Origin of the sequence: Paenarthrobacter histidinolovorans, assembly GCF_014647595.1 — a bacterium.
Classification (GTDB): domain Bacteria; phylum Actinomycetota; class Actinomycetes; order Actinomycetales; family Micrococcaceae; genus Arthrobacter; species Arthrobacter histidinolovorans.
Window position 1 is genome coordinate 1 of the sequence record NZ_BMPM01000012.1, and the last position, 57671, is coordinate 57671.

The 57671-nt window shown below is 60.1% G+C and carries 54 protein-coding genes (1 of these 54 running past the window's edge); 31 read left to right on the forward strand and 23 right to left on the reverse strand.

Going from position 1 to position 57671, the window contains the following annotated elements; translation table 11 throughout:
• Positions 1-157: 157 nt before the first annotated feature.
• The 3 genes from IEY62_RS20415 to IEY62_RS20425 all read right to left on the reverse strand — a co-directional run bounded on the left by IEY62_RS20415 (position 158) and on the right by IEY62_RS20425 (position 1368).
• Positions 158-508, reverse strand: a complete 351-nt coding sequence (locus IEY62_RS20415) for a hypothetical protein (RefSeq protein WP_189021241.1) — start codon at positions 506-508, stop codon at positions 158-160.
• A 78-nt stretch (positions 509-586) separates the two neighbouring features.
• Positions 587-862, reverse strand: a complete 276-nt coding sequence (locus tag IEY62_RS20420) for a hypothetical protein (protein WP_189021242.1) — start codon at positions 860-862, stop codon at positions 587-589.
• Positions 863-936: 74 nt separating this feature from the next.
• On the reverse strand, positions 937-1368 hold the full coding sequence (locus IEY62_RS20425; protein ID WP_189021243.1) for a hypothetical protein: 432 nt from the start codon (positions 1366-1368) through the stop codon (positions 937-939).
• A gap of 429 nt (positions 1369-1797) precedes the next feature.
• Between IEY62_RS20425 and IEY62_RS20430 the strand changes: the two genes are divergently transcribed.
• The 7 genes from IEY62_RS20430 (at position 1798) to IEY62_RS20460 (ending at position 7422) form a co-directional block, all read left to right on the forward strand.
• Positions 1798-2103: a hypothetical protein gene (locus tag IEY62_RS20430; protein WP_229785482.1), complete on the forward strand. Its 306-nt coding sequence runs from the start codon at positions 1798-1800 to the stop codon at positions 2101-2103.
• Between the two features lie 912 nt (positions 2104-3015).
• Positions 3016-4026, forward strand: coding sequence for an ATP-dependent DNA ligase (locus IEY62_RS20435; RefSeq protein ID WP_189021244.1), 1011 nt, complete (start codon positions 3016-3018; stop codon positions 4024-4026).
• Between the two features lie 737 nt (positions 4027-4763).
• On the forward strand, positions 4764-5195 hold the full coding sequence (locus tag IEY62_RS20440; RefSeq protein ID WP_189021245.1) for a LexA family protein: 432 nt from the start codon (positions 4764-4766) through the stop codon (positions 5193-5195).
• A gap of 35 nt (positions 5196-5230) precedes the next feature.
• Complete coding sequence (locus IEY62_RS20445; RefSeq protein WP_189021246.1) at positions 5231-6529, forward strand: Y-family DNA polymerase; 1299 nt, start codon at positions 5231-5233, stop codon at positions 6527-6529.
• 27 nt (positions 6530-6556) lie between these two features.
• Positions 6557-6871: a hypothetical protein gene (locus IEY62_RS20450; RefSeq protein ID WP_189021247.1), complete on the forward strand. Its 315-nt coding sequence runs from the start codon at positions 6557-6559 to the stop codon at positions 6869-6871.
• Positions 6871-7269, forward strand: coding sequence for a hypothetical protein (locus IEY62_RS20455; protein ID WP_189021248.1), 399 nt, complete (start codon positions 6871-6873; stop codon positions 7267-7269). The genes IEY62_RS20450 and IEY62_RS20455 overlap by 1 nt, the downstream gene beginning before the upstream one ends.
• A 15-nt stretch (positions 7270-7284) precedes the next feature.
• Positions 7285-7422 (forward strand): hypothetical protein, encoded by a 138-nt coding sequence (locus IEY62_RS20460; RefSeq protein ID WP_189021344.1) that lies wholly within the window; start codon positions 7285-7287, stop codon positions 7420-7422.
• 20 nt (positions 7423-7442) lie between these two features.
• On the opposite strand, the gene IEY62_RS20465 is transcribed toward IEY62_RS20460, so the two are convergent.
• The 11 genes from IEY62_RS20465 to IEY62_RS20510 all read right to left on the reverse strand — a co-directional run bounded on the left by IEY62_RS20465 (position 7443) and on the right by IEY62_RS20510 (position 17161).
• Positions 7443-7970: a hypothetical protein gene (locus IEY62_RS20465; RefSeq protein WP_189021249.1), complete on the reverse strand. Its 528-nt coding sequence runs from the start codon at positions 7968-7970 to the stop codon at positions 7443-7445.
• A gap of 156 nt (positions 7971-8126) precedes the next feature.
• Positions 8127-8309, reverse strand: a complete 183-nt coding sequence (locus IEY62_RS20470; protein ID WP_189021250.1) for a YegP family protein — start codon at positions 8307-8309, stop codon at positions 8127-8129.
• 86 nt (positions 8310-8395) lie between these two features.
• Positions 8396-9100 (reverse strand): SOS response-associated peptidase, encoded by a 705-nt coding sequence (locus IEY62_RS20475; protein ID WP_189021251.1) that lies wholly within the window; start codon positions 9098-9100, stop codon positions 8396-8398.
• Positions 9101-9178: 78 nt separating this feature from the next.
• Positions 9179-9409 carry a helix-turn-helix domain-containing protein gene (locus tag IEY62_RS20480; protein ID WP_189021252.1) on the reverse strand — a complete coding sequence of 77 codons (231 nt, stop codon included), beginning with the start codon at positions 9407-9409 and terminating at the stop codon, positions 9179-9181.
• A 64-nt stretch (positions 9410-9473) separates the two neighbouring features.
• Entirely contained in the window at positions 9474-9605 is a 132-nt protein-coding gene (locus IEY62_RS21830) for a hypothetical protein (protein WP_268241122.1), read from the reverse strand.
• 192 nt (positions 9606-9797) lie between these two features.
• Positions 9798-10148 (reverse strand): hypothetical protein, encoded by a 351-nt coding sequence (locus IEY62_RS20485; RefSeq protein ID WP_189021253.1) that lies wholly within the window; start codon positions 10146-10148, stop codon positions 9798-9800.
• A 205-nt stretch (positions 10149-10353) separates the two neighbouring features.
• Complete coding sequence (locus IEY62_RS20490; RefSeq protein WP_189021254.1) at positions 10354-10611, reverse strand: hypothetical protein; 258 nt, start codon at positions 10609-10611, stop codon at positions 10354-10356.
• The gene (locus IEY62_RS20495) at positions 10608-13307 is read right to left on the reverse strand and encodes an aminotransferase class I/II-fold pyridoxal phosphate-dependent enzyme (protein ID WP_189021255.1); all 2700 of its coding nucleotides are present in this window, start codon (positions 13305-13307) and stop codon (positions 10608-10610) included. The genes IEY62_RS20490 and IEY62_RS20495 overlap by 4 nt, the downstream gene beginning before the upstream one ends.
• Before the next feature lie 257 nt (positions 13308-13564).
• Entirely contained in the window at positions 13565-14224 is a 660-nt protein-coding gene (locus IEY62_RS20500) for a TetR/AcrR family transcriptional regulator (RefSeq protein ID WP_189021256.1), read from the reverse strand.
• Positions 14225-14282: 58 nt separating this feature from the next.
• Positions 14283-15635: a histidinol dehydrogenase gene (gene hisD, locus IEY62_RS20505; RefSeq protein ID WP_189021257.1), complete on the reverse strand. Its 1353-nt coding sequence runs from the start codon at positions 15633-15635 to the stop codon at positions 14283-14285.
• Between the two features lie 50 nt (positions 15636-15685).
• The gene (locus IEY62_RS20510; protein ID WP_229785483.1) at positions 15686-17161 is read right to left on the reverse strand and encodes an APC family permease; all 1476 of its coding nucleotides are present in this window, start codon (positions 17159-17161) and stop codon (positions 15686-15688) included.
• 479 nt (positions 17162-17640) lie between these two features.
• Between IEY62_RS20510 and IEY62_RS20515 the strand changes: the two genes are divergently transcribed.
• The gene (locus IEY62_RS20515) at positions 17641-18255 is read left to right on the forward strand and encodes a recombinase family protein (protein WP_189021258.1); all 615 of its coding nucleotides are present in this window, start codon (positions 17641-17643) and stop codon (positions 18253-18255) included.
• 119 nt (positions 18256-18374) lie between these two features.
• Here IEY62_RS20515 and IEY62_RS20520 read toward each other — a convergent pair whose 3' ends face one another.
• Positions 18375-21443: an Eco57I restriction-modification methylase domain-containing protein gene (locus IEY62_RS20520; protein ID WP_189021259.1), complete on the reverse strand. Its 3069-nt coding sequence runs from the start codon at positions 21441-21443 to the stop codon at positions 18375-18377.
• 221 nt (positions 21444-21664) lie between these two features.
• Between IEY62_RS20520 and IEY62_RS20525 the strand changes: the two genes are divergently transcribed.
• The 6 genes from IEY62_RS20525 (at position 21665) to IEY62_RS20550 (ending at position 29134) form a co-directional block, all read left to right on the forward strand.
• A complete protein-coding gene (locus tag IEY62_RS20525; RefSeq protein WP_229785484.1) occupies positions 21665-21892 on the forward strand; it encodes a recombinase family protein in 228 nt (75 codons plus the stop codon).
• Between the two features lie 517 nt (positions 21893-22409).
• Positions 22410-24248, forward strand: coding sequence for a DUF262 domain-containing protein (locus IEY62_RS20530; RefSeq protein ID WP_189021260.1), 1839 nt, complete (start codon positions 22410-22412; stop codon positions 24246-24248).
• A 276-nt stretch (positions 24249-24524) separates the two neighbouring features.
• On the forward strand, positions 24525-25640 hold the full coding sequence (locus IEY62_RS20535; protein WP_229785485.1) for an EcsC family protein: 1116 nt from the start codon (positions 24525-24527) through the stop codon (positions 25638-25640).
• Positions 25641-26266: 626 nt separating this feature from the next.
• Complete coding sequence (locus tag IEY62_RS20540) at positions 26267-26797, forward strand: hypothetical protein (protein ID WP_189021261.1); 531 nt, start codon at positions 26267-26269, stop codon at positions 26795-26797.
• A gap of 772 nt (positions 26798-27569) precedes the next feature.
• Positions 27570-28448, forward strand: coding sequence for a ParA family protein (locus IEY62_RS20545; RefSeq protein WP_165450224.1), 879 nt, complete (start codon positions 27570-27572; stop codon positions 28446-28448).
• The gene (locus IEY62_RS20550; protein ID WP_189021263.1) at positions 28445-29134 is read left to right on the forward strand and encodes a hypothetical protein; all 690 of its coding nucleotides are present in this window, start codon (positions 28445-28447) and stop codon (positions 29132-29134) included. Before IEY62_RS20545 ends, IEY62_RS20550 begins: the two co-directional genes overlap by 4 nt.
• A 178-nt stretch (positions 29135-29312) precedes the next feature.
• On the opposite strand, the gene IEY62_RS20555 is transcribed toward IEY62_RS20550, so the two are convergent.
• Positions 29313-31154, reverse strand: a complete 1842-nt coding sequence (locus IEY62_RS20555; protein WP_407671507.1) for a MarR family transcriptional regulator — start codon at positions 31152-31154, stop codon at positions 29313-29315.
• A gap of 980 nt (positions 31155-32134) precedes the next feature.
• On the opposite strand from IEY62_RS20555, the gene IEY62_RS20560 reads away from it, so the two are divergent.
• The 4 genes from IEY62_RS20560 (at position 32135) to IEY62_RS20575 (ending at position 34680) form a co-directional block, all read left to right on the forward strand.
• Entirely contained in the window at positions 32135-32698 is a 564-nt protein-coding gene (locus IEY62_RS20560) for a hypothetical protein (protein WP_189021264.1), read from the forward strand.
• 113 nt (positions 32699-32811) lie between these two features.
• On the forward strand, positions 32812-33672 hold the full coding sequence (locus IEY62_RS20565) for a hypothetical protein (RefSeq protein WP_189021265.1): 861 nt from the start codon (positions 32812-32814) through the stop codon (positions 33670-33672).
• Positions 33665-34255 (forward strand): hypothetical protein, encoded by a 591-nt coding sequence (locus IEY62_RS20570; RefSeq protein WP_189021266.1) that lies wholly within the window; start codon positions 33665-33667, stop codon positions 34253-34255. Before IEY62_RS20565 ends, IEY62_RS20570 begins: the two co-directional genes overlap by 8 nt.
• Positions 34256-34257: 2 nt before the next feature.
• Complete coding sequence (locus tag IEY62_RS20575; protein WP_142940352.1) at positions 34258-34680, forward strand: hypothetical protein; 423 nt, start codon at positions 34258-34260, stop codon at positions 34678-34680.
• A 172-nt stretch (positions 34681-34852) separates the two neighbouring features.
• Here the strand turns inward: IEY62_RS20575 and IEY62_RS20580 are convergent, their stop codons facing one another.
• Positions 34853-35134 (reverse strand): helix-turn-helix domain-containing protein, encoded by a 282-nt coding sequence (locus tag IEY62_RS20580; RefSeq protein WP_189021267.1) that lies wholly within the window; start codon positions 35132-35134, stop codon positions 34853-34855.
• A 494-nt stretch (positions 35135-35628) separates the two neighbouring features.
• On the opposite strand from IEY62_RS20580, the gene IEY62_RS20585 reads away from it, so the two are divergent.
• The 12 genes from IEY62_RS20585 to IEY62_RS20640 all read left to right on the forward strand — a co-directional run bounded on the left by IEY62_RS20585 (position 35629) and on the right by IEY62_RS20640 (position 48375).
• On the forward strand, positions 35629-36705 hold the full coding sequence (locus IEY62_RS20585) for a CHAP domain-containing protein (RefSeq protein WP_189021268.1): 1077 nt from the start codon (positions 35629-35631) through the stop codon (positions 36703-36705).
• Complete coding sequence (locus tag IEY62_RS20590; protein ID WP_189021269.1) at positions 36702-37214, forward strand: hypothetical protein; 513 nt, start codon at positions 36702-36704, stop codon at positions 37212-37214. Before IEY62_RS20585 ends, IEY62_RS20590 begins: the two co-directional genes overlap by 4 nt.
• A 46-nt stretch (positions 37215-37260) precedes the next feature.
• Positions 37261-38784: a MinD/ParA family ATP-binding protein gene (locus IEY62_RS20595; protein WP_189021270.1), complete on the forward strand. Its 1524-nt coding sequence runs from the start codon at positions 37261-37263 to the stop codon at positions 38782-38784.
• A gap of 33 nt (positions 38785-38817) precedes the next feature.
• Entirely contained in the window at positions 38818-39426 is a 609-nt protein-coding gene (locus IEY62_RS20600) for a DUF6668 family protein (RefSeq protein ID WP_189021271.1), read from the forward strand.
• 13 nt (positions 39427-39439) lie between these two features.
• Positions 39440-39709, forward strand: a complete 270-nt coding sequence (locus tag IEY62_RS20605; protein WP_189021272.1) for a hypothetical protein — start codon at positions 39440-39442, stop codon at positions 39707-39709.
• Positions 39710-39737: 28 nt separating this feature from the next.
• Positions 39738-40478 carry a hypothetical protein gene (locus IEY62_RS20610; RefSeq protein ID WP_189021273.1) on the forward strand — a complete coding sequence of 247 codons (741 nt, stop codon included), beginning with the start codon at positions 39738-39740 and terminating at the stop codon, positions 40476-40478.
• A gap of 1 nt (position 40479) precedes the next feature.
• Positions 40480-41802: a hypothetical protein gene (locus IEY62_RS20615; RefSeq protein WP_189021274.1), complete on the forward strand. Its 1323-nt coding sequence runs from the start codon at positions 40480-40482 to the stop codon at positions 41800-41802.
• On the forward strand, positions 41789-43297 hold the full coding sequence (locus IEY62_RS20620) for an SCO6880 family protein (protein WP_189021275.1): 1509 nt from the start codon (positions 41789-41791) through the stop codon (positions 43295-43297). Before IEY62_RS20615 ends, IEY62_RS20620 begins: the two co-directional genes overlap by 14 nt.
• Positions 43297-44889 (forward strand): helicase HerA domain-containing protein, encoded by a 1593-nt coding sequence (locus tag IEY62_RS20625; protein WP_189021276.1) that lies wholly within the window; start codon positions 43297-43299, stop codon positions 44887-44889. Before IEY62_RS20620 ends, IEY62_RS20625 begins: the two co-directional genes overlap by 1 nt.
• On the forward strand, positions 44886-46655 hold the full coding sequence (locus IEY62_RS20630; RefSeq protein ID WP_189021277.1) for a type IV secretory system conjugative DNA transfer family protein: 1770 nt from the start codon (positions 44886-44888) through the stop codon (positions 46653-46655). Before IEY62_RS20625 ends, IEY62_RS20630 begins: the two co-directional genes overlap by 4 nt.
• An 11-nt stretch (positions 46656-46666) precedes the next feature.
• Complete coding sequence (locus tag IEY62_RS20635) at positions 46667-47110, forward strand: DUF4913 domain-containing protein (RefSeq protein WP_189021278.1); 444 nt, start codon at positions 46667-46669, stop codon at positions 47108-47110.
• A 218-nt stretch (positions 47111-47328) separates the two neighbouring features.
• Entirely contained in the window at positions 47329-48375 is a 1047-nt protein-coding gene (locus IEY62_RS20640) for a PDDEXK nuclease domain-containing protein (RefSeq protein WP_189021279.1), read from the forward strand.
• 80 nt (positions 48376-48455) lie between these two features.
• Here the strand turns inward: IEY62_RS20640 and IEY62_RS20645 are convergent, their stop codons facing one another.
• The 4 genes from IEY62_RS20645 to IEY62_RS20660 all read right to left on the reverse strand — a co-directional run bounded on the left by IEY62_RS20645 (position 48456) and on the right by IEY62_RS20660 (position 53158).
• Positions 48456-49346, reverse strand: a complete 891-nt coding sequence (locus tag IEY62_RS20645; protein ID WP_189021280.1) for a carbohydrate ABC transporter permease — start codon at positions 49344-49346, stop codon at positions 48456-48458.
• Positions 49343-50266 carry a carbohydrate ABC transporter permease gene (locus IEY62_RS20650; protein WP_189021281.1) on the reverse strand — a complete coding sequence of 308 codons (924 nt, stop codon included), beginning with the start codon at positions 50264-50266 and terminating at the stop codon, positions 49343-49345. Before IEY62_RS20650 ends, IEY62_RS20645 begins: the two co-directional genes overlap by 4 nt.
• The gene (locus tag IEY62_RS20655; RefSeq protein ID WP_189021282.1) at positions 50263-51591 is read right to left on the reverse strand and encodes an ABC transporter substrate-binding protein; all 1329 of its coding nucleotides are present in this window, start codon (positions 51589-51591) and stop codon (positions 50263-50265) included. Before IEY62_RS20655 ends, IEY62_RS20650 begins: the two co-directional genes overlap by 4 nt.
• Positions 51592-51661: 70 nt before the next feature.
• Entirely contained in the window at positions 51662-53158 is a 1497-nt protein-coding gene (locus IEY62_RS20660; RefSeq protein WP_189021283.1) for an argininosuccinate lyase, read from the reverse strand.
• A 198-nt stretch (positions 53159-53356) separates the two neighbouring features.
• Here IEY62_RS20660 and IEY62_RS20665 point away from each other — a divergent pair, with 198 nt between their 5' ends.
• Positions 53357-54403 carry a LacI family DNA-binding transcriptional regulator gene (locus tag IEY62_RS20665; RefSeq protein WP_189021284.1) on the forward strand — a complete coding sequence of 349 codons (1047 nt, stop codon included), beginning with the start codon at positions 53357-53359 and terminating at the stop codon, positions 54401-54403.
• Positions 54404-55093: 690 nt separating this feature from the next.
• On the opposite strand, the gene IEY62_RS20670 is transcribed toward IEY62_RS20665, so the two are convergent.
• Both IEY62_RS20670 and ald read right to left on the reverse strand, forming a co-directional pair.
• On the reverse strand, positions 55094-56266 hold the full coding sequence (locus IEY62_RS20670) for a pyridoxal phosphate-dependent aminotransferase (RefSeq protein WP_189021285.1): 1173 nt from the start codon (positions 56264-56266) through the stop codon (positions 55094-55096).
• Positions 56267-56640: 374 nt separating this feature from the next.
• Positions 56641-57671, reverse strand: partial view of an alanine dehydrogenase gene (gene ald / locus IEY62_RS20675; protein ID WP_189021286.1) — the 3' portion only. It continues 88 nt past the right edge of the window; 1031 of the gene's 1119 nt are visible here — the last part of the coding sequence; the start codon falls outside the window, past its right edge; its stop codon occupies positions 56641-56643.

Sequence of the window (57671 nt, forward strand, 5' to 3'; positions counted from 1 at the left end):
CCCGCCCGGGCTTGCCGCACGCACCAGGTAAGCACAGCCGGACCCGTCGCGGGAACGGCGGTCCGCCGCCGACAACCACCCACCAAAGCGGGCCACCCGCGGCGGACCGCCCGCCCACACAAGGCGACCGGCCCCGAGGGACCGGCCGCCGTCAGGTCTATTCGCGGCGGTCGTGGAGCGGGATGGCTCCGTACTGTCCGGCTGCGCGCCGGAATCGTGAGTCGCTGCTGAAGATGAATGTGCCGCCGAACATGTACCACGGGGCGGGTTCGTCCTCCGGGGTGACCGGTTCGGCGTGGATCACGGTTTCGCGGTGGAAGTTCTCGTTTTTGACGAGCCGGACGGCGGGCCGTTCCTCGGTGGCTTCGAAAATGGGGTCGATGCCCTCGCCGATGACGGTTACCTCCATGACGCGGGCGGAGATGCCTTGATTGGAAAAGTCCGTGCCCAGGGCGTCGCGGTAGATCAGTGCGGTGATGCCTTTGGGGGCGGTGGTTTCGTTGCTCATGTGCTGGCTCCTTTGAAGTGGTGGGGGGGCTGTGCTGCCCGGCTCTGGCCGGGCAGCACAGCGGTTTTTCGGTTCCTGCTAGAGAAACGTGGGGCGGTGTTCCGGGGCGAACAGGACGGCTACGGCTTCGTTGTGCCAGTCCAATCCGGCATATTGGCGGGTGGTGGTCAGCTCGCCGGGATTCACGTTCGCCTCGGTCGTGACGGCTTCGGCCATGCCACGCAGGTGCGCGGCGAGGTCAGCGGCGGAATCGGTGCTGTAGGCCACGGGCGATTTCTCAACGATCGCGGCGAGGGTTTCGAGGAAAACCACGGCTTGCGCCGGGGTTTGGGCGATCGTGCGGTGTCCGGTCATTGTTCATGGTCCTTTGCTGTTGGTGGTTGCGGTGCCCCGCCTGCGTGTGGCGGGGCACCGGCTTGTGATGCTGGCTAGGCGGCGTAGGCGAGGTTGCAGGGAATCCGGTAGCGGCTGGGAAGCTCAGCGGCGGCTAGGGGCAGGTCTGCCGGGCCGTCGGCCTGTCCGCTCTTCCAATGGCAGAACGCCTCTTCGGTGATCGCGTCCCAGAACCGGGCCTTGGTCCGGTAAAACGTGGTTTTCACATCGCCTTCGCAGTAGGTGGCCATGCCGAACAGGTTGCCGATGTTATCGGCGGTGCGGATTCCGGCGACCATGACGTAGGGCCACTGGCCGAGGTCCCAGCCGTCACAGCCCCAGCTGGGAATGACAGCCCAACCGTGTTCTCCGATGAGTTCCATCCAGTCGTAGCCGTCGTTCATGTGGTAATCACCCAGTACAGTGACGCCGCCGATGGTTTCGGCGGTGTCCTCGGTGGTGATCGTCTGGACGCTGATTGCGTTCATGGTGTTGCTCCTTCTTTTGCCGAGAAAGGTGGTGGGTGGGGCGGCTTAGGTGACCGGCCAGCTCCCCTCTCCCCCCGTTGTTTTTTGGCTGCTGGCGAAGCTTGCGGAGCTGTGGCCGACGGAGGCCTGTCTACCCTTGGGCAAGGTGTGGGAAATTCCCGGAGGAAATAAGCGAAGCGCCNATAGAATCCGAAGGACAGCAGCCAAAAAACGTCGTAGACACAAAGGGCCAGGGTGTCCGGAGCTCTGCGACGGCGCGCCCTGGACCCAACAGCCGGCCGCGCCAGCGGCCGCCCAAAAGGGGTGCGAGCCCCAGCGAGCATGTGTCGTTGCTGGAACTGTCAGCGTGGCCGGGTAGCGTGGCTTTAGTCCCGCCTGGTAGCCCCCAATCCCAGGCGGGATCACTTGTTTCAGAAGGAGAGGTAGGCAGTGGGATTACGGAACTTCCTGAACAGGCGCAGCCGTCCGGCTGAGGTCGAGGCTCCGCATGTGGCGGTGCAAGCCCCTGCCGATTCGGCATCCCTGACACCTGAGCAGCTGGCGGACCTCGACGCTGCACGCGCTGAGTTGCTGCAAGTCGCGGCCGAAGTCGGGGTAAGGAGCCTCAATGCTTGCCCCCGGGACGGGAGCCGGTGGCAGGACGATCCCGTGACCGTCCGGACCATAACGGCGCTCATCAGGGAGAGTCACCGCGCCGAGCAGACCTGCGCGGAAGACGACGGGCCGACGCGCTAGATAGATTGTCAGACGTCCCTGCCAGACTAGAAGGCACACCTACAGCGACAATGAAGGAGTGGTTTTGGTTCCACTGAGGGCAAGAGCCCACAACTACTTCGGCGGCCTCGTGTGCCGTGCGCGGGGTAAACACCGGCTGTTTCTTGTTGCGGCTTTCCGGCTGGTGCCAGGGAAAGGTGAGCAAAGCGAGCGACGACCTTTTTGCTCAGTCTGCTGGCAGATGCCGGGCGACTGACCGGCCCGGTAGGGCGGGCCGCCGCGTGGCAGACCCGCCCGGATCCGGTTTAGCTTCCGTCACCCTTGGGGAGGGTGGCGCGGTAGGCCATGATCGCCGCTCCCAGCGCTGTGAGTGAGAGAACGAAGTTCACGATGGTCAGTGGTTCCATGAGGGTTTCCTTATCGGTGAGGTGGTCATATCCTGAGAAAGGAGACCGGTGGCCGCAACCAAGCGGTCACGACCACCGGATTGTGTGACTACTACCTCCTCGCTTTACGCTTACGCTTCCGAGTTACCGCTCGGGAGCGTTTGCTTGTTAAGCGCGCGTTCCGCGTGGAGAGTAGAGCGATGACAGCTGTCATCAAGCTCACGACCGAAGTCGCGAGCTTGATCGCGTCGTCGATGCTCATGTAGCCACCTCCTTTCTGCCCCGCCGTGCGAGGCCCCCACTGGTCCAGCCGGTCGAGGGTGGGCCGTCAACCCCGAAGAGTGGCCGGGGAATCCCGCGAAATAAGGGAGCGCAGCGACCGCGTGGGATTGCCCGGTTGCGTGGGTTGACGGGTCGGGCCCCCGGACGGCTACGATCAGTGGCCTTGTCCGGAGAACAACCCAGCCACATGTAAGGCAAAAACAGGCTTTTACAGGCCGAAGCGAAGCGAAGGTCCGTTCTGGTCCTGGTCCCTTAGGCTGGGCGCATGGACGAGTCCATTCCGCGGGCACTGCAACCACCGGTTGCTGTTGCCCTGGCAAAGCTCGTCAAGACATTCCCCGGCCCGGGCGCACTGCCGGGAGGAATGTGGGCCGAACCCAAATGGGATGGCTACCGGGCCATCGTTTTGAACGATTCGGACGGGGTGACACTGTGGAGTCGGCAGGGCAAGGAACTTTCGAGGATCTTTCCTGATCTGTGCGCGGCGGTGCGGGCCCACGTCCCGCCCGGGGTGGTCCTGGACGGCGAAGCGGTGATCTGGAATGGGGACCGGCTGGACTTTGAGGCGCTGCAGCGCCGCATGGTCAGCTCCAGGGCGGCCCTGCCCGTACTGGTCCACGAGCTGCCGGCAGCGTTCGCGGCGTTTGATGTCCTGGCCGTTGCCGGGCAGGACATCCGGAGTGTTCCGTTCGCGGGCCGCCGCCAGCTGCTCGAGGAACTGGCCCGGGACTGGGCCGCTCCTTTGAACCTCTCCCCCACCACCGCGGACATGGACCTAGCCAAGACCTGGTTGAAGGACCTGCCGGCCACAGGAGTGGAAGGGCTGGTGTTCAAGGGAGGGGCGCAGCCCTATGATGGCTCGCGCGCCTGGTTGAAGCTGAAGACAAAAAGCACGTTCGATGCGGTCTGTGCAGCCGTCATCGGTCCGATAACGCAACCGCAGGCCATCATCGCCGGCTTGCCGGTCGATGGGCAGCTGCGGATTGTCGGCCGCTCTACGGTTCTTTCCACCAGGGTAGGGCGTGAGCTGGGCCGCCAGCTCCGCCCTGCCCTGCCCGGGCACCCATGGCCGGAAGAGATCAGCGAGACCTCGCTGAACAGATTCAGCAAAGACAAAGGGCCGGTTCACCTGACATTGGTGGAGCCGATCGTGGTTGAGATGTCAGCCGACGTCGCTTGGAGCGACCAATCCTTCAGACATCCGCTTTCCATGCTCCGGTCCAGACCGGAGCTTGACCCTGCCGACGTCGAACTCCCACCGCACCTGGAATGGTAGCTCTTACCAGTCGCGGTGGACGGGTTGTGCACACTGGCGGGCAGGTGGAGCCCTCCGCACAGCTCAAAGCTGTCCCCATTGTGTGCAAGCCGTAGTTTTTGCTCTGACGCAACGGCTTCGGACCTTCCTTGGAGGACGGGTCTACATCGATTGGCCGTGAAACGTGAACGGCGGTTGTTGAGCCTACGCTCAACAACCGCCGCCTTTTAGTTACAGATCCCCAAGCCAGTCAATGAGCGTGACGATAAGTCGCCCCGCACCAATGACGCAGCTCAAGATACCCCAGGTCTGGTTTTGCTTTCGCTTAGCCATAGTGAGGCCTCCCTTCTACTAGAACGGAGGCGCAATCTGCCGTCTTTTCTTAACCTTGGTTAGGAAAATCTGGCCAGGGGCATTAGTCTTGAGGTGTTGCAACAGCAAGGATAATGCCCTTGTGATCGCACCAAAAGGAGCATCAGAATTTATAGAAGGACCCGGTTGCAGCCGGGTTCTTCTTTTTTGGTTCCAATGCAGGACCGGAGCCCTATGAACAAGTGTACTAGTCTCGCGCCCCGTCACCCCCTCTTGTAGCCGCGAGTGACAAGTACGCTCCCGATTCCGTGGGCGCAGCTACTCAACAGTCCAAGACCAGGCTAACCGCGGCTCCCTGCGAACCCCATTGGATATTGCGACGCTACTTTGTCCGAGCATCAAGGTACACTCGTTTATCGAACATAGTTTCGAATAAAAGGTGTGTTGTGGGCGTGATAGTTGGCCCCCGTGTGATAGATGCGGGACTTTCCCTTGTGACGGCTTTGCTGGCGCCGGTAGCGGTGGCCGCCGGCTATCCCTCGCCCGCCCAGGACTACTTTGATGGCCGGATCGATCTCAACGAACACCTGGTCAAGGATGTGACCAGCACCTTCATTGTCCGCGTTGTCGGCCAGTCCATGGAACAGGCCGGGATCAGTGACGGCGATGAGCTGGTGGTGAACCGGGCGCTGGAACCGAAGAACGGTTCCGTGGTGATCGCAGTCTTGGACGGGGAACTGACGATCAAGCGGCTGCGCATCACGCCCACTGGGGTGATCCTGCAGGCCGACAATCCACGCTTCCCTGATATCGAGGTTCCGGCCTTGTCAGACCTGATTATCTGGGGCGTGGCCACGAGGTGCCTCCACCATGTTTAGCTCACTTCCCGTTAAACGGGCGATCGGCGGCCGTGATGTCTAAGCCCGCGGTGATGCGCCGGATGCAGGAGATAGCGCATGTGGACGTGAACTGTTTTTACGCCTCGGCCGAACGCGCGTTCAATCCTGCGTTGGAGGGCAAGCCGGTCATTGTGCTGTCCAACAATGACGGCTGCGCTGTCACCCGCTCCCCGGAAGCGAAGCGCCTGGGCATTGCCATGGGTGAGCCGTGGTTCAAGCTCCGGCCCCGGGCGAAGGAATGGGGCCTGGTGGCCCTGTCGAGCAACTACGAACTGTACGGAGACATCTCCGCCCGGGTGATGGAGCTGCTGGGCCGCTACTCCGCGTGGTTGGAGGTGTACTCCATCGATGAAGCGTTCCTTGGCGTCAAAGGCGAACCCGATCAGCTGCTGGCCCTCGGGCGTGAGATGAAGGCCGCGTGCCGGCGGAACGTCGGCGTGCCGGTCTGCGTCGGGATCGCACCCACGAAAACCCTCGCCAAGCTGGCCAACAAGTGGGCCAAGAATAACCCAGCCTTCGGTGGGGTGTGCCGGTGGGAATCAGTGCCGGCCGAGCAGCGCGAAGCGCTCATGGCCAAGCTGTCCGTGATCGAAATCTGGGGCGTGGCCACCAGGTTGACCAAACGCCTGAACGCGATGGGAATCTTCTCGATCCTGGACCTGACCCGGGCGAACCCGGTAGCGATCCGGGACAAATTCTCCATCGTCATGATGCGCACCGTGTTGGAACTGCAAGGCACCCCGTGCATCCCGATGGAAGAGGAACGGATCGGCCGGGACCAGCTGATCTTCTCCCGGTCCTTCTCCACACCGATCATCACAACGGCAGGGTTGCGGCAGGTCATGAGCGTGTACGCGCAGATGGCCTCCGCCAGGTTGGCCAAACACGACCTGCAAGCGAAGGTGCTGACAGCGTTCGCGGCGACGTCGCACTTCAACCCGAACGAAAAGTCCTTTCCCTCGGTCTGCCTGGCGTTGCCGATGCCCACCGCTGACCCGGTGCTGCTCACCCGGGCTGCCCATGCACTGCTCCCGCAGGTCCATGAGGGTGTGAAGTACGTCAGGGCCGGGATCATGGTCACCGACCTGCGCCCGTCCGGGAACCAGAAACCCTTGGAACTGTTCGAGAACCCGCACGAAGAACGCGGCATAGGGATCCTGCTCGAAGACGTCGCCAAACGGTACGGCCGCGGCTCCATCGGCCTGGGACATGCCGGGATCAAAGGCGGCCCGGACTGGTCCATGAAACGCGACATGCTCTCCCCCAGATACACCACCCACTGGGACGAACTCCCCCTAGTTAAGGCCGCCTGACCGGCGCCCAACAGAAAGGAGTCCACCATGACTCTTGCACCCGAACGCCCCACCACCGGCCATGACGTCGATGTCCGGTTCACTCCGGATGGGATGCCCATGGCGATCCGGTATGACGGCCGGATCTGGATGGTCGACCTCGACGTCCACACTGCGCACTGGTTTACCAGGGACGCATGGTGGGAAACCCGTCACCGGGCAGCGATCGGCACCGGTGACCTGGTCAGCGTCGAACACTGGCAGGTCCAAGCCACACTCCCGACAGCCGGCGCCGAGCTGCGCACCTTCACCCTGCGGCGGGAGCCCTTGGCTACCGCGTGGCAGCTGGAATCCATCAGCTAGTGCCAACTGACTTGTACCGCTCCCCTGTCCCGGAACAACTGTGGGAGCGGATCCGCAACGAGTTCCACCTCCCCACCCTGGAACAGGTCCGGGAACGCTTCGCCTCCGTGCACGAGGACCCCGAACCGGCGATGAGGCAGCTGGTCCGCGTTTTTATCGGTGAAGGGACGTACTGCCCTGGGTACCAATTCCGCGCCGATCTGTCCCTTAACCCTGTGGTGACTGGACTGCACGAACAGGCGATGCTGTTGCGGATCCCCCACAACTATTTCGCGCTGTGGATGATGGTCCCCTCCCCCGCCCTGGACGGGCGGCGCCCGGTGGACCTGCGGAACATCCAAGACCCCTCCCCGCTGCAGGCGGCACTGGGCCGGGTCCGCGCTGACCTGGCAGCCTAAGATATGGGAGTGAAAGTGACCCTGACCGTAGAAGCTGCCGATGGCAAACAAAGTTACGTCGACGGCGAAGGCGAGACATACGACGAAGCGAAAGCCGCCGCCGAAGCGTTGATTCCGGAAGGCTCCAAGGCCATCGTCCTTCGCACCAGCTAGCAATACTGCGCTGGCCAGGGTTATTTGTCGGCCCAGCGCTCGTGCGCGGCTTGGCGGCTGATGCCGGCAGCGCGGCCAATGTCTGTCCAGGAAGCCCCTGCTGCTTTGGCGGCCGCGACGGTTTTATCCAGCCGGTGCCCGGCCTGGCGGTGCTCCTTCGCCGCTGCCTCCACACCCAGAATCGCCTCGGATGGCGCAATGTGGATCATCCACTCGTCCTGGACGGCGTCCTCCACGCGTTCTGAGACAAAAGCGCCCTTCCCTGGAGGGCAGTATTCTTTGCGGGAGGCGAAATCAGCCTCTGCTGCTGAGGCAACCCTGTGCCAGAGCTCTCCCTGCCACCCACAGGTGCAAGCACCACGCCAACTCATGATGAGGTCGTGCGGGACGATCTCCTGATCAGGGAAGAACTCCCCGGCCGGTTCGTAGTGGCCGGTGGTTCCGTGGACAATCATTCCCGAACCGTTGGAAGTCCCCGTGAGCCGCCCGTCGGGCGCGACCGCAGCAACCCAGCCCTCATGGTTGTAGTCGTTGGATGTCCAGCCCATGGCTCCACGCCTTCCCGTCAAGGTTTCCTGACAGGAAGTCTTGCAGGAGCCACCGACAAAAACCAGAACCAGGAACCAGGAACATGACGCGGCAAGGCCCCCGCTGCTGCTCTCGGCAGCGGGGGCCTTTCGTGGTTACCTGGCGGACCGTGTGAATCAGGAGCCGGTAAGGTCCACCACGTCGGAACCGGCGTTGTTCTTCACAGACGTAATGCCATTCAGGGCGGCGGCCTTGGTGGTGTACGACTCGCTGCTGGCGATAACTTCACCGTAGCCGGCCTTCAGCCGGAACCGGAAACCACCGGACTTGTCTTTGTAGACTTCGAACTTTCCTGCCATGAGTGATCCTCCTTCATGATGCCCACCCCCACGGGCGGCAATACGGGGAACTGCCCTAACGAGGCCATCCTAACCGCGTGGGTACCTCACTCGGCTGGTTCAATCAGCTCGGGTCCGTTGCTCCGGACGCTATTCACACGGGTGCTGACAATCCGGGGCGTCAGCGTTGGTTCCGGCAAGGAGTCCAACAAGTGCTGGACATCGGATTTGTCGGTCAGGTCAGGGTCGAGCCATTCCGCATAGCGGTCCTGCGGGATGATGACCGGTGAACGGTCGTGGACGTGTCCCAGCGCGTCCTGGGTCGTTGTGGTGAGCACTGTGCAGGTCAGCAACCACCGCTCGGGATCGTCCTCGGGCAGCTCCGGATCGGGCCAGAACTCGTACAGGCCGGCGAAGCCCAGCAATGGTTCCTTTTCGGAGAACAGATAGTTCGGGATCTTCTTGCCGTCCTCGGTCTTCTGCCATTCGTAGTAGCCCTCGGCGGGAACGATAGCTCTGCGCTTGACCGCAGCTGAACGGAACGACGGCTTCTCCAGGATCGTCTCACTCCTGGCGTTGATGAGCTTGGAGCCGATCTTGACGTCCTTTGACCAGGACGGCACCAGACCCCACTTGGCTATCAGCAGGCGCCGGTCAAGGGTGCCCTCGTCGAGCCGTTCGGCCACGATCGGCACGTTCTGGGTCGGGGCGACGTTCCAGCTCGGCTCTGGAGGGCTGCCCTCAACTTCCTTGGTCTCGAAATGGCTCAGAAGATCACTCGTTGCTTTGGACATCACGTATCTGCCGCACATGAGCCCATTCTGCCCATAAAACCGTCAAAGTGCCGTTGGTGCGCGGTTTCGGATCGCTTGCAACGGTGGTCTCGCCACCTACTCGGGCAGCTCTCCCGCAGCGATCCGCTCGGCGGTGCGCCGGTAGGCCTCGGTGATGTAGTCCTCAACATCGCTGGCAGCAGTACGCCAGACGTTCCGGCCCCCGACCTGGATCCCGCGGAGTTCGCCGGACTTCAACAACGCCCTAATCTGGCTCACGGAGACGTTTAGTTCTTCGGCGACCTGCTCAACGGTTAGGAACCGGTACTTGTTGGTTTCATCGGACATCCGTCCGTCGTAGAGCGGTACAGGTGCCCCGCCAGGGAAAAACTCAGGGGGCACCTCAGCTCGTCTACTTGCGGCGCAGCGAGCGAACAAGCCTCGTCGCTCGCTGCGCCGCAGGTTCATGCAGGAGAACGAGGAAGAGAATGCAAATCCAACCGAATTGAACGTCGATCTCGGGGATGTAAGAGAGAGCTGTCATCAGAGTCCTTCATTAGAGAGTGCCGTCGCGGGGTTGCTACGGGCTACTCCGAACGATCGCTGAGCACGGCTGCCCACGGGGGGAAGGCGCGTTTCTACGTTTTCGTTCACAAAAATCCCTATGCGGGCATCCCTCCCACGGCCGTCATCTCCGCTGGCAGTCCAGCGGCGACCCACTTCCTCGACTTTGGTACTACGGCTGATGAGCTGGGGGGCCACCACCAGCCATCAAAAGGGCAACCATCGCCCGCGCGTTCTCTGGACTGCCCCAAATCCATTCATTCGCGAAGCTGTAGACGCGATCGTCTTGCTGCTGGGCGATCCCCACGCCAAGCGCCGGCCGAGATTTGGCCATGCGGGCAACACTGGACTTACTCACTCCTGTTACCTGCGCGACTGCGCGCTGGGACATGCCCGAGTCAAGCAGAAGCGTGACAGCCTGAGCGATAGCCACTTCCGCGGCCAGACTGGCTTGATGGGCAAGAAGCCTCGCTTGGGCGACCGCCGTGGTTGCGGTCCGTTCAATGTTCAGGTCATCTGTCATGTTTCAGAGCGTACCAGAAGTGCCCCATTCGTGGGGCACTTTGGGGGCGTTGCAATGCCGTTCCATTTCCTTAAAAGTGGGACGCCAAGGCTAACCATTGACGGAGGATTTCAAGCGCGCCTCCGCCGGAGGGTTGAGTTCGCCCCTAGTTCGAGGCCAGAGCGGAAGACGTGTCGTGTTCCGAGTAAACGGGAAATCCGGCTGCTTAGCGGAGATAACGTTCGGTGATAGTCCCGTATGGGACTGCCTTCGAGAGCTCAACGGTAAAGGTCGAGGGGCTGTTCCTGGTAACGAGTATGCCGTGGGTACCTAGGCGCCGCGCTTCCGTAATGGCATCGCCAACGATGACGTCCAGCTCTTTTTCAAGGTCCTTTCTGGCATGGATATTGAACCTTGCCGTGAATGGGGCATGTGACTGTGGGAGTTCGTCTGGCGGAGTGGTCGTTGAGACTAAGTCGGTCATGGTTGGAATCCGTGTTGGCCCAGGGCAGCGGTGGTGAAGACGGAATACCCAAGTTGGGGTTGGTATCCGTGGACTTCTCTGGTGTCCAGGGCATCCATGTAGTCGAGGATTTCAGCGCTGAAGATTTGGCCGGGTACGAGAACCGGGAATCCTGGCGGGTATGGAGTGACGAATCGCGCCGAGATGACGTCCTGTTGAAGCATTCGTTCGCGTATTTCCGGAGACCGAAGATACTCGGTTGTCCCTGGTTTGTAGGCTAAATAATAGGCTGACCGCATGTCGCCGGCCAGTTCCCCGGCGGTCTGGAATGCCTCCGCGAAGCGGCTGAAGTGGGGAAGCGTTGGTGTTGGTGTTCCTTGAGTAACGACCTTGAGTTGGCGGGTGTAAAGGGCGCCGCTCTTTTCTCGTTCGAGTTGTTCTGCGATCTTGACGAGCACTTCGATGAGGTACGCCACCGAGCTTCGCGAGGTGCCAACGTTTGTCATGAACAGAACGTTGGTGCGGCTGGTCTTGTTGACCTGAATGCTGTGCTTGTCCATCAGGTATTCGTGCTTGAACGTGTCACCGTCGATGCCCGTGGCACGAATGTCGAGAGTGATCCTGCTTGGGTCTACGACAAATTCATCCTCAGTCCAGGATTCGTCCCAAGCTCCTAGCCCATCTTTGGCAGGGTTTCGGCTGTGTGTCTGCCGGAACCGGGCGGGGACGAGATCGTGAGTGGTCAGGATCTTGAAGTACTTCCTTAGCAGTGGGTGACGGCTGATGGAGGTGGACAGTGTTACCGCCAGGTCAGCTTGCTTCTGGACAAGCGCATAGCCTTCCAACTCGACTTGTCTGCGGCCGATATCGAGGGAGGCAAGGATTTGGTAGTTGGGGGATGTGGAGGTGTGGGTCATAAAGGCTTCCCGGAAGGCCTCGCCGTTAAGGGCAACAAATTCCTGATCGAAGACGTGGATCATGGACCCTTGGCGAAGTGACGTCAGAGTCTTGTGCGTCGATTGGGTGGCGTAGACCCTCAATCTGGCCGTTCTGGGATCGGCGATCAGCGGCGTGTCCTGCCACGTGTCATCGTCTGCTTCGGCGGCGGCCAAGGAACGTGCCTGCTCGTCATGTCGTCGCGCATAGGCAGGGTTCGCGAACTCATGTTCAAGATCGGCAGCTGCCTGCATGGCCGTTCGCTGCCGGTAGACCGGATGAGCCCCAGCGAAGGCAAACCACGCTTCGTCCCATAAGAAAACCAAGTCCGGTTTGATAGCCAGGCATTCTTCCATGACTTTGCGTGGGTCGTAGACGATTCCGTCGAAGGTGCAGTTCGTCAGGGTGAGCATCTTTACACGGTGAAGCTGCCCTTGCCGGCGGAAAGTCAGCAGTTTGCGTTTGATCTCTTCCAAGGGGACAGCCCCGTACAGTGAGTGGTCATCGAGAGGATAAGCATCGAGGTACGTGACTGAGGCGCCGGCCAAGACAAGTGCATAGTGGTGTGACTTGTGGCAGTTGCGGTCGACGAGAACAATGTCACCGGGGGCGACGATCGACTGGTGGACGATTTTGTTCGCAGTTGAAGTCCCGTTGGTGACGAAGTAGGTTCTGTGGCTGCGGAATGCCCGGGATGCCAGCTGCTGCGCTTCTTTGATTGACCCGTGGGGGTCAAGGAGTGAGTCCAACCCACCGGAGGTTGCTGACGTCTCGGCCATAAGCAAATTGGTGCCATAGAAGTCGACGAGGTCGCTGATCCACGGGGAGTTTTGCACTGAGCCTCCGCGGGATATTGGGAGTGCATGAAAGACACTCCCAGGTCGACGGCTGTGCTCCTGCAGGGCGGTGAAGAACGGCGTTTCATACCGTTCCATAATCCCGCCAAGGATGGACAGGTGCAGATCGGCGGCGTCTGTCCGGGCGAAGATGCGCCGGAATCTGCCGGTGAGGGAGCCTGCCAGGGACTCCATTGCGACTCCTGCGACCAGGTAAACGTCCAGTTCGGGGCGGATGGCGGCGATGACGTCAGCCAGTTCGAGGATGCGCTGTATTGGTCGTCTAAGTGCGAACTTTCCAGCCATGCGTCTCTCCACGAAGGTGCGCAACGGGGCGCTGAGGTTCCCGTTTGTTCTCAGGGAGAACCGGGGGCAGAGAATACAGGCTTGAATGTTTGGGTTGATGGTGAGGGCTACGAGGGCATCCTCGACGCTGGGAACGACGTTAATTTCGTAGCTGAACCCGTCGGTATCGCGGCGTTGCTCGGTGATGGAGCGTTTGAAATGTTCCGTTTCCTCAGTGGGTCCGTCGTCAATGACGAGGACCTCAATGGCAGGTCGAGGACTGGCTATAGAGGAAGTACGGCCGTTTGGTTCCGTGGTGGTGCTGGGCTGTGATGGCGTTTCAGGCCGTCCGAGGAGGTCGTTGACTGCTTCGACGTGTTCCAATGCGTCGCGCCGGCGCCCCTGGGCAACCAGGTCCGCAATCGTTTGGACCGTCTGGGCCCCCGGCAGCGCCCAGTAGGGCTCGAGCGATGCCAGCAACTCCAGAACGTGGTCGACGTCGTGCATGGACCCCTCGGATTCCCCGTGGAGCCGGTTTTGGACCAGCTCATTGAGGGCATAGCCAAGGAACTCCCAAGCATCACGCCTGGTACGCCAAGCGCTTTCCGGTGTTCCTGTGCGTGTGCTGACTGAAATTGTTTGGGGTGGGTTCAGGGTCATGGCCTTTTCTTACATACGTCGTCGTATCAGGGCGAGTGGTGGTGACTAACCCACGGAGAATGTAGGGTCAGTTCAGAATTTTTGGCACGGATGAGGCCACTCAAGGTCCCCAGAGTCTTGGCGTCTGCAATCTCGTACAACAACGGAAGCGCGTAGTCGCGCTCTTACTCGGAGGCATCAAGCCGCCGGGTAAGACGCCGCCTCAGTATGCCGATGGGCCCGGGGAATGTTGAATCACCGGGCCCCACAGCGGATCTCTATGCGTCCTCGTGCTCGGCGTCTGCCCGGTCTTTGATGAGGCGTCGGGACAGCCGCACCAGGCCGCTGCAGTGGAGGATATCCTCAGCAAAATGAATGAAGGTGTCAATTACCTTGTCAGGGTTGAGGTGCTTGTTCTCACTGACCAGGTGCAAGACCAGGCCGTCTTCCATCGACAGCAACATTCGAGCCACTTCGGCCGGTTTGCGGGTGGGTGCGAAGTATCCGAGCCTGATGCCGTCTTCGATGACTTGGACGTACTGGGAGTGTTCGCGTCGCCATAGCGATGACATCAGCTCGGCATGTTCGGAACTCCGTCTTGCCAGGCCGTGCATTTCGTAGAGCTGCTTGATGACCCCTGGATCGGTGTAAGGGGGCACCCCGGCAATGACTGCTGAGACCAGCCGGTGACGCGGGTCAAAGCTTCGTTGCTGCTCAGCCCTGCGGGCCTCGACGTACTCGTCCACGGCTGCACGGTGAACGTCGAGCATCAATGCATCAGTTTCGGGGTAGTGATACAGAACCGCCGCAGGGGAAACCCCCGCTTCGGCTGCGATATCCCGGATGCGCACCCCTCCCAGGCCTTTTTCGCTGACGACTCTTCCGGCAGCGCCGATCAGCGATAGTCGAGCCTTGGTTCCTCTGGATGAGCTGGTCACGTGTGTCATCTTCTCAGATTGCTGTAGTGGGAACTTCCCCTTACTGTGGCGGGAGCGGTCACTGCAAGATGGCTTCTTGCGTATCCTGCTGTGCCGTACGCGTCGGGCGTTCTTCGCGGATGGTCACAGCACGCCCGTGGGCCGGGAGATTTTCGGTCTCGGAGAGGAGCTTCACGTGCCCGGCGACTTCGTTCAGAGCTTCGCGTGTGTACTCGATGAAGTGGATGCCCCGCAGGAAGCTCTGCACCGAAAGCCCGCTGGAGTGCCTGCCGGTTCCGCCGGTGGGAAGGACATGGTTGGATCCTGCACAGTAATCGCCCAAGGAGACAGGCGCGTGGCCGCCGACGAAGACGGCCCCGGCGTTGCGGATCTGAGCCGCAACGCTTTGCGGGTCGGCGGTCTGGATTTCCAAGTGTTCAGCGGCGTAGCTGTTGGCTACCTCCACGGCCTTGTCCAGGTTCTCCACCAGAAGAATTCCTGACTGCTGTCCGGCCAGTGCTTCTTTGATGCGTTCAGAGTGCTTTGCTTCTGGAACTTGGGTCAGTAGTTCGGCGACGACCTCTCGTGCCAGGGAGTCGCTGTCGGTGACCAGGACCGCGGCTGCTAAGACATCGTGCTCTGCCTGACTGATAAGGTCCGCAGCGACCCAACTGGGGTTAGCCTCTCCGTCGGCAACGATCATCACTTCGGTGGGGCCGGCTTCAGCATCGATGCCGATACGGCCTTTAAGCAGTCTTTTGGCGGTCGCGACCCAAATGTTGCCGGGGCCTGTGACCAGGTCCACGGGTTTGACGGCAGCTTCATCAGCAGTTGCCGCGGCGCCGTAGGCGAACATTGCGATTGCCTGCGCCCCGCCGACCGCATAGACCTCCTCCACACCCAGCAATGCCGCAGCAGCAAGAATTGACGGGTGGGGGTATCCACCGAATTCCTTCTGGGGCGGGGACGCGATGGCGATGGAGGGCACCCCCGCTGCCTGGGCGGGCACTACGTTCATGACCACCGAACTGGGGTAAACAGCACGGCCTCCGGGAACATAAAGGCCGACCCGGTCCACCGGGAACCAACGCTCAGTGATGACGGCATTAGGGGCCACCGCCGTGCTGTGATCACGGCGGATCTGGTCCTCATGCACAACCCGTGCTCGCTTGATTGATTCCAGCAGCGCCGCCCGAACACCCTCGTCCAGCGCGGCTTCGGCCGCCTCGATAACGTGCTTAGGAACGCGCAGTGTCGGCGGGCGGACTCCGTCCAACCGTTCAGAGAGATTGAGCAGGGCCTCTAGTCCGCCGGTCCGGACTTCTTCGAGCAGGGGGCGGACCGCGTCTACGGTGCTTTCAATATCTACGTCGGCACGTGGAAGCAGGTCGTTGGTGAACTCGATGCCGCGCAGGTCGGTAAGGGAAATCATGGGAAGAGCCTTTCAAGCAATGATGAAACGAATAGAACGTTGGGCAGAGACTAGTCACGAGGACGGTTGCGGGCCATCAGATAGCCGCCGATAGCGATAAGGGAAATTACGGCGAGTGTGCCGAGAGTGAAGACTTCAAACTCGAGCTGAGACATGCTCCAGGTTTCCTCGAAGTCATACGGCAAGCCCAAAGCCATCTGGATCGTTCCGGGGAAGACCGCAGACCAGGTACCCAACACCACCCACGCCGTAATGAGGATGGTGCAGAACCACAGTCCACGCTTTCCACCGGGAACACGGTAGGGTCGCTTGACCTCAGACTGAACCTTGCGGAGACGGATAATAGTGGGGAAAATCCACAGGTAGCTGATCAACAGTGTCGTAACCGCGATGCCCAGGACAACAGCGAAGGCTGAACCACCATCGGATTGCAGGAAGATGGACGCGCACACCATGAAGACGGTGGCGACGATCCCGGAGAGGATGTTCACCCGCACCGGTGTCCCGAAACGGGCGTTGAAGACTCCGAAGTATCGCGGAAACGCACCATCGGCAGCTGCCGAAGCCTGCACACGATCCGAGGCGATCATCCATGCAGCTCCCTGGGTGAGAACCACGAAGATGAACAACAAGGCTGCGACGGCGATCATCGCAGGCGCGGCATCGCCGTAGACGCTGAAGACCGTACCCATGGCGTCCAGGAGTCCCCCGGCGCCAGTGATTTCGGACTCGGGCAGTACCGCCAGGATCGCGAAGATCGGAACGAGGTAGCACAGCGCTGAGACGACCGCTGAAACGGCGATGGACTTGGGAACATCCTTCTTCGGGTTACGCATTTCTTCTGCGGCACCGTTCTGCGCCTCGAACCCGACAAATGCAAACAACAGGACGGGCGTGACTTCCAGGAAGCCTTGGACCGTCGGTGAGAAGTCGCCAGCAGCGTACCCCTGGATACCGTTGATGGACGCGTAGATGGCCACCGAGATAACGAAGAACACCAGCAAACCGACCTTGACGATGGCACCGATGTTGAGCAGAACCTTGCCCCGTCGCAGGCTAATGACTGATATGAAGATCGCTACCCAGATGAAGATGAACTTGAACAGGTAGTCACCGAAGCTTCCCTCCTGCAGCGGCTGGATGAAGGTGCTCCAGGTCGCGGCGGAAATGAAGGCCAGCGAACCGCCAAGCCACACGGGATTCGTGATCCAGTAAAACATTGTGGAGATGGCCGCGGCAGCTTTGCCGAAAGCCAGCCGGACCCATACATACGGGCCACCCTCCTGCGAGAACGTGCTGCCCAGTTCGGCCATGACCAAGGCGTACGGGAACATGAATGTCACTACCAAGACGACGGCCCAGGTGAAAGCCTGGGCCCCTCCGAGGCCAGCGATTTGGGCAATCGTATCGATACCGATAGTTGCGGCAACTGTAAGGAAGATCATGTCCAGTCGGCCCAGGCTCTTCCTGAGATTTTGAACTGCCGGAACGTCCTCTTTGTTCTGTGATGGGGCTATTTGAGACACTTTGCGTCCTCTCGCTGTGGGGGCAGCAGCATAGATAGGAAATATTTGTTTTCCTGCGTGGAATCCGGCAGACGACGATGTCTTACTCAGACTCCGAAACTAAACAAAAGTTCAGAACTTGATCCCAATCTAAACAAGTGATCAGGATTACTGTCAAGACACCGAGCTGGATCGGGGCACACACTAGTTGCGCGCGGACCCCCGGAAGCCGACCAGTGCAGCCCCCGAAGGAAGTCCTTCATCGAACCTCCAAGGGCGGCTGACGGTTTCGACGAGGGTCATCAACAGGGACACCTTTTGGAACAGAGGTATTCGATGACGTGGTGTCCCATTTCCTTAGAACCGGGACACTCAGTCGGGACACTCCCCCATCAGTTCAGCACCCGCGAGAAACCTCGTAATTTTGATGTGCCGTTTGTTATTCCAAAACAAGCGCAACAATCCACGGTCACAGAGATGACTTTCGGTACGGTTCGAGCATGGACATTGGCTATGCGAGGGTCTCTACGGCCAAGCAAGACTTAGGCCGACAGCTCGACGCCTTGGCCGCTACCGGCATCACCAAGGTCTTTGCCGACAAGAAGTCCGGAGCCACCAGGAACAGACCCGGCCTTCAAGGTGCCCTGGACCACGCAAGGGCAGGAGATGTGATTGTGGTGCATACCTTGGACAGGTTGGGCCGGACAGTCCGCGACACCCTGAACATGATGCACGAGCTCAAAGAGCGTGGGATAGGTGTGCGGACTCTAGCCGATCCCTTACCAATCGATACTTCGGACCCAGACAATCCGATGGCGCAGCTTGCCGTGGTCATGCTCGCGCTCTTCGCTGAGATGGAGCGGACCTACGCGGCAGAACGGGCCGCTCATGCCCGCGCTGTGGCTACGGCCAACGGTCGACGAACCGGAAGACCCTCCGTAGTGGATCCCGACAAGCTCGAACATGCCACAATGCTTCGTGATAAGGGAGTCACCATCCGGGAGATCGTCACGAAAACAGGGCTGGCGCGCACTACTCTGTACCGGCACCTGCCGCCTCGTTCCTCTACGGATCAAGCAACCAGAGGTCGGGACATCGCTAGAACCGGGGGGTAAGCGGTGCCGTCGCGGAGCCACAAGCCGTTGAGTGGGCGTCGGGCGAGTGAGAGAATCGCCTGATGTGGGACTTCCCTTCCCAAACACTTCCGTGGCTGTCGGGCCAGAACGGGAGAGTTCTAATCAATCCTTGATTCGATGATCGATATCTCCTCTGAATCTAGACCAAAGAAGCTGTATACGGAGCTGTCAATCGAGTTTTCGAGGCTTTGGATTTCTTGGACTTGAGCCCTAACTCGATCGGCGTATGTCTCCATTAAGGTCAGTAATTCATCACGCTCGCCAATAGTCATCTTGGGCTTAATCGCCCGCACGACGTCTGAGAGGCTGAGGTCCCACCATCGCCCCGCTTTCGCCGGGAACTTATCCAACCCAAAATGCGACCTAACCAGGGCCTCAAAGCGCTGCCGAAGCTTGACGTGCTCTGCTTGGACTTCGAGCATCCGGGTAACGTGTTTCGATAGAACCTGGCGAGAGGCTTGGTCAACATTTGGAACCCGCAGACCCTTAATGTGGAAGAGCTTGATCTGAGCGAGAGCCTCGCCCTTTTCAGGATTTAGAGTCCAATAGAAGTAGTTAGACAATCTCGAGTTGAGGACCCCCAAGAGGAACTTCAGGTCTACGTCGACATCGTCCTTGGGAAGCACTATGTGCGTATTATCCCTCATGATGTAACCGCTGGTGATGTAGCTTCCGATGATCGAATCGCCCGTTTGTCTGAAGATGAGTTTTTCCGGAGCTTCGAATATCTTTGGATCCCTAGGTTCCGCAAGGCAGGGTCCGTACTTAATCCATGAATCACTGTTCCACAGCAGGCGGTATCGATGGAAGGAGCTCCCGCCAATCAACGGGGTAAAAGATTCATCCACCCTTCGCGTCGAGGTGTAGGGCTTCGTGGCGAGGATCTCCTTCGACTGCGGAGGCGTTCCCTTGTTGGAACAATACGGTTTTGTTCCGTTGTAGACATCAACAAGGCCCCCGACGGCTGACGAGTTCCGGAGAATCTTCTTAACGAGGGCGATGTCGGATTCGGTCATCTCAACGTTCACTGCGGGCATCTCAGCGAGATCGCTCTGACGCAGTTCCGCCTCGTACACGACATCGGTTCTATTCCTCACAGACACCGTCGTAAGGTGATGAGCAGCGGGAGTGGCGGCCCTGACTATAACGGTGTTCGTGTCAACCGTCGCGTCCGGGAAGACCTTCTCTTGGTGTTGAGCAATGGATTCAACCGTGAATTCAGTGGCCAGCAGGAACTTACGGAAGGGTGCGGCATCCCGCGTTACACACCATGCATTGGGGGCAATGAACCCCAGGAGTCCGCCGGTCCTGAGTAGCTTCTCAAGGGCAACGACGTAAAAGGCGAAGTACGTGTCAGTGAGCCGGACGTTGAGAACCTCAGGCTTGATCTTCAGTTTGAGATAGTCCATCTCGTTCTTGGCTAGCTTCGCTCCATAAGGAGGATTGGAAACGACGACATTAAATCCGCCCTCTTTGAAAACTTTGGGGAAGGACGCCTGCCAATCAAATGCCTTGTCACCCGCCACTTGGGGATGGGAAAAAATGCTATTGCCCGTTTTGATATTGTCGTCGAGCGATGTTAGGCGTTCGTTGCGAGCCGCAGACTTGAGCCACAAGCTCAGTTTCGTTATTTCGACAGATTCCTCATTGAGATCCACGCCGTAGATGTTGTTTTTCAGGACGTGGTTTACGTATTCTGTCTGCGAGAACAGGTCACCGAGAATCAATCCAACACGCTGATGTTCGGCCATCAGGACGTCGAACACGTGAACCAGGAACGCGCCGCTACCGGCCGCGCAATCGACAACGGTCACGGCGCTCAGGCATTCTCTGTAGGCCAGGTAGGCATTCCTCTCCCGCTGGGCATACGTCTTGTCCAGGATGTCCTCGTGCAGCCCTGCTTCCTGGGCGCATCGAGCCTCGTTCTCCCGTAGGAACTCGCCTAGCGTGGCGTCGACGATGTTCGACACGATGTAGTCGGGTGTGTAGAAGATGCCGTCCTTTTTCCGCCGAGACATGTCGATGCCGTCGAGGTTCTTGCTAACCGCAACCTTGTTGCGGATTTCTTCCAGATCAGTGATGGATTGTTCAAAGATGTGCCCAAGGATTGTGACACTAAGATCAACTGCGAAGTTGTACCCGCTGATAGCAAGGAGTCCTCGCAAGGCCTTATCGCTAATTTCCAAGCCATTCAAGACTTGGTCATCACGGAATAGACCACCGTTGTAGCCCTTTGGAATCCCTAGCTTCGCACTGCCTTTGTCAACCGCTCGGAAGAATGCCTGTAAATCATCCCAAAGATTGTTGAAGCCCCTGTCCGAGTAACTGAGGACGGTGGCGAGTGTGTTGTCGGGCAGCAGATTCCTGTCCTCCGCAAAACAACAGAAGACAACCCTGTCAATGAGCTTCTGTGCCTTCTCGATGCCTAGGTCGATGTTTTCCTGGATCACGGAGTTGTTCTTGTACAGATCGCGAAGGAGATCGAGTCTGATCTGCTTGTACTGGTCGTAGAATCGCTTCCCAATGCGTTCCTGCTCGATCCTGATTTCACTGAGAAGCTTTTCCGTCTTCGACGGCCCGCCGGAACCTACAAAATTTTCTGCGCACAGCAGCACATACCAACGTTTGAAGTTTAGGTAGTCCCCGGTCGGATCAATGAGTTCATCCAGAGTCCAGCGTTCAAAGTCGCGCTGATTGTCGTTATACAACCGGAACTCGCGGAAGTTGCTGACGATGACGAAGGGGCAGTTGCGGTACTGAGGCTTGTACTTGAATCCTTGCTGGACAGGGCTCAGGTTCCCTTCGCGCCGTTGGGGCCGATCGAGGTCCACGCCGGCACCCTTAAGCTCCACTACCGCCGCGATGTCCTCAGACTTGGCCCCTGTTCCGAATTCTCCAAGAATAAGATCAGGATACTGCCCATAGTCCGTTGAATGTTTGGGTACAAGAGTGTAAGGCGTTGCAGGCTTCTCGACGTAGCCTAGGACCGACTTGAAAATGTCCTGGTTGTACTGCTGCTCACGGCTGGTCTCTTTGTCCCGCAAGAGCGTTCCGAAGTGAAGATCATGATGCCACCTCTTCAAGACCTCGATCCTGTCGGCGATATCCGACGTCTCTATGGCCTCTGCGAGTTCCTTAACTCGGTTACGACCGAAAAGATCCGCCATTACTCCCCTTACGCCGTGTATCGTGCCGCCTCTTTCAATTAGCTGGCGGCTGCTCACAGGTTACGCAACGCGGGGTGGATTAGACGAACCAGCAATCGAGTGCGGGCTACATGCGTCGTGAGTGTGTCCTCTTGATTGCGTTCCCTTTTGATGGCGTTCTTTTGCGGTCTGTTGGCGCCAGGAGGGCAGGTCCGACCTTCAAAGCGTAAAGATCAGGCGACGTGAGTGCGGCCATACCCTTGGACCGACTGGGCCGAACGGTCCGCGAACACACTAACCTCATTCGCGAGTTCAAAGAGCGTGGGATAGGTGTGCGGACTTTGGCCGATCCGCTGCCCAACGACGACTCCGACCCGGACCGTCCGATGGCGCAACTGGCCGTGGTCATGCTGCGCTGCCGAGATGGGGCGAACCTACGCGGCAGAGCGGGCTTAACATGCCCGCACTGAGGCGATGACCAAGGGCCGAGTTACTTAGGTCCAGCGAGTCTCATCAAACGTCGATAGGATGCTGAGCCGGGAATCCCCGATGAGACACCTTGAGGAGACACGCCGCACCCAATATCTTCAAGGGACACCCACCGCGGGCGTCTGTGTCCGAGCAGTCCCGTCAAAGTGGTGCGGGTGGCCATCCAAGTGCTCCTCCTCCCTATGAGACAGTCGTTGCAGCGGATGCCGCTGCACCACGGTCGAACGCGCTTTATCGTCATCAACTGGCTTCGATGGCAGAGTCCAATCGAAGTCATCCGAGAGGAGTCGCCCGTCTTCTGGATCGAACGGAAGGCTCCTGAAGTTCTCGCTTTAAGATCCACCCCCGCTCATGATCCCCATCCCGTCCCGCATGTTCCGCTCCTGCAGTAGCCGTCCTTTCGCTGGTTATGAGACATAGGCGAACCAAAGGAAATCACACACAACGGAATAAGGTAATTGAAGAAGGAATACTTTTCCGTTAGACGTTGGAGGAACATTGCAGGCTGACACTTTGGCGCTTAAGTCCGTTCTTGGTTTTGACCGGAGATATGTCATTCCAACCTTTCAACGGGACTACGAGTGGACCCTTGAGGGGCAATGGAAGCTGCTCTATGAGGACCTGCTGTCAGCGGCGGAAAGGCTGCAGAAAGCCAGGGCGCAGGCGGACGCCCTCAATGAGCCAAGGGCGCGCGCGGACCAGAAGGTCACCCCTCATTTCCTTGGGGCCATCGTTTGCGACCAGTTGCCCTCATCCACGGGGGGCGTGGATCAGAGAGCAGTCATCGACGGGCAGCAGCGGCTGACAACCTTGCAGTTGCTGGCCCGCGGAATTCTGGATGTCCTGCTGGAAACGGGATCGCAGCGTGCGCCCCAGGTACGCCGGCTGATCCAAAATCCTGCCGACGTTGCCATCGAACCCCTCGACCGATACAAGCTCTGGCCCCGGCGCAAGGACCGTGAGGTATGGCCCTCCGTTGTTGCAGATGAAATCCCGCCCGGATCAGGGCACCTGTACTTGGAGGCCCGAGCATTCTTTGCGGACCAGACACGCCTCGCGATACAGGCCGAACCCGACACTGAACTGCTCGACGCCATCGTGGACGCTTTTCTGGGACTGTTCAAGCTGGTCGTCATCGATCTGGAGGAAAACGACGAGGCACAGGTAATTTTTGAAGTCCTCAATGGGCGCCAGACACCGCTCTCGGCCGCCGACCTGGTCAAGAACCTCCTCTTCCTCCGGGGCGATCTCAGCGGCGAGAAGGAACTCGACCAGCTTTACGACCAGTACTGGGCTCCGTTGGACGAACCTTGGTGGAAGGCCACGGTAGGCACCGGACACGCTGCCCGCGGGCGCCGGGATGTCCTGCTCTCCGCCTGGCTCACCGCGGTATCTGGGCAGGAGGCAAGCGTAGGGCATCTCTACGCCCAGGTCCGCTCCTACTTGGCGACCCACCCCAGGGCGACGGAGCCGGTTCTGAAGGAACTCAACGACTATGCGTCCGCGTACATTACGATCTACAACCCCGATCGGGCGGAGTCCCCGGTGTTGTCTCGGGCTTATTCTCGGATCGAGCGCATCCGGGTCCTCACGGCAGTTCCGCTGTTCCTGTGGCTTAGGATATTGCCGCCCGAAACCCTTCCATTGGCCGATCACGAGGCCGCCGTCGCGGCCGTCGAGTCCTGGGTCATGCGCCGCATGATTACTGGCGCGAATACCCGTGGTTACGGAAATTTTTTTGTCGAGCTCCTCAAGTCCGCTCGGGCGGCAAGGGGAGCAGGACAAAATGTGGCCCAGGCAGTCATTGGCGCTTTGGGCTCCGCCCAAGGAGCCCTCGCCTGGCCCACCGACGAAGAGGTCGCCGTAGCCTTCGCCACCAACAGGTTCTACAACTCATTTACCCAAGAGAGAATTCGCGTGATCCTCGGGGCCATCGACCGCCAGCTGCAAACCGAAAATCCCCGCACCGAGCCGGCGGAGTTCGACTACGAGAAATTACAGATTGAGCACATCATGCCGCAGTCCTGGCAGACACACTGGCCCCTAAAAGCATCCGATCCGGCACAGCTGGAACTCGCCGCGCAGCATCGCCGCTCAGTTGTTCAACGGATCGGCAACCTAACCCTCGTAACCCCAAGGTTCAACCAGGGCGTCTCCAACTTCGGCTGGGACGCCAAACGCCCCGAGTTCTCTCTGCAGTCCAGCCTCCAGCTCAACAAGCCGGTGGCCGCTTCCGAGCAATGGGATGAATCCGCAATTCATCTCCGCTCCGAAGAGCTGGCCTCCGCCGCCTGCAGGGTCTGGACGCGCCCTTTTCAGTCTGTATCAGTCGTCTAACGGAGATGGCCACGGTTTTCATCGAGACGACGTGGAGGCTGCCAGTTCGGTCGTAGCAGGGGCTCAAATAGGAGCCGCATCGAGGGCACCGCCTCTAACAAATGTTTGCGCACCCATAAGCAATCGTATGAAGTCCGAACCTGAACGGAACGGCGTGTGCATGTCAGGGGTGTTCTCTCGGTCCTCCCAAATTTCCAGTGCGCGCAGGAAGCCTCTCCGCGGTATCCCTGCCGAACCATTTATCAGCCTGTTGTGGTTGACCACTAAGCTTGCGGCATGACGGAACCCTCGGCCTACGAACTCGATGCCTGGCACAATATTCAACTGTTCAAGGGCCGGCCGCTGTCCAGGGGAATGAGGAGCGTCGGTGAACAAGTAGCCAACGGCGCTTCCAAGCTCAACGAGCGTGCAACGGAATACCTGGAGACTCACCCGAGCGCCCAGTCCGCTGTCTCACGCGGACAACAGATGGTCGCGAAAGGCGTTCGCACGATCGGGTCCGGAGCCCGCCGGACTGCCGATGTCATTCCAAACGGCCTATCCGATTGGGGTGGCGCTGTTTTTGGATCGGCGCGGTCTACGATGGGGCGGATCTCGCGGGTAGGGCTCTCCCCCAGTGGCGTCGTGAAGAAACACAAGAAGCGAGGGCACGACGTCAAATCACTCGCCGACGTTCGCCGTCTCGATCTAGAGCATCTCGATGCGGTCCGTGGACGGGGCGCGAATTGGGCCTATCCGATAATTGCCGCAGCCTCAGGAGGGGTCGCAGGAGTGTTGATCTCAGGCGGCGAAGGTACCATCGTCGCGTCGGCAGGTGCTTCAGCCGCTCCCTCCGGTGCAGTAATTGCTGGTGCTTTCCTAGGCGACGCCGCAGTCGTTCTTGGACTCGCTTCCCGCTGCGTTGGGGAGGTATCACTGCTTTACGGCTACGATCCCGAGGATCCAGCTGAGAAGCTTTTTGTCATGTCTGTAGTCAATGCCGGAACCGCGATGTCTGCCGGCGCAAAGACCGCCGCGTTGTCCGATATTTCGCGACTCACCCAAGCGCTCTTCCGGGGGAAAACGTGGGCTGTCTTGGATAAGTCCCTTGTGTCCCAGGTCTCCCAGCAGTTCGCCACCGCGTTCGGTAAACGCCTTACAAAGCAGGGACTTGGAAAGGTCGTTCCGGCTTGGGGCGTTTTCGTTGGAATAACACTCAACTGGGCAACCTTGGAATCGATTCTTGATGTTGCTAACAACGAGTACCGCAAGCGCTTCCTTCTTGAGAAATATCCGCACCTAAACACCGGGGAAGCATCGCCATCATTCACTGATGTCGTCGCAGACGACGCCGACGAAGCGATCAGCGTGATCAACGAAATCGTCGAGGCCGGTGGTCCCGACCTCCACTAATCCCCCCTTGCCCGTCTAGAAGAACACCGACTCGCTATCAGTGAACAGGCTCCTGCAGCACCCTCATGCGAATCCTCTGATCCCGTTTAGCAAGCGCCCTTTGCGGCCCCGCAGCAAAGTAACCGTGTTCAGCACGTCATCAGGGAACGGCTCAAGCGGTCCACACGCCACGCCATAATGATGTCCCCGCTCTCGGCCTAGTCGAGCAGGTTCTTCATCCCGGGTCCGCTCAGCTGCGGCCTTGCTCCCCGGTGTCACACATCAGAAAAGATGCCGCGGTTTTGCACGCCAGTGGAAAGGAGTGAGTCCAACCGCAGATGCGCATCCTGGGCTGCTGTACTGACTCTGGTGTACCCGAGCTCTGGTGTGTACCCGAGCAACCTCATCCGCTCATCTTGCTTTTAAAAAGCCCCACATCACCACATCTAAGACATTTCCTGGTGAGGCAACTTTACGAGACGCGGGCGGACCGCTTGAACCCTGGCATCCCGGACATCTTTGCGCGTTCCCCTTGATGCCTCATAAATCCTTAGATTTCCAAGACAACAGTCCCCCCGCGTTGCGCCGAGAAGACTTGGGTCGCTGTCAGGATATCCTGACGGCAAGCAACAGGAGGAGAACATGCAGTGCGGTGGGACTTAGGCGATGGCCGCCACGAGGGTACGGCCTCCATGGTCGCGCCAGACGGACGTCTGTCCCATGAAGTGGGAGAATCCGGCCTTCTCGTTTCAGGCATCACCGGAAGGTTTCCAAGAGACGCCGAAAAGCGCGACCATGAAGTTATCGATGACGACCATGTTGTTGGATGGCAGGCGTCCTGCAATTGCGGGTGGAAGGGCAGGTTCTGGACGAGAGTCGCGACCAGGTCGGAAGCGAATCTGGCTGATCACAGCGCCTACGTCCCATTCCTGGGATTCGCCACTCCCCCGGTCGCCGTCGAAGATGCCATGAAGGTGGAGTGGCGGGCTCACGCTGAAGCGTCGTCGGCCATCGATGAATTGCTGGCTGCCCAAAGGTCTATTCGAACGGCCAAAGCAAGGCTGGACAACGCTGTGAGCAAGAGTCGCGCCGTGGGACTTCCTTGGTCCGCAATTGCTTCCACTCTGGAAATCACCCGGCAGTCGGCTCACGCCAGATGGGGAAAGACGGACCCCTGAGTCCAAGTTGGATCCCCACAGAGAGAAGACGGCTGTCTTTCACTACCCAATAATTAATGGGCAGGTATGGAAAAGCTGCCCCCGATCCGCTATGCCATAACACGTGCCATAAAGACTATGGGAATGCTCGCCTCGCGTCTGAGGGAGGTTCAGACTAATCGGGGGTCTGCCTTGCCTATCGACTGATCTGGATCGTCTCTAGGGAGTCAGACCTCTCTTCCTGGCACCCGAAGCGGGCTTACTGACTACGTAGCCTGACGGGCCATCCGGGTGTACATGAGCAGTCATGCCATAACGACTGCCATAACCCCTATTGGAACCATCGCTGCTCATCACACCTAAATACTTGCAGCCAGACAAATTGTTAATATCAGCCAGCAACCTATGCGGCGAGCAATGTGATCTATAGATGAACCTATAACGGGTTCTACGGCATGTCATCCCACAGACAAAACAGCATAAACCCAAATAGATTCATCAATGGATTCTTTAGTTGCACGACAAGCTGGTAAATCCACATGGCACAAAATGAGTGCGAGTAGGGAGTGCATCATGTGTTGCAAGATAGTGCTACTAGCTTTTGACATCGCAGGAGCAACAACAGAACGACAGACTGGGTAAAACGCGTGTGTCACTGCCCTGCTCAACAGGGTGTAACCCATAGAGTGGAAAGCAGAGTGCCAGACCAGTAGGAGAGTTAGAACAAATGCCACGATCTTCGCTACACGCACCGGCAAACTTGACACAGAATCGAGCACGGGCAATTGAACGTGTGATCTCTTTCGCCAACGGCAAGGGGGGAGTAGGCAAAACTACTACCGCGGCCAACGTCGGTGGCTACGTAGCGCTTGCAGGCTCAAGAGTCCTAATGGTGGACCTGGACCCGCAGGGAGATCTGGCCAGGGACCTTGGATATGAGCGACAGAACGGACGCGAGCTGTTCCAAGCGTTGATCGCAGGCACCACTCCACTTGTACTTCACAACGTCCGAGAGAACCTCGACGTTATACCGGGTGGTCAAGAACTAGAAGACATCCAGGGTCTAATGGTTTCCCGTTCCAGTCGCTCGGACGCAGCCGACTTCGGTGACATGCTCTACGCAGTGTTGGCGCCGTTGGCCGACGATTATGACCTTATCCTGATTGACACCCCACCGGGGGAGAGGGTGTTGGTCGAGGGCGCATTCGCCATTTCAAGCGCCGTCGTGATTCCAACGAAGTCAGATGACGCCAGCATTGACGGGGTAGAACGTATCGCGCGGCGGTTCATGGCCGTGCGGGACCGGAACCCAGCGCTGCAGCTAGCCGGCATTGTGCTCTTTGGCGTCGGACCACGGTCGATGAGACTTGAGCGCAGTGTAAGAGACACCCTCGCTGAGATGCTTGGAGAAGTAGCCCCAGTATTCGAAACAAGGATCCGTAGTCTTGAAAGTGCAAGTGCAGACGCCAGGCGTAAGGGGTTACTTTTCCACGAACTTGAGGGAGCAGTTACGGATGCTCAAAAGAAACGCCTCAAGGCACTCCGGGCGGGGGAGAAGCCCACGGATGGTTTCTTTTCCCGTAATGCTGGGGGACTGGCAGAAGAGTTCGAGCAGCTGACAGGCGAAATCCTGGCACGACTGAACACGATCGAAAGCGAGGAGCTCGTATGAGCAGCAATCGGCCGAACCTCGCAAGCGCATTCGCGCCCTCAGCACCTCGCGGCGCGAAGCTCGAGGGAATCCTCGCCCCTAAGCGGCGGAAAGCTCCGGATCCGCCAGAAATTCCAGACCGGTCTCTGGAGTCGACGCGCATTTCGGTAGTTCCCGAACTAGCCCCGGAGTCCGAGGCCGAATCAACCGCTCCTTCCTCGGAATTCATGTCTACGGATCCTGCCGGTGCGATCGAAGGATTGAACCGGACCCAAGCACCAGCATCCAAAACAAGCCAGGCCTCGACGAGTCAACGCAAGGACGTCTCGTCAAGTTCAGGTACCAAAGCCTCCGAGGTCGTTTTGGGCGCCCTGCGCAATGTGGGCGTATATCTGGCCCCGGATCTCCTAGCCACCGTGAAAGAAGCCTTGCACTCACAGCGAACAACATACGCAGATCTTCTTCTGGACGCCTTCGACTCTGTGTCGGAAGCGAGTATCGCTAAGGAGTTCAGGCCTGAAACTATTCCGTCGCTGTCAGGCATGCCCCGCCGGGTGCCTCGCCGACGCGGGGAAGCCGGTATCCAGATCCAAGTGCGACTGGATGGGCATCAGACTGCTTGGCTTGATGAGAAGGTCGTCGAGTTCAATGCGCCGTCTAGGAGTGCGCTCGTTTCCACCGTCTACAGACTCTATCTCAACGACTAGCTTCATGGCCGGTCGCCAGGGAAGGGACAACCCGCTCTGCCGACCGGCCTACGTTTCTATCCTGCTTCGATTATGGCATGCGTTCCAATGGAACATATGGCGTCCCTTATGGCACGAAAATACTGGGGTACGAGCAGCTTTACCGTCTTGTTTTCCTGAACAGGAGCCGATGCCTGCGTCACGTCGCTCTCGTGAAGGCCATGTCGGCTAGGCTCCACTCATCTGGTGGCCCTTCAAAGGTTTCCCATGGGTAATCGTCCGTGGGGGAGAGAAGCTCCGCGACTGTGTTCACGTTCTTTGAGAGCCACTCCCGCCAAACGATTCGTTCAATACGATATCTCTGGAGTTGGGCAGCTACAGCGTCCACCACACCGAAGCATTCTGCAAGCTCTTGGAGAGAGGTCGTGGCAACGATCATCCAGGCTCGGGCGCCGTTCCTGGAAATCATGTTCCAAGCTGCCAGGACCTCGAGGCTTTCGCTCACGGCAGTTCTCGACAGCTTTGTCTGAACGACCAATTCCGTCGTTGTGAGCCCTGGCGTGCTCTCCAGCGCTTCGTAGACGAACGCTGCGGGCAAGCCTAGCTCCCTGAAAACCGGCCTGAGCGAGTGAATCTTGCCTTTTCGCCACGTTAGATCCTCGGCTGCTGCACGGAGTCCTTCAGGGATCGTCAACATGTACAGGTCACCTTTGGTTCCCCGGCCACGTTCTACCAACGTCACCAACGGATCACTCTCAGCACGCAGAGCCCTCAAATGAGAGCCGACGGTCGTATGATCCAGACCTGTCGCCACGGCAATTGAGCGGTCACCGAACTCAACAAATCGGGATGCTGTCATATGGGCAGCCGCTCCCAGAGCTCTTAGAACCATCCGACGTGCCAGACCAGTGCGGGAGCTCGCGTAGGCGGGCTCCCTCAATAGCAGGGCGTTTCTCCAGGATCGCAAGTAGCGGTGCTCGCTGCCGGGATCTAAGTCTGTGGATGTTCCTAGTGGGGGCTGTGTATTTGGCCGGCTTGTGGGGGATTTACGGGCATTGTTATTCTCTGTCCTTGAGCCTTGGTTTTTTCGTAGGTGGTCGACCGCGTTGTTCCAGTCCCGTTTCAAGGATGGGAGGCGGTGATGGGAGGTGTAGCGCGCGTAGAACGATGCCAGCCCGGGCCAGACACCTTGGAGGACCCGTCGTTGTACGTCGACGAGTTTCATTCCTGCGGCGGCCGCGGCTGTCAGGATAGCCTGACGGGCTTCTGAGTCGGAGGCGTACCGGTTCGCGTCGTAAAGGCCCGACAGCGCCATCTGCTGCATTGCCCTGGACATCCGCCCGATCATCTGCGGTGCTCCCGGATCTCCATTGTCCGGGGATGACGGCCGCTCCAGTCTCAGGGCCCGTACGCTGGCGATTTCATCGTTCAAGTCTTGGCGTATTGCTTCCCAGACCTGAACCTTGTTTGGGCGTCGGGCAACGTCGTACGCCATGCTGAGGCTCATGGCGAGTTCTTGGTGCCCGCCACGTTTATGGGGTGATCCTGGTGTGCGCATGCACCCGTGGAGAAGGTTTTGGTGTGGTGATTTATCCAATGTCCGGTATCGCGTGCCAAGTGCCTCGACAACGTCACGGGCCTCGGAAAAGGAAACCTTTGTCTCCAGGGGTATATAAACGTGCCGGCCACCATTGGGGGAGTGATCTTCAATCCACCGGGCGCCACAGTTGTGAAGCCACGATTGGAGGGACTTCACATCCGCTTCTACCCAGTCGATTCCTGCAATAGAGGAGTCGAAGTCAAGGAAGATGGCCGAGCAGGTGCCGTCTTTTCCGAAGATCCGGACCGCCGCAGGAAAAGTGGGGAGCGTCTCAGTCAGCGCGCGTTCGTGCTTTTGGGGATAGGTCCTACCGCCGTCTCGGGACAGTCGAATACGGGGTTGACCTGCGAGAAGAGGCGCAAGCGCGGCCCACGCCTGGGCGGCTTCGGAGGCCAAGGACTGGTCGCGGGACACGCCAGCAGGTTTGCCTGCTGGCAGCACGCGAGCGTGCTGTTGTACGATGAGAACAATCCTTTCGAGGAGGTCCTGTCAGAGGGACAACAAAGGACCGGCCCGCCAAGACCGGTTTCATAGCAAGACAAAGGTGGATCTGAAAGGATCAACCTTCACGATTTACAATCTGAGCGCCGGGAAGCAATCCAGAATGTAAATCACTAGCTTCGAAGGCCCGCCTAGTGCGGGCCTTCCTCGTTATGAGGCTAAGCGCCCTAGCGGGAACTCCTCCTGCTGGGGAACTGCGTGCAGCTTGGTATTGGCCAGGCGTTCCTCAACCAAATCGGACAGCCAGTCGCTTACATACTGGTAACCCTCTGCCTTTGCAATCTGGTCCATTGCATCCGCTTTGGGAGTTGCGATGCGGAATCCGACGAATTTGCGGTCGCCTTTGGAGCGTCTGCCTGTACGTGTAACTGGAGCCATCATCCCTGTCCTTTGAACTCGGCCGCGGAAGCCGCCGCTACTTCAATAGATTGGTCGAACCAAGTGCCACCTGGTCCTAAGTTGGCGGCTGCTGTACAACCGGCCTTCTCTGAAACTGAAACTACCATCGCGTGCCTTCAGGCAGTGGCATTGAAACAGAAACACCCTCCGGCGTGTTGAAACAGAAACAGAGTTTAGTGGCGGAGCCCTTGCCTGGAGGCTTGCCATGACGCCAGAGCGTCGGCGTGCCCGATGATGGACAGCTTGGGATGCGGACCCGCATTGGGCATGCCACCGCCATCGTCCATGCGACGGAGCGCGTGACGGTGACTAAACCGCGGTCGCCGACGATCGCTGATGCTAAAAATGCATGCCTCATTGCCTTTCATGTGAGGCGTGAGGCGCGTGGTGGCCACTCTGCTAGCTCGAAAAGCTGGCAAACCCATACGCGTCAATCCAGCCTGCTTTTGCCGTAGTTAGGATGTGACATATGTACTTCCTCTTTTCCATACTAAGTTGATCATGATTGTTAAGAGTTAAGCATGCTCAAGACAAATCCTATTGCATCATCCAGTCAGTTTGCAGAGCGGCACCTTGGCCGCCTCGGGAGATTCGCCTCCTGTGCGCTGGATAGGCGTCGAGCAGCCCGCAGAGTATCCGCTTTCACCCGGATACTGGAACTGCCGTCGCCTCTAAGCCTGGACAAGCTCCTGCGGTTTGTTGAACTGGTTACGGAGAGGCCCATCCAGCTCTCGCGGAGGGATGACCTGCTGGATGTGGACATGTCAGGTTTTTGGCATGAGGGCGACGACGTAAACCGTCTATTTCATGTGGGCGACCGATCAGAATTCGCCGGCGAAATGAACATCCTGCACGAGATCTCGCACGTTCTGCTTCAACATGATCCTGAGCCTCTCACGGGGGAGGAATTGGCTGTCGTGTTCCCGGATCTAGACCCGCGGAAGGTGCTCCATGGGTGGAGGCACACCAAGCTCCGGACCGGGATCGAAGCAGAGGCGGAGCTGCTGGCGGACCACCTCTATGCCCAAATCCGCTCCGGAAAGAGGGAAGAAGAGATTTTGGGCTTTGGAGATGTAATCGGTTGACTCTCGCTGGTGTTGTCCTGATCATTGCCGCCGTCGTTCTTCTGCTGTCGTCCGTGGCGATGTATGTTTCCCGGGGTCGCCGGATGCATGGTTCGTGGATCTACGGCAGCTTCTTGGGCTCGCTCACCGCCATCTTCCTTGTCGAGCCGATTTTTTATGCCGTGGACGCAGCCCTGGGAGGTGTCAACTACCTTGCCTTGGCCCAGCGGGCTTTCCTGACGGCGACCCTGCTCTCAATGCATATAGGCATCTGGCGGGCCATGGCCCCTTCGCAACTAAAGCGTCCCGTCATTTTTGCTTGCGTCATAGCAGCGGCCAGCTATGGCGGCCAAGTGATGCTGTTCATCCTGGCAGCTCCGTCGTTTAGCAGTTCGGGTATGCGGCAATACGAAAGCAATCCGCTGGTCGCCACCTATAGCCTTCTGATGCTTGCGCACCTTGCCACAGTGGCCTTTTCCGCGATGCGCCTGAGTGTGCGCTACAGACCGCGTCTCAAGTCTTTGCGCCGGCGTCGGTCGCTGGCATTCGTAGCCCTTGGGTCCGGCTTTGCCCTAGCCGTCGCGCTGATCCACGCCACAATCACCTTGACCGACCTGGTTGGATCCCCACCCGACATCCTCGGAACGCTGGAACGGATCTTCACAGCCAGCGCCGCCATTGTTTTCGCTTTGGCCATCGGGATCCCCACGTTTCCCCGGTGGCTGGGCTCCGCCAGGAAGGACTTCATCGCCCGGCGGGAGCTCTGGAACCTCTGCCCGGTGTGGGCCAAGCTGCAACCGGAAATTGACCAGTACGTCATCTGGCCGTACCGCGGCCGGCTGATGGAAATCATGAGCCGGGACCCCGCCATGCGAAGGCATCGAAGGGGCGTCGAAATACGTGACTGTTTTGAATCGGATGCAACCCTAGAAGGTAGACTCTCTGAAGCCGAACTGGCGACAATTCGAACGATGGAAGTTAACACACATGCTTGACCAGCAAACCAGCCCAGGACGCGCGGCAGAAGCCGTTAGCCGGATTCTCCACCCTGCGGTCTTGCTCCTGGTGGCAGCGGTTGCAACGGCCATCAGCGCTCCAGGATCCGTTCCCGCCCTCGTCGCCACCCTGGCGGCATTGGCAGTCGTGATCCTCCTTGGCGTATTGGTCTTTCCGCGGATCGGCAAGTCCTTGGGCTGGCCTGAAGAGCGCAGGAAGACGAGGAGCTTCATGGCTTGCGCGGGCGTGCTTGGCCTTGGCCTGATCGTGACGGCCCTGTTGGGAGCCCCTGCGCTGCTCATCGCCAACGGCATCGCCTTCTTCATCGGAGCGACGCTCATCGCTCTGGGCCGGTCACGATGGAACATTTCTGTACACACCGCCATGTTCACCGGCATCGTGCTGGGCCTCGGAACATCGCTGTCTCCACTGTGGTTCGCGGCTTTGATTGTGCTGCCGGCCCTTATCTGGTCACGAGCAGCCTTGAAGCGCCAGAACGTTGCCCAGTCGCTCTGGGGAAGCGCCATTGGAGTCGTCGCATGGCTCGCATACCTGCTTAGCCTGTCGTTGCTCGGAGCATAACGGTGGCGCCCAACCTCAACGAAGCGCGGGACGCCTGGCGTCAGACCCTGTCGGAGCGGCTGAATCTCCTGCTCGACGTGATGGTGGCCAGTGGGGGAGAGCCCTACGAGTTTGAAGACATCCGGCGAGGCCTGCAAGAGCAAGGCGTGACTCTGTCTCGCTCGCGCTGGCTGTACATGCGTGACGGCACCGGAGCCACCGTGACGGATGAACGACTGCTCACGGCCTTGGCCAACTTCTTCGGGGTGAACCCCGCGTACCTCAACGACTTCGAAACCGAGATTCCCGAACGCATCGAAAAGCAGCTCAAGTCGCTAAAGACGCTCCGCGAGAAGAGAGTGAAGAAATTCGCTGCCCGTAGCCTTAAGGGCGTCTCACCTGAGAAGTTCCAAGCGATAGCCAGAATCCTGGACGAAGACGACTAGAACACTCACGGCACGCTGATGTTGAGCATGCTTTTTTTATCTTGAGCATGATCAAGGTAGGCTATTGGCGTGCCTACGATCCAGCAATTTGATTTACCCCCACCCGGCGGTCAGGGGGCGGCACTCTCGCGCGAGCGGATGCCTTGCCTGTGGTTGGGATTCGCTCGCGCCGCTAGTCCTCAGGTTGGTCTTCGTCGAGGCCAAGTGCCCGACCCAGGATGGAGTAGCGTCGGGCCACCTCATCGGCGTCGACGGTGTACCTGACTCGCTGGCCATTCCGCTCTTCTGAGGCCGGCGGATCCGCCATTAGTACCCCCTCGGCCTCCAGTTGCACCAGGTTGTTCTGCGCCGTCGGTACCCCAATTTCCAGCCCCTTGGCCACTTCACCCCTGGTGGCCGGCCCCGATTTAGCAAGGTAGCCAACAATGGCCACTTTTGTTGAGTTGCTGAACACGCTAATTGCCCGCTCTGTACTGGATGGGATTTTAGGGCGGGAGTAGCGGGGCATGGTTCTTATTTTGCCGCATCCCCACCCAAGAGGCCTCATCAGATTAGCGGTTAGTTAAACTATTCGCTAATCTGGAGCTATTCACCCACATTCATCTCCGGCCCTCATCACTAAGGAGGCGTTATGCGGCCCACTGTTCACTTGCTAGATCCCAGGCACCCGTTCGACGGCGTAGCTGTAGAGATGCCAGTGAATGGGAAGCGCGCCCAGGCTCCTTTACGAGAACAAGAAATACGAGCCCGGCCGCGGCATCCCAACTGGGCAGTTTGACAGGCACTACTAGTGCAGCTGGGGGCAGTAGATATGGAAGCAGTACCCAGGGGGATGGATTGTGAAGAACACGTTCGGTGCGGTGTGGACCGTGAATGCTTTGCTGTTTGCACACGACGAGGACGGCCTGGAGCACTTCCGTCTCTGGATGCCTGCAGCTGGAGCCCCTGATGCGGCGTAAGTCGCTGGGCCTCCTGGCTCTCATTGCCGTCCCAAGCCTGTTCTTGGGGCTGATCTTCTCATCCGTCCTGCTGCTGGCACCCGCGAAAACTGCTGCAGCTGATTGCGGCCCGGTCTCGGTTGTCGTTGACGGCAGCACGAAGGTTGAGGGGTATTCCGCTGAGCAGTTGAAGAACGCTGCCGCTGTCGTGGGAGCCGGTAAAGCGCTGAATCTTTCCGTGAAGGGTCAGACCATCAGCATCATGGTGGCCCTGGGGGAGTCAGGCCTGCGTGTGCTGGATTACGGGGACGGTCCCGGCCCGGACTCCCGTGGTTTGTTCCAGCAGCGCGACAACGGAGCCTGGGGCTCCTACACGGACCGCATGGACCCGACCATCAGTGCCACGAACTTCATCAAGGCGCTGCAGGCCGTCCCGGGCTGGGAGCAGTTGGAGCCGACCATTGCCGGGAACAAGGTCCAGCGCAACGCCGACCCGTACCACTATCAGAAGTACTGGCCCGAAGCGGTCAAGATCGTCCAGGTACTCTCGGACGGCAAAGTCGGTGTTGACGCTGGTAGCTGTGGCATACCGGGGAAGTCCGGTGCGGGGGATGACTACCCGTGGAAGGACTCTCCGACTTGGTTGCAGGTCGGGGCAGGATCGGCGGCGGCTTCGCCTTTGGGGATGTTCTACCGCGAATGCGTGGACTTCGCTCTGTGGCGGGTCAACCAGCAGATGGGTTCGACCAGTGCCCCGTTCAAGGTCCTCAACGGCAACTTCCGCCCGGACGGTCAGGGCCTTGGTTCTGCGGTGACGTGGAAGGCCGGCTGGGACGCCAAGGGCTGGCCCTCCGGTAAAACGCCCCACATCGGTGCAGTGGTCTGGTACTCGCCCGGTGTTGGCGGCTCGGACCCGACCTTCGGTCACGTGGCCGTGGTCAAGGAAGTCAAGGACGACGGGACTTACGTCGAAGAGGGTTACAACGGCAATCCGCCCCCGGATGACCACAACTACTACACCCGGACCGTCAAAGGCAGTGTCCCGTCCGCGTTCCTGTATCTGCCCAACCAAGAGGAGAAGAAGTGAATAAGCCCCTGGCCCTCATCGCAGCGGTAGGGCTGCTGTGCGCCGGATGCGCACCGGCCTCGAACACCACGCCAGCGCCCATGCAGACGACACCGACGCCTTCAGCCCCGGTGTCCCTGAGCGTTGACAGCGGCCCGCAGGCACCGGGCGGAATCGTCCCTGCCACGATTGGGATCGCCTGGGACCAGGCCAGCAAGGATCAGGCCGTGGATATCGCGCAGAAGGCCATGGCCGACTTCGCCCGCCCCAAGGCCGAGGAACAACAGTGGGCCAATGATCTTGCCCGCTGGCTCACCCCGCAGGCTACCGCCGATTACTCCGCTGTGGATCCGGCCAACATCCCAGCCAACCGGGTCACCGGCCCGGCCAAGCTGACCGTCGATGAATCCAACGGCTACGGCGTCACAGCCACTGTCCCGACCAACGCCGGGACCTACACGCTCCAGTTGCTCCGCACGGGCAAGGACGCCCCGTGGAAGGTCAACCGGCTCACACCGCCAGCGTCCTAGAGTGCCTAACCCCTCTTCACCTCACATACGTAAAGGAAGAAAGTTCATGAGTACTGCATCAACTGAGGTCCTGGCCTTTCCAAGCATCAAGGCCATCGTCCGCGACAACGGCACCGCTGAGGTCGTTGTGGCCGGTAACTCACGCGTCGTCCCCGACGGGGACACACTGCAGGACCTCCGCAACAACGCACTCGCCCTCGTCGTGGGAGAGGCCCAAACTCTGCAGCGCCCGGTTCGGGTCCAGATCGAGGATCCCGAAGGACACGGAGAACTGATCGTGCACCCGGACAACAAGATCGAATCCGTCTCTTACGAACCGCGCCCGGCCCGTCGCCGGGCACAGGCCCCCGCGACCACGCCAGAGACCGTAGCACCGGCCGTCATTGAGACAGTCCCGATGGCCGCACCTCAACCGGTAGTCGTGTCCTCACAGCCAGCCTCGGTCGAAGAAAGAGCAGCGGTAGTGGAACGCCAGCCGTGGCCGCCCACCCCTGTAGAAGCCGAAGCGAACACGGACGGCCCGGGCGCGTCTCAGCTCTCGGACTCGAAGGGGCAGCGAGTCACCGATGCCCAAGTGCCGCAGGCAGCTGCGCCTGCGTCGAAGGCTCCACTGACCCGGCGCAGCTTGAAAGAGACTTCCTTCCTTGTAAGCGAACCTTCCCTAGAACCTGCAAAGAACGGCTGGCGGGGGTTCCTCACCAGCCTTGGATTCCGCATGGAACCTTCGGCTGAAGAACTTGCAGAGCGTGAAGACATCCGGACGGTAAGCCAGCACTGGCCGGGCCCTCGCGTGGTTGGGGTCGTCAACCGCAAGGGCGGCACCGCAAAGACACCAACTACAGTGTGCCTGAGCGCGGTTTTCGCTCGCTTCGGTGGGGGACCAGTGCTGGCGTGGGACAACAACGAATCTCAGGGAACGCTGGGGTGGCGCACCGAGCAGGGGCCGCATAATGCCAGCGTTTTGGACTTGGTGGACTCTTCCACGCGGCTTCTTTCCCCCGAATCCAACAGCGCCGACCTGGCTCACTTTGTGCACCACCAAACAGCAGATAAGTTCGACGTTCTGCGCTCGGATGAGAACGACGAGGGTGACCATGAAGTGACTGCCGAGGAAGTCGACATCGTGCACCGCGTGGCCACCAAGTACTACCGGATGATCGTGATGGATTCCGGTAACACCGCACGATCTGCGAACTGGCGCCAGATGATCCACCACACGGACCAGCTCGTAGTCCCGGTAACTGCCATGGAAGACCGTGCAGAGGCGGCGAGGTTGACGCTGCAGACCCTCGAGTCCCGTGGTGGCCACGACGCCGAACTGGCCCGGAACGCTGTGGTCATTGTTTCGGAAGCAACCGACTCAAGGCGGGGCATGGCCGGGGATGCCCTCAAACGAGCCAAAGACGAAGCACAGCGCATCGCAGACGGATTTGCCCCGTTGGTGCGAGCTGTTGTGCGGATTCCCTATGATCCCGCCCTGGTCAACGGCCCCATCCGTTACGAAGCTCTCCAGCCCGCCACCCAGCGGGCGTGGCTGGCAGCTGGGGCCGCCGTCGCCAAAGGCTTCTAATCCATCCACACGGAACTGAAGAAAGGAGGAACCATGCAACTGTCACTGAACCCCTGGATCACGAGCCCTGCCGAGGGCATCGAAGAACAAACACCTGACGTGCACGTCCCGCCGGCTGCCGTGATCAGCACGCCGCTGAAAGGCATGGTCGAACCCGACACCGCAGATCGTCTGGCAAGCCGCACCATGTCCGGCACCGCAGCGCTGTGGGTTGTCGGCAGCCACGGCGGGGCCGGTGAAAGCCGCACCGCTGATCTGCTGGAAGGGGCACGCCCCACCGGTCACTGCTGGCCTGTCCTGCCGGACGGCAGCAAGCCCCGGGTACTGCTGGTCTGCCGGGCAGACATGCGCGGGCTCACCACAGCTCAAAGCGCCCTGACGCAATGGGCATCAGGCGCCGCACCCGCGGTGGAGCTGCTCGGCCTCGCCGTCCTCGCGGATGCGCCGGGCAAAACACCCAAAGCACTTCGCGAGTTCACAGCCATCATCGGCGGGGGAGCGCCCCGGCTCTGGACCCTTCCGTGGGTCGAGGCATGGCGGCACGGCGACTCCACCACCACACCAACAGCCCGTGAATACCAACGCTTCATCACCGACGTAACCGCACTGGTCACTGAAACCAACCCAAACACCAACCACTGAAAGGCCACTCACCATGAACTCGATCACCGCAATCGCCACGAGCGTCATTCCCAACCCGACTCCCGTCGTCCCCGCGCAAGCAGGGGGCCTGCTTACCGTCCTGAACTGGGCCTCCGGTATAGGCCTCGTCCTCGGTGTTCTCGGCGTCATCATCGTCGGCATCACCATGGTCATCCAGCTCCAGCGCGGCGAAGGCGCCCAGTCCATCGCCAAGCTGGGTTGGGTCCTGCTCGGCTGCATCATCATCACTGGTGCCGCCGGTATCGTCCGCGCCTTCGTCTAAGCCAAGCACCAACAACGGGAGGTTCACTTTGAGCCAGTCAACAGAGAGCACCACCGAGGCCAATCCGTTCACCAAGCCCGGTTTCATTATTGCTGCCGCGCTGGTGGTCGCGCTGATCGCAGCAGCCGTCGTGATCTTCCTGCTCCCCAAAGGACAAGGAAACGCCCAACCATCCCCCGCAGAATCCAGTAACTCCGCCACCGCCAAGCCCATCGGTAGCGCTCCAGCCGGCAAGAGCGTCTGTGGGCTACCTGCCAGCCAGGAAACAGCCCTTGGTACCCCGCCCAAGTCCAAGTGGGAGCTGGTGGGAGCCATGGCCGTTCCGACCGATCCATCAACGTCAGGGCCTGGAACTGTAGGCAAGGACGGCCTGAGGTCGTGCTTTGCGCAGTCGCCTACAGGGGCGCTCTACGCAACGGCCAACATCTGGGCTGCTTCATTCAACGGCTATGCGAAACAGGTCTACCTGGAACTTGCCGCCGACAGTCCCTCACGTGACAAAGCAGTCCAGGCAATCAAGGAGGGCAAGGACGTCAGCGGTGGAAGCTCTCCCAAGGTCCAGATCGCTGGTTTCATCCTGCACTCTTATACGCCCGAAGCTGCGGTGGTAGAGCTGGCGATTAAGAGCAGCGACGGGGGATATGGCGCTTTCTCGACGTCACTGGTGTGGGAAGACGGCGACTGGAAACTGGATATTCCCGCTGCAGGCGGAGGAACGGTCCGGCAGATCAGCGATCTAAGTTCGTTCATCCCTTGGGCCGGTGTCTGACATGGCAGAGAAAGAATGCGAAGTTTGGAACGTCGTTTGCTGGACCGGGCAGGGTGCCAGCAATGTTGCCGCAGGTATTGCCGATGACGCCATCAACAATCTGGCCAAGGCCATCATGGAGGGCATGAGCCAGATGGTGACGACTCTGTCTACCTTCTGGGTTTCAACGCCGACGGTGAACCTGACGAGTCAAGACGGTTCGACGGCAAGCCCTGTTGTTTCCGCCGTCAACAGCGAGTTGATGCCGTGGACACTGGCACTGGCAGTCCTAGCTGTCATTCTTGGTGGCATTCGGTTGATCTGGGAGCAGCGCGGGGCACCTCTAAAAGACCTACTCAGGTCACTATTGACGCTCACCTTGGTAAGCGGCCTGGGCTTAGGGACAATTTCGATCCTTGTGATCGCAGCCGACGTCTTTTCAGCCGAGATTATCAAGCGGTCCACGGACGGCAAGGGCTTCGCAGAATCGATGAAACTCCTGGTACTTACCAACCAGACAGGCGTCGGAGTTTTCATCCTCATCGTCCTGGGTCTCATCGGCCTGCTCGCGTCCCTTATCCAGATAGTCCTTATGGTCGTCCGCAGTGGCATGTTGGTGGTCCTTGCGGGCATCATGCCAACCACAGCCTCGTTCACCAACACTGAGATGGGCAAACAATGGTTTCAAAAGGCCGTCGGCTGGACCATCGCCTTCATCGCCTACAAACCCGCCGCCGCCATCGTCTACTCCGTCGCGTTCCTGCTCATGGGCGGGAAAGGCCAGGATGCCCTGATCAGTTCCATTACGGGTTTCACGTTGATGATCGTGGCGCTGTTCGCTTTGCCCGCCCTGATGCGTTTCGTGACGCCACTGGTTGCTGCCGTCGCCTCCGGAGGGGGTGGCGCAGGAGCTGGCGCCGCTGTGGCCGCGATCGCCACTGGTGCGGTCTCACTTGGTCGTGGCGGTAGCGGCAGGGGCAACGCTTCACCGACCCCTTCATCATCAACGAACACATCGAGCACCCAAATGGGCAGTTCGCCAAAGGGCAGTAATGGAACGCCCGGCCCCCGAGGAGGGGGAGGACAGCCAACACCCGGCGCTACGGGGCCCGGTGGAGCTGCTGGCATGGACGCAGCTGCCAAGGCCGGAATGGCCGGTGCCGGATCTGCTGGGGCGACGGCAGGTGCCGGTGCAGGGGCGGCCGCAGCCAGCGGGGGAGTACCGGCAGCTGGTCCGGCTGGTGTGGCTGTAGCTACAGGAGCAAAGGTGGCGTCCGCGACGTCGCAGGCAATCGAAAAGACCGCACAGGATTCAACCGGGGAGGGCCCCAGTGGCAGCAATTAACACCGAATACAAAGAACCGTCCTACGGCAACTGGCGCGTACCGCGCTCAGCCGGGCTGGCCAACCTCGGCGCGATCGGCACCGCGATCGTCTTTGCCGGGCTTTTGGCTGGCATCGTCAGCTTCGCTATTTGGGGCCTGTTCGTCGGCCTGGGCGTTCTTGCCTTTGCCGGTGTCAGCGCCTTGCTGCTGACAGTCAAGGACAAGCACGGCCAGTCCATCGTTGACCGCTTTGGCACCCGGATGGCTTTCAAGATCTCACGCTCCTCCGGGACGAACCTCTACCGTTCCGGTCCGCTCGGTGTAACGCCGTGGGGCATGTACCAGCTCCCGGGGTTGGCCGCGAAGTCGACCCTCTACGAATTCACCGACTCCTACAAGCGCCCGTTCGCCCTGCTGCACGTGCCCGCCACGAGCCACTTCACCGTGATCTTCTCCACCGAACCCGACGGGGCCTCCCTCGTGGACCCGGAGCAGGTCGATGCGTGGGTGGCGAACTGGGGCGGCTGGCTCGCCGGCCTGGCCGATGAGGCAGGGCTGGACGCCGCAGCGGTAACGGTAGAAACCGCCCCGGATTCTGGCTACCGGCTCCGGAACGAAGTATTGATGAACATCGACCCGAACGCACCCGAGTTCGCCCGGGAAATGCTCCACGAGGTCGTAGACACCTATCCGGAAGGATCGGCGACGGTCCGCGCCTGGGTATCGCTGACGTTCAAGTCCGCCATCCGTACCGGGGCCAAAAAGCGGACGCCGGAAGAAGTCGCCCGTGACCTGGCCTCACGGATCCCCGGCCTTTCGGCACGGTTACAGTCCACTGGTGCTGGCATCGCCCGTCCAACGACAGCGCAGGAGCTTTGCGAGGTCGTGAGGATCGCCTACGATCCTCCCGCAGCGCTGATCATTGATGAAGCCCATGCTGCCGGGTCCCCTGTGTCCCTGACTTGGGGCGAGGTCGGACCCACCGCGCACCAGTCCAACTGGGAGAACTACCGGCACGATTCCGCGTTCTCAGTTTCCTGGACCATGACCGGTGCCCCGCGTGGATCGGTGAATTCTTCGGTCCTGGCCCGGTTGCTGGCTCCGCATGGGGACATTGACCGCAAGCGCGTCTCGTTGCTGTACCGTCCGATGGATTCGGCCCGTGCCGCTGCCGTGGTCGAACAGGACCAGAACAACGCCAACGTCCGTATCACTTCCGGAAACCGGCCATCAGCCCGTGCCTTGGTGGATGCCCGGTCAGCGCAACAGACCGCGCAGGAAGAAGCCCAAGGTGCCGGGTTGGTGAACTTCGGTGTGGTCGTCACGGCCACCGTGACCGACCGCGAACGCCTTCCAGACGCTGTGGCTGCTGTGGAACAGAGTTCCGGTAGCGCCAGGTTGTTGCTGCGCCGGGCTTACGGGTCACAGGACACCGTGTTCGCCGGATCTCTGCCTTTGGGCCTGGTGCTGCCCGAGCACAGCATGGTCCCATCCGAGATTAAGGATGCTCTGTAATGGCCTTCCCGAAACTCACCCGTTCCTCGAAGCACAGCACCTCCCCGGTTAAGGCTGCGCCGAAGAAAGCTGAGAAGCAGCCGCGTGAGGCTGGGCCTGGTGCCCGTGGCTGGCCGGGTCGTGGCGGGGGCATGGCCCAGCTCGTCCCTTCCGTGAAGCAGTACCGGGGTACAACGGTTCAGGTCTGCGGCCTGTGGCCGTTCTCTTCCGGGGCGTCCTCACCCATGGTCGGTGTCCCGCTGGGCCGCCACGAGGAAACACAGGCCACGGTCTGCTGCGATCCGATCAGCTGGTTCCAGCGCGCGCGCCTGATTTCGAACCCTTCGGCGTTCATCCTGGGCAAGCCTGGGCTGGGGAAGTCCACGGTCGTGCGGCGGATGTTCATCGGACTCTCCGCACAAGGGGTTCACCCGTTGATCCTGGGTGACCTCAAGGGCGAGCACGTCAAAGCCGTCAGGGCCCTCGGTGGGCAGGTTATCCGGCTTGGTCGAGGTGTCGGGTACTTGAACATCCTTGACCCGGGTCAGGCTGTTGAAGCCGCGCAGCTTCTTGAAGATAACGGCCACCCTGAGGACGCGGCGCGCGTCCGGGCCGACGCGCACGGCCGCCGCCTGACCATGGTGGTTTCGCTGATCACGATCAGCCGGAACAACCCGCCCACAGACCAGGAGCAAACGATCCTGGACCGCGCCTTGCGGGTCCTCGATGACCGCTTTGACGGTGTGCCGGTGTTGAAGGACCTGTTGGACGTTATCGTCTCCGCCCCCGACGAGCTGCGACAGGTCGCCCTGGACCGCGGCGACCTGAACGTCTACCTGCAGGAAACCCGGGCGTTGGAGGCAACCCTGCTCGGTTTGACCGGTGGCGGGAAGCTGGGGGAAATCTTCTCCCGCCAGACCAGCCAGCCTATGAAGCGTGACCGGGCCGTGGTCTTCGACGTCTCCAGCATTGACGAGACCGAAACGGACCTGCAGGCCGCCGTCCTGCTCGCGTGCTGGTCCTACGGCTTCGGTACGGTCAACGTCGCCAACGCCCTCGCCGATGCAGGTTTGGAACCGCGCCGGAACTACTTCGTGGTCCTGGACGAGCTGTGGCGGGCGCTGCGGGCCGGTAAGGGCATGGTGGACCGTGTGGACGCCCTGACCCGGTTGAACCGTTCCGTGGGTGTTGGGCAGATCATGATTTCCCACACGATGTCTGACTTGTTGGCCCTGCCGGCAGAAGAGGACCGGATGAAAGCCCGCGGATTCGTCGAACGCTCCGGAATGGTGATCTGCGGCGGGCTTCCGGCCTCGGAGATGCCGCTGCTGACCTCGGCTATTCCGTTGTCCTGGCAGGAGCAGCAAAAGCTCATTGGCTGGCAGGACCCGCCCGCGTGGGACTCACGCGGCGTCGACGTCGAACCTCCGGGCCGGGGAAAGTTCCTCATCAAGGTCGGCGGCCGTCCTGGGATCCCTGTCCAGGTCGGTCTCACGTCCTTGGAGAAAGGCCCCGAGGGCGTCAATGACACCGACGGCAAATGGCATGCAGCCCCCGAAACCCTGCTTGAACCGGCAGCCCCAAGTCTGCCCAGTGATGGAGGTACACAGTGAGTGCACCAAACCGCAAGGGAATCGGGATGGGCGATGCGGTGCTGGTCTGGCTAGCCATAGGCTTCATCGTCGTCTTCGGCGGCGGAACCTACACCGCCCTACACCTCGGCTCGTGGATGGCTGGCATCGACGCGCCACCAGCCCATCCGATTGATCTGATCGCCGGCCTGGTCAAGGGCCGGGTGCCGTGGCCGACCGAAGCCACGGTCGCTGCCTGTGTCATGGCCGGTGTGGTGCTGGCCCTGACCATCGTTCTCCTCGTAGCCTGGAAAAAGGGTGCCTCAAAGCGCGCACGTGTCGATAAGGCCGCCCGGTACCTTGGACGAGGTAAGTCGCTGGCCGCGTTCTCCGAGAAGGGAGCGAAAGCGACCGCCGAGCGCCTGGGCGTGAAGGATATTGCGGGCATCGTGGTCGGCAAGGTCGTCTCCACAGGCCAGAAATTCATCCAGTCGTGGGAAGACCTCAGCATCGACATTTGGGGACCCCGTACCGGTAAATCGACCTCACGGGTCATTCCCGCCATCCTGAACGCACCCGGCGCCGTGGTCTCGACATCTAACAAGCGCGACGTCGTGGACGGCACCCGTGGCGTCCGCGAGCAAGCGGCCCCAGCGTGGGTGTTCGACCCGCAGAAGATCGCCCAGGAAGAACCGGACTGGTGGTGGAACCCGCTCTCCTACGTCACCGACGAAGAGAAGGCCTACAAACTCACCCAACACTTCTCCATCGGCTCCCGCGTCCCCGGGTCCAAGCCCGACGCCTACTTCGATCCCAAAGCCGAGGACATTCTGTCCTCGTACTTCCTCGCGGCCGCACTCGGGGATCTGCCCATCACACAGGTCTACATCTGGGTCACCGAACAGGTCAGCCAAGAGCCTATTGAAATTCTCCGGGAGCATGACTACGAGCTGCAGTACAAGGGCCTTGAATCCACGCTAAAGCTGGCCGATAAGCAGCGCGACGGTATCTTCGGCACGGCAGAGAAAATGATCCAGTGCCTCAAGAGCCGAAACACGCTGCGCTGGGTCGCACCGACCGGTGGGGCAACGGTGGCCACGGATGCCCGCCGCCAGTTCAACCCGCACGCGTTCGCTGCCTCGCATGAGACGATCTACATCCTCTCCAAGGAAGGTGCCGGCTCCGCAGCCCCTCTCACCACAGCCCTGACAGTTGCCATTGCAGAGGCGATGGAGGAACGCGCTGAGCGCTGTGGCGGTCGCCTTCCCCAGCCCGCCGTGTTGCCACTCGATGAGTTGGCCAACGTGGTGCGATGGGCAGCGCTGCCGGACCTCTTCAGCCACTACGGATCCAAAGGCATCATCGTCATGGGCATCTTGCAGTCCTGGTCCCAGGGCGTGGAGTTGTGGGGCGAGGCAGGAATGCGGAAAATCTGGTCAGCGGCAAACGTGAAGGTCTACGGCGGTGGTGTGGCAGAGGCAGGCTTCCTCCGCGAGCTCATGGACCTGATCGGGGACTACAGCTACATCAACGTCTCCACGTCTTCCGGCAAGTCCGGTTCCAGCCGGTCCCGCCAACAGAGCAAGGAACGCATTTTCGACGTTTCCAACCTCGCCGAACTCGACCGTGGCCGGGCTGTCGTCCTCGCCTCCGGCGCCCCCGCCACCCTTGTCCGGACCATGCCCTGGTACACCGGACCCCATAAAGAAGCCGTGGAGGCATCCATCAAGAAGTACAGCCCGCGTCCTGAAGAACCCACTGAGACTGTGCCAGCTGCATCGACAGTCAACCCCTGGGTTACAAAGTAGGAGCGCCCACGATGACAAACGACATTGGCTTGTTCGCCCCGGCTCCTGGCAGCGGAGACCCTGGGGTGTCTACGGAGAAAGCAGCGGAGGAACCGAAAGCACCGGAGCTGGTGTACGGGTCGGCCGAGGAGTTCCTGCACGAGCAGCTGCTCCCCACGTACGTGCGCGACGTAGATGGTCGGGCCGCGAAGTGGTGTCTCGACTGGTACTTCCACCCCGAGGCCGTCTCCCGCGTCGAAGCGCTGTGGCGGGCTTGGGAACACCTCAGGCTCGACGGGGCCACCGGTATGAGCGTGTGGTGGAGGGATCATGCAGACCACCACATGCGCGTCCTTCTGGACCCGCGGGGGCCGTTTCACAAATGCGACATGCAAAAACACCGCGACCCCGAACATCTGGAACCCAAGAAGGCACCCGCAGGCTGGTTTCCCGATGCGAGAGGGATGTGGCCCTAGGCTCCCGGCAGCGACGTACGCGGCAGCAGGGCGAATCGACAACGCACTGGTTCGGGCTCAATAGTGCAACACGCTGTTGCACTATTGGCTGTGCATCCGGAGGCCCCAACAAAGGACACAATCCGATCCCAAACAGCTTCCGATTGAGATGAAGCTCCCAATTGCGCCACTGGCTGTGGCGCAATTGTCCCGAAGTGGCGGCCATTAGGGTTGATGGTATGACTGACTCGCGTTCCTTGGCCCTGCCGTCAGGGTATTCCGATTTCTTGGCCTCGCTCAAGGAACGGGTCCGGACCGCCCGTTCGACCGCCCTGCGAACTGTCAACACGCAGCTGATCGAGTTGTATTGGTCGATTGGCAAGGCTGTCTTGGCCCGTCAGGAGGTCGAGGAATGGGGGAGCGGGGTTATGGGGCGTCTGGCCGAAGACCTTCGGGCCGAGTTTCCCGAGATGAAGGGGCTGTCTCGATCCAATCTTTTTTACATGCGGGGTTTCGCCGCGGCCTGGCCGGACCCAATTGTCCAACAGGCTGTTGGACAATTGCCGTGGGGCCACATCACCGTGCTGTTGGACAAGTTGGACCACCGGCGTCAGCGGGACTGGTACGCGGGTGCGGCCGTTGAGCATGGATGGTCTCGCAACGTCCTGTTGAACATGATCATGAACCGGACCTTGGAGAGGACCGGCGCGGCGCCGTCGAACTTTGTCCAACGGCTTGTTGGACAGGATTCCGAGCTGGCCCAGCAAGTCGCCAAGGACCCATACAATTTCGAATTTCTAGGCCTGTCGGGGGAAGTTGCCGAACGGGAACTTGAACTGGCGCTGACCAGCAGGATTACCGAAACCCTGCGGGAGCTGGGCCCTGGGTTTTCGTTCGTTGGCCGGCAGGTGCACTTCGATGTTGACGGCGATGACTACTACATCGACATGCTGTTCTTTCACATGGACCAGAACCGGTATGTGGTCATCGAGCTCAAAACAGGAAAGTTCCAGCCTGAGTATGCCGGCAAGCTGAACTTCTATGTCGCTCTTGTCGATGACATGCTCCGCCGTGAGCACCACAACGAAACCATCGGCATCCTCATCTGTGGCACCAAGAACGACCGCAGCGTCCGGTACAGCCTCGGCCGCTCAACCTCACCCATGGCCGTCGCCGCCTATACCTACGACAAACTGCCCGCAGACGAGAAAGTCGCACTGCCTAACGAAGGGCACGTTGTCGCCGCACTCGATTGGGCAGAAGCAAGCATAGAATCCGAGGACTGAACGACGCCGGGTGCGCTAGTTATCGACGAACGGCAGAGGGGCGGGCCAGATCTGGCGCGCCCCTCTGTATTGTGCATTTGCTACTTGCTGAATCCTGCTGTGAGGCCTGCGACGAGTTGTCGGCGGCCGACGATGTAGACGAAGACCAGTGGGAGCGCGGAAAGCACGACGGCAGCGAGAATCGCTGGAGTATTAATGGTGAACTCACCTTGGAAGGCCCAAAGCGAGAGCGGTAGGACACGGTTTTCTGCGCTTTGGGTCAGGATCAGGGGGAAGAGGAAGCTGTTCCAGACGTTGAGGGCGTTGTAAATGGCAATAGTGACAATGGCGGGGCGGATGAGGGGAAATGCCAGGCGCCACATCATGGACCAGTCCGAACAACCATCGAGGCGCATGGATTCAAAGAGTTCGTTGGGTACGTCCCTGAGGAAGTTGGCCAGGATGAGCACTGAAACTGGCACGGCGAAGGCGATGCCGGGCAGGATGAGCGCCAGGAGGCTGTCGTAGAGGTAGAGCTTGGTGATGCCCCAGTAGATCGGGATGATCGTTGCCTGGAGGGGTATGGCCAGCCCGAGCAAGAACAGTCGGCTGACTCCGGTGAGCAGGCGTCCGTTGCCGCGGACGATGGCGTACGCGGCCATGAAAGAGATCAGCACTGCTGGCAACACAGCCCCTGCGGTGACGATCAGGCTGTTGGCGAGGTATCGGAAGAAGTCGTTTTCGAGCACGAGCTGGTAGTTCGCCAGTGTTGGGTTTTCCGCGGGAAGGAAAGGATTCGAGGCGAAGAAGCCTTGTTGGTCTTTGAAGCTGGTGATGACGACGTAGTAGATCGGCAGGATCACGACGGTGAGCCAGAGGAAGCCTGCGGCCCCGGCTGGAACGTTGAGCGGCTTCCGAGACTTGCGCAGTGGTGCCGTTGAGGTGGGTCCAGTCGTTGACCGTGGGGCTGATGCTGTTCGGAGGCTCATCATGCACCTTCCAGTTGGCTTGCTTGGCGGTTCTTACCGCCGAGTCGTTGAATGAGGAGGGCTAGCCCGAGGCCGAAGACGGCGAGGATCACGCCGAGGACGCTTGCGCCGCCCATGTCATTGGCACGGAAGCCTTCGAGGTACATGAACAGTGGCAGCACGGTAGTCGCGTGGCCGGGGCCTCCGCCGGTCAGGACGAAAATGAGGTCAAAGTAGGTCAGCGTGCCGACAACCATCAGTGTTGTGGACGTGATGAAGGTGTACTTCAACTGGGGGACCGTAATGGTGAAGAACTGCTGGACCACATTGGCTCCGTCGATGCTTGCCGCTTCGTAGAGGGACTGTGGAATCTGTCGTACGCCGCCTTGGTAGACCAGGACGTGGAACGGAATGTGCTGCCACGACAGGACAAAGACCACCACGGCAAGTGCCAAGTCGGGGTTGCCGAGCCAGTCCTGCTTCAAGGCTTCGATGGGAATCGCTCCGCTGAGCCCGAAGTTGGGGTCCAGAAGTGCTGTGAAGGTCAGGGCGACAGCGGCCGAGGACAGCAGGATGGGGACGAAGAAGAGGACCGACAGGACGGCCCGGTAGCGTTGGAATCCGGCCGTGAAGACTCCGAGGAGCAAGCTGATGGGGATCTGAATGGCGCAGCTAATGAGGATGACTTTGACGGTGGTCCATAGTGATCCACCGGTCAATGGGTCCGATAGTACGGATGCCCAGTTGGCGAAGCCTGCCCAGCTGATGTCACCGATTCCGTCCCAGTGCATGAAGCTAAGGACGATAACTCCGCCGAGGGGGATGATGGCGAAGGCTACGAAGAAGACCAGCGCGGGGACGGTCAGCCACGCCAGCGATGCCCTGGTGCCATCAATGCTTTTGACGCCGGTTTTCCTGGCCCGGCTGAGTGTTGGAGTGCTCATTTCTTGCTCGCAGCGTTCATAGCGTCAACAAACTGCTGGGGGGTTTCCTGTTTGAGGAACACCTGTGACAGGTGGGTCAGCAGCGTGTCTGCCAGTGACGGGTCCACGGCCTGGTCCCAGGAAAATTGGAATGTGGGGGCTTTCGCTGCCAGGTCGTAGGTGTACTTGAGGAAATCGCTGTCCGGGGCCGTGCCGAGTTTGCTGTCCACTCCCTGCAGCGGAGGTACGGCGCCGGTTTTGATGATGCCCTCGGTGTAGGAGTCGTTGAACAGGCCGCTTGCGAGGAAGTCCTTCGCAGTCTTCTTCTGTGCTTCGGACGCGGTCGATGAGACAGAGAAGAAGTTTGCGGGGGAGCCGACGGTGTAGGACGGGTCGCCCTTGCCGCCCTCAATGGTGGGGAACGGTGCGTACCCAAGCTTGTCGTTGGCAATGAATTCCGGTGAACCTTGCTTGATGGCTTGGAACTGGGAGGAGAGTTGCAGGCACATGGCAGCCTTGCCGGTGTAGAGCAGGGCCAATTCCGAACCCGAGTTGGAGGCAGTGGACGCGAAGCTGTCTTGGAAACCGCCGGCGTCGACGAGTTGCTGAATCTTCTTCAGCGCCTCAAGGACGGCAGGATCTGACCATGCGCCGGGTTCGCCCTTTTGGATTCGTTCCCACACCCCGGTTCCGCCCTGGCGGTCAACGAGGAATTCAAGCCAGATCAGCTCCGGCCATTTCGTTTGCCCTCCCAGCGCGAAGGGGGCGACACCGATCGCCTTGAGTTTGGGGACCGCGCCGAGGATGTCGTCCCAGGTTTTCGGAGGCTCAATACCGGCTTTATCCAGAAGGTCCTTATTGAAGTACATGGTTGCCGGGTTCACTTTGTTCATCGGCAAGGCGTACGTTTTGCCATCAATCACACCGTTTTGGAGAACGCTGGGAAGGTAACGGTCAGCGACTTCCGGCTTTTCCTTAACAAGGTCGCTGAGGTCTTCGACGGCTTTGTTGTCGACGTAGGACTGCAGAACGCCGCCGGTCCAGTTGAAGATCAGGGTCGGGGCCTGGCCTGCGCCAACAGCGGTGCGGATCTTTGCCTTATAGGCGTCTGAGGCAAAGAATTCGACATTGATCTTCCGGTCGGGGTTCTTTTCGTTCCACTGAGCGACCGCATCCTTGATGACGGGCTGGTCTCCGCTGGTCAGGGACCACATGGTGGCGGTGGCTCCGCTGGACTGTGAAGGGCCACCGCTGCCGCAGCCGGCAACTGTAACGCCGAGCGCCGCAGCGACAGCCACCGCTGCCAGGCGCTGGCGGTTTCGTTTCGTCGATAACGCAGAAAACATGAGGATCTTCCTTCTTCTTTGAGGGTTTTGCCGCGGTCGGGCGACGTTCCAGTTAGGTTCCGGGGGCGCCTTAGGGCGTGTGCTCAGTGCCGTCGGCAGCTATGAGGGCCGCGTCATGCAGGAGGCGTTCCCGTGCCTGCAGGAGGTGGGCGGCCAGCGAGTCCACGAGCCTGCGGTGAGCCTCCAGGTCCGTCCCGGCTTCAGCAGCAAGTTCCTGTCGTCTGACCTTGGAGGTCCCGCCACGGCTGATCCGGCTTTCTACAAAGGCCTCCGGATCCAGGACTGATGAAAGACGCTGCGCGCTGTAGTGCTGCAAGGGAGCTTCGCCCAGCTCCGGGTTCAGTGTGCCGTCGGGAACGTCGGAGGTCTCGTGCGCGGTAACGAACCGGGCGACAAGGTCGTGAGCCGGGCGGAAGCTCAAGCCGTGGCTCAGTGCCAGATCGTCGGCGAGGGCACTGGCCGTGGACCAATGTCTGCCCGCGGACGCCTTCATTGCTTCGACGTTCACCTCCAAGGTTGCAATGGCCTCGGTGAGAAGCGTGATTGCCCCGGTTGTCTCTTGGCAGTAGCCGGGGATCAGGTTGTGTACATAGCATTGATCCACGTCGGTGGACGTGGATGTGTGCATCACACCCAGTTGGCTGGCACTCCACCCCACCGCGCTGCCGGCCAGGCCCCGGATCCGCTCGAACACCATGGGGTTCCGCTTCTGCGGCATCATGCTGGAGGTGCCACACAGCGAAGGGTGGATCCGCACCAGCCCAACTTCTGTGGAGGACCAGTAGTAGAGGTCAGAGGCAAGCCTGCTGATTCCGGAAAGTGCCAGTCCCAGGGTTGCGGCCAACTCGGCTCCCATGTCGGTTGCCGCTGCGCCCGCGTCCCGCGCATTGGGAATGGGACGATCGAACCCCAGATATGACGCCGTGGCTTCGCGGTCGATGGGCCATGACGTTCCGCTGTAAGCGGCCCCGCCGAGCGGGCTTTCGTTCAGACGTTCATAGGCCTGTTCAAGGCGGCTGAGATTGCGGGAGACGGCCCAATAGTGGGCGTTGAAATAGTGCCCTAACGTGCTCGGCTGGGAGTGCTGCAGGTGAGTGTATCCGGGGATGAGGACACTGTCGTAGTGTTCAGCGGCATCCAGGAGAGTCTCGCCAAGCACGATGAGCTCGGCCATTACGGTAAGGAACGCCTTGCGGTTGATCAAGCGCCAGCCCGTCGCCTTCTGGTCGATACGGCTTCGGGCCCGCTGAATGTCCAGGCCACCCGGGCCGCACTGGTCCTCGAGATACCGCTCGATCTGCAGGGTGATGGTGCCGATTTCTGGATCTCCGGCCAGGATCGCCCGGGGACCTTTATCGAGCAAGCCGAGCAGAGCGGTTACAAGTGCCCGGCCGTGGTCTTCGGTGAAAATTCTCTGGTGGGTCAGCATTACGGCGTGGGCGATGTCCATCAGGACGTATTCCTCAGCCCCCGCCAGCTCATCTGTGAGTTCCAGCCCGTTCACGTGTTCCACCAAAGCCGCTGAAGGACGGGCGCCAAGGCGGCCGTCGGTAAGCGTGGCCCTCATGGTCGCCCTGCGGCTTCGGGTGCCGCGGCCGGGCCGCAGGATTCAGGCTTTAACCGATGGGACATTGGGATTTCCTTTGATCAATGTAAACGTCAACATCATCAGTATTGGACCAAAGAAGCCAGCATGTCAACGATTACATTGAATTTCATGTCGACGATTACACTGGAGGAACCATAAAAAACCGAGGGGGCTGGAATGGCAGGGACTGGGCAACACCGGGTCACGGTCAAAGACGTTGCTGTGCTTGCCGGGATCAGCACCGCTACAGTGACAAGGGTTCTGCAAGACTCCGAGAAAGTCATCCCTGAGACGCGGGCCAGAGTTATGGCGGCCGTCGAGCAGTTGGGCTACCGTCCCAACCCCATGGCCAGAGATCTACGCCACGGAAACCGAGCGGGAGCGGTCGGCCTCGTCATGTCCACGTTCACTAACATGTATCAGGCCGGTGTCGCCGCCGGTGCGGAAAAGGAACTGAGAAACGCTGGGTTGCAACTTCTCATCGGCTCAACAGATGAGGACCCAACGCGCGAGCCGGAACTGGCGCGAGCCATGATCGACCGTAGAGTCAGTGCCCTCATGGTGATGCCTGATGGCAATGAACGCGAGTTCCTCAGCCCCGGCCATCTCTTCGGCACGCCCGTCATTCTCGTCGGCCGGCCCGCCGGTGGTCTCGATGCGGACGTGGTCATGACCGATGACGACCGCGGCGTCGAAGAAGCAACGAACCAGCTGCTCGACCTGGGCCACCGCAGAATAGCGGCTCTTGCCGGGCAAAACAGCTCCTTCCGCGCTAAGCAACGGTTAGGTGGGTTCAGGTCGGCGTTGGCCAATCGGGGCCTAAAGGAGGAGCCGGACCTCGTCGTCGAGAATCTCATCACCCCGGCGCAGGCACGCTCGACTATGGCCGATCTCATGAACCTTGCCTCGCCGCCAACAGCGGTTTTGGCGCTGAACCTTGGCATCAGTACAGGCGTGCTGCTGGACCGCATCGAGAACAACCGCAAGCTCGCTTTCATAGCCCTCGATGAAAGCGAGCTCTCTTCTGGTCTGCACGTCACGGCTCTTGTCCGTGATCCCGAGGAAGTCGGACGACAGGCTGCGAAACTCGCCATCGATAGAATTGCTCAGCCGGAGCTGCCAGCGCGCACGATTACTCTCGCCAGCCACTTGGTGAGACGTGGAACCGGAGAAATCGCGGTAGTGGATGACCGGGAGCCGCTGGAGATGGCGCAACCCAAGTAACGGCTTCCGATCGTTCGGTTGCTCCAGCGTGCAGCAATGTTGAGAACCCCGGGCCTGAACCTACCCGCGAGCTCCCACTGATGGACAGGACGGGCAAACCTTGCGACCGCCGGCGGCTGCCTCTATTTCACCTCAGAGTTCTTTCGGCGGCTCAGGATCGATGTTCCTGATGGCCAGTTGGTCCTGACCGCCGGAACCGGATTGAGTACCACCCCGCAGCTGAGCTGTTTGAAGCGAGGGACGACCAGCACTCCTACCAGTGGCCGAAAAGCCACCTTAGCGGACTACACGTGAAGGTGGTACATCCTCAACAAGTAACCAAATCGTGCCGGCCCCATTTAGTGAAGGCATGATTTCTCCCGCTTGGAAGTACCTGTATGGCTCCACTTCATCCTGGGAGACCCACCACCCACTGATCGGCGCGTGATGGCCCGTGGCGGCGGCGGTTTCTGCGGCTTGGTGATAGCGGGAGCGAACATTCGGCATTGTTGATCCCTTCTTCAAGACCTTGAAATTGGATTGCAGCCGATTCCACGCGAGGACGACGGACGCCAGGTGACCTCTGTCCACGAAGTGCGGGTGGACGGCCGTTTCGTTTCCCGAATTCGAAGCTGTACTCGCTGCTGACTTGGCCATTTGCCCGCTGTCTGGATCCGAGGACGGAGTTGGGCCGCAGGACTGCCAGGACTGTCAGGCAATGGCTTGAACGGTTTCCGCGAAGCGCTTCATACCTTCGTTCAGGCTTTCCATGTCCGTTGCAAACGAAATACGTACGTGTCCCTCTCCAGAGGGTCCGTACTCACTGCCTGCGCGAACGATCACACCGTTGGCCGCAAAACGCTCTGCCATCTGAACCGAGTTCAACTTTGTGGCTATCTTGGGAAAGGCGTAGAACGCGCCTTGGGGCTTCAGGAGGCTCACGCCCGGTATACGGCTGAGAACATCAACCACGGCGTCCCTTCGCTCACGGTAGGACTCGGTCAGGGCGGCAAGATCCTTCTCCGGAGTTTGCAGTGCGATCAAGGCAGCATCTTGAACGAAAGTGTTTAGCGATCCATTGATGGATCGGTGAACCAAATTGATGGCCTCGGCCCGTTCGGGTGAAGCAACAACAAAGCCCACTCGCCATCCCGTCATCGCGTAGGACTTGGAGAACGTGTTCGAGTAGATGACCTGGTCGGCGATTGAATGCAGGCACAAGGAGGAGAGGAAGGGCAACCCGTCGTAAACAATGTCGGCGTAGGCTTCATCGGCCAGCAGTAGAAGGTGAGGATTCTTCTCGAGTATGGCAGCCAGTGCGAGCATCTCGTCAGCTGCATACACACGCCCAGTCGGGTTCCCCGGGTTACACAGAATGATCATTCTCGCGGTCGGGGCCTCTCGCTCAAGGCTCTCCAGGTTCAACCTCCCATCGGCATGGTTGGAGATCCAGATACCGTCGGCACCGGCCATCGCCAGCTGGTCGGCGTAGAGGGAATATGTGGGTTCGGGTATCAGTACTCGGTCGCCAGGGCTAACCATAGCGAACACCGATGCTGCAAGTCCGGCACTACCCCCGTGAGTGATGACGACCTGCTCAGGTTGGATTATGCGACCTGAACGTTCGGAATACGTTTCGGCCAATGCGCGGCGCAGTTCCGGAAGTCCTGATTGAGCGGTGTATCGTGTGCGGCCGCTCTTTAGTGCGCTAATGGCCGCTTGCACCACCGCCCCAGGAGTGCCGATATCCGGTTCGCCCATGGAGAGCGCTACGGATCCGGGCTCTGTCATGCCCAAGGATGCAGGCCGCAGGGAGCTGCGGTGAAGCCTGTTGACGGCTTGCGAGAACGTCTGCGGGTCGGGAAGAATCGAGGTCTTGGTCATGTTGATGTTCCTTGTATAACAATGTCGAATGGTGGGCAGCGTTGTGCTGCGGGTATAGAGGTGGGCGCCACGCCCTCCAGGAAACTGGTGACACGGTCACCCTTTGGATCGGTCATGGTGACCACGAACCTCCTGCAGGACAGGGGTACCGGTTACGCCGTATCTCGCCATAGGTGGAAGCCGCGGGACCTCTCAATGAACTCACGTGTGCTCGGTCCATCCCCTGCCAGCCAGAAAGCTGAGCCATCAGGCAAGACTTCGTCCACGACGCCGTTTCTGTACTGGCTGCCGTCAATCCATACTTCAACAGTTTCGCCCTGTTGAAGCTGCCACCTGCCCGCATTGATGTTCTTCGCGTCCCACATCTTTTTCAACTACGCAGTCACCACTGTGCGCCAGTCGTTGACCAAGGGCAGGTGATGCGCCTCGGAAACGGAGTGGTGTGCCACGTGGCCTGCAGCGGTGTTGAGGCCTGAAGCCAGTGCGGGGTCGCGGTCGAAGGCGGCTTTGACGCCCAGGTTGGCCAGGGCCACGGCGTAGCGCAGGGTGACGTTGGTCAGTGCGTACGTGGAGGTGTTCGGAACGGCGCCAGGCATGTTGGCAACGCAGTAGAAGATCGAGTTGTGGACCTTGTACGTCGGTTCCTGGTGGGTGGTGGGATGCGTGTCCTCGAAGCAGCCTCCCTGGTCCACTGCGATGTCCACCAGGACCGAGCCCGGCTTCATGCGGGATACGAGGTCGTTGGTGACCAGCTTGGGAGCCTTGGCGCCCGGGATCAGGACGGAACCGATCACGAGATCTGCGTCGATAACTGACTTCTCGATCTCGTAGGCGTTGGAGGCAACGGTCTTCAGGCGGCCCTGGTAGAGGGCATCGAGTTCGCGCAGCCGGTTGATGTTGATGTCCATGATGGTGACATCAGCACCGAGGCCCAGCGCCATGGCAGCGGCGTTGGTTCCCGCAACGCCGGCGCCGAGGACAACAACCTTGGCCGGACGGACGCCCGGTACGCCGCCCAGAAGGACGCCCTTACCGCCGGCCGGAGCCATGAGGGAGGAAGCGCCGACTACGACGGAGAGGCGGCCCGCGACCTCGGACATCGGGGCGAGCAGTGGAAGGGTGCGGCCTTCCTGCACGGTTTCGTAGGCGATGGCCGTGACGCCTGAGTTGATGAGCTCTGCGGTGAGCTCGGGCTCTGCGGCGAGGTGCAGGTAGGTGAAGAGGATCAGGCCCTTGCGGAAGCGGTGGTACTCGGCCGCGATGGGTTCCTTGACCTTCATGACCATGTCCGCGCGGCCCCAGACGTCGTCAGCTTCGTTGACGATTTCGGCGCCGGCGATCGAGTATTCCTCGTCGGTGATGCCCGAGCCGAGGCCTGCGCCGCGCTCAACCAGAACGGTGTGTC

Bases quoted from the DNA above. Each gene is read 5' to 3' on its own strand.
- IEY62_RS20570 (WP_189021266.1), top strand. From the start codon at position 33,665: ATGCTTGACCAGCAAACCAGCCCAGGACGCGCGGCAGAAGCCGTTAGC.
- IEY62_RS20490 (WP_189021254.1), bottom strand. From the start codon at position 10,611: ATGACCGACTTAGTCTCAACGACCACTCCGCCAGACGAACTCCCACAG.
- IEY62_RS20445 (WP_189021246.1), top strand. From the start codon at position 5,231: ATGTCTAAGCCCGCGGTGATGCGCCGGATGCAGGAGATAGCGCATGTG.
- IEY62_RS20425 (WP_189021243.1), bottom strand. From the start codon at position 1,368: ATGAACGCAATCAGCGTCCAGACGATCACCACCGAGGACACCGCCGAA.
- IEY62_RS20515 (WP_189021258.1), top strand. From the start codon at position 17,641: ATGGACATTGGCTATGCGAGGGTCTCTACGGCCAAGCAAGACTTAGGC.
- IEY62_RS20480 (WP_189021252.1), bottom strand. From the start codon at position 9,409: ATGTCCGATGAAACCAACAAGTACCGGTTCCTAACCGTTGAGCAGGTC.
- IEY62_RS20520 (WP_189021259.1), bottom strand. From the start codon at position 21,443: ATGGCGGATCTTTTCGGTCGTAACCGAGTTAAGGAACTCGCAGAGGCC.
- IEY62_RS20605 (WP_189021272.1), top strand. From the start codon at position 39,440: ATGAACTCGATCACCGCAATCGCCACGAGCGTCATTCCCAACCCGACT.
- IEY62_RS20560 (WP_189021264.1), top strand. From the start codon at position 32,135: ATGCTCAAGACAAATCCTATTGCATCATCCAGTCAGTTTGCAGAGCGG.
- IEY62_RS20435 (WP_189021244.1), top strand. From the start codon at position 3,016: ATGGACGAGTCCATTCCGCGGGCACTGCAACCACCGGTTGCTGTTGCC.
- hisD (WP_189021257.1), bottom strand. From the start codon at position 15,635: ATGATTTCCCTTACCGACCTGCGCGGCATCGAGTTCACCAACGACCTG.
- IEY62_RS20450 (WP_189021247.1), top strand. From the start codon at position 6,557: ATGACTCTTGCACCCGAACGCCCCACCACCGGCCATGACGTCGATGTC.
- IEY62_RS20475 (WP_189021251.1), bottom strand. From the start codon at position 9,100: ATGTGCGGCAGATACGTGATGTCCAAAGCAACGAGTGATCTTCTGAGC.
- IEY62_RS20485 (WP_189021253.1), bottom strand. From the start codon at position 10,148: ATGACAGATGACCTGAACATTGAACGGACCGCAACCACGGCGGTCGCC.
- IEY62_RS20600 (WP_189021271.1), top strand. From the start codon at position 38,818: ATGCAACTGTCACTGAACCCCTGGATCACGAGCCCTGCCGAGGGCATC.
- IEY62_RS21830 (WP_268241122.1), bottom strand. From the start codon at position 9,605: ATGACAGCTCTCTCTTACATCCCCGAGATCGACGTTCAATTCGGTTGG.
- IEY62_RS20640 (WP_189021279.1), top strand. From the start codon at position 47,329: ATGACTGACTCGCGTTCCTTGGCCCTGCCGTCAGGGTATTCCGATTTC.
- IEY62_RS20635 (WP_189021278.1), top strand. From the start codon at position 46,667: ATGACAAACGACATTGGCTTGTTCGCCCCGGCTCCTGGCAGCGGAGAC.
- IEY62_RS20650 (WP_189021281.1), bottom strand. From the start codon at position 50,266: ATGAGCACTCCAACACTCAGCCGGGCCAGGAAAACCGGCGTCAAAAGC.
- IEY62_RS20420 (WP_189021242.1), bottom strand. From the start codon at position 862: ATGACCGGACACCGCACGATCGCCCAAACCCCGGCGCAAGCCGTGGTT.
- IEY62_RS20625 (WP_189021276.1), top strand. From the start codon at position 43,297: ATGGCCTTCCCGAAACTCACCCGTTCCTCGAAGCACAGCACCTCCCCG.
- IEY62_RS20615 (WP_189021274.1), top strand. From the start codon at position 40,480: ATGGCAGAGAAAGAATGCGAAGTTTGGAACGTCGTTTGCTGGACCGGG.
- IEY62_RS20585 (WP_189021268.1), top strand. From the start codon at position 35,629: ATGCGGCGTAAGTCGCTGGGCCTCCTGGCTCTCATTGCCGTCCCAAGC.
- IEY62_RS20645 (WP_189021280.1), bottom strand. From the start codon at position 49,346: ATGATGAGCCTCCGAACAGCATCAGCCCCACGGTCAACGACTGGACCC.
- IEY62_RS20655 (WP_189021282.1), bottom strand. From the start codon at position 51,591: ATGTTTTCTGCGTTATCGACGAAACGAAACCGCCAGCGCCTGGCAGCG.
- IEY62_RS20535 (WP_229785485.1), top strand. From the start codon at position 24,525: ATGACGGAACCCTCGGCCTACGAACTCGATGCCTGGCACAATATTCAA.
- IEY62_RS20550 (WP_189021263.1), top strand. From the start codon at position 28,445: ATGAGCAGCAATCGGCCGAACCTCGCAAGCGCATTCGCGCCCTCAGCA.
- IEY62_RS20495 (WP_189021255.1), bottom strand. From the start codon at position 13,307: ATGACCCTGAACCCACCCCAAACAATTTCAGTCAGCACACGCACAGGA.
- IEY62_RS20415 (WP_189021241.1), bottom strand. From the start codon at position 508: ATGAGCAACGAAACCACCGCCCCCAAAGGCATCACCGCACTGATCTAC.
- IEY62_RS20670 (WP_189021285.1), bottom strand. From the start codon at position 56,266: ATGACCAAGACCTCGATTCTTCCCGACCCGCAGACGTTCTCGCAAGCC.
- IEY62_RS20665 (WP_189021284.1), top strand. From the start codon at position 53,357: ATGGCAGGGACTGGGCAACACCGGGTCACGGTCAAAGACGTTGCTGTG.
- IEY62_RS20465 (WP_189021249.1), bottom strand. From the start codon at position 7,970: ATGGGCTGGACATCCAACGACTACAACCATGAGGGCTGGGTTGCTGCG.
- IEY62_RS20595 (WP_189021270.1), top strand. From the start codon at position 37,261: ATGAGTACTGCATCAACTGAGGTCCTGGCCTTTCCAAGCATCAAGGCC.
- IEY62_RS20470 (WP_189021250.1), bottom strand. From the start codon at position 8,309: ATGGCAGGAAAGTTCGAAGTCTACAAAGACAAGTCCGGTGGTTTCCGG.
- IEY62_RS20660 (WP_189021283.1), bottom strand. From the start codon at position 53,158: ATGAGGGCCACGCTTACCGACGGCCGCCTTGGCGCCCGTCCTTCAGCG.